Origin of the sequence: Chryseolinea soli (genome assembly GCF_003589925.1) — a bacterium.
GTDB lineage: Bacteria > Bacteroidota > Bacteroidia > Cytophagales > Cyclobacteriaceae > Chryseolinea > Chryseolinea soli.
Map to the genome: position 1 here is coordinate 5763246 of NZ_CP032382.1, position 57671 is coordinate 5820916.

The 57671-nt window shown below is 50.8% G+C and carries 44 protein-coding genes (2 of these 44 cut by a window edge); 21 read left to right on the forward strand and 23 right to left on the reverse strand.

Features of this window, described 5'->3' with window-relative positions; genetic code table 11:
- The 6 genes from D4L85_RS24225 to D4L85_RS24250 form a co-directional block, all read right to left on the reverse strand.
- Positions 1-642, reverse strand: the 5' portion of a protein-coding gene (locus D4L85_RS24225) for a sugar phosphate isomerase/epimerase family protein (protein ID WP_119756737.1). 300 nt of this gene lie to the left of the window's left edge; the window shows 642 of its 942 coding nt (coding positions 1-642); the start codon lies at positions 640-642; the stop codon falls past the left edge of the window.
- A 304-nt stretch (positions 643-946) separates the two neighbouring features.
- The gene (locus D4L85_RS24230; RefSeq protein WP_119756738.1) at positions 947-2728 is read right to left on the reverse strand and encodes a RagB/SusD family nutrient uptake outer membrane protein; all 1782 of its coding nucleotides are present in this window, start codon (positions 2726-2728) and stop codon (positions 947-949) included.
- A 4-nt stretch (positions 2729-2732) separates the two neighbouring features.
- On the reverse strand, positions 2733-5777 hold the full coding sequence (locus D4L85_RS24235) for a SusC/RagA family TonB-linked outer membrane protein (RefSeq protein ID WP_119756739.1): 3045 nt from the start codon (positions 5775-5777) through the stop codon (positions 2733-2735).
- Between the two features lie 987 nt (positions 5778-6764).
- The gene (locus tag D4L85_RS24240) at positions 6765-7301 is read right to left on the reverse strand and encodes a DUF4199 domain-containing protein (protein WP_119758921.1); all 537 of its coding nucleotides are present in this window, start codon (positions 7299-7301) and stop codon (positions 6765-6767) included.
- Positions 7302-7355: 54 nt separating this feature from the next.
- The gene (locus D4L85_RS24245) at positions 7356-7889 is read right to left on the reverse strand and encodes a response regulator transcription factor (protein WP_119756740.1); all 534 of its coding nucleotides are present in this window, start codon (positions 7887-7889) and stop codon (positions 7356-7358) included.
- Between the two features lie 105 nt (positions 7890-7994).
- Complete coding sequence (locus tag D4L85_RS24250) at positions 7995-8636, reverse strand: carbonic anhydrase (protein ID WP_119756741.1); 642 nt, start codon at positions 8634-8636, stop codon at positions 7995-7997.
- Positions 8637-8729: 93 nt separating this feature from the next.
- Between D4L85_RS24250 and D4L85_RS24255 the strand changes: the two genes are divergently transcribed.
- Positions 8730-9563, forward strand: coding sequence for a 5'-3' exonuclease (locus D4L85_RS24255; protein WP_119756742.1), 834 nt, complete (start codon positions 8730-8732; stop codon positions 9561-9563).
- A 47-nt stretch (positions 9564-9610) separates the two neighbouring features.
- Here the strand turns inward: D4L85_RS24255 and D4L85_RS24260 are convergent, their stop codons facing one another.
- On the reverse strand, positions 9611-11539 hold the full coding sequence (locus tag D4L85_RS24260; protein WP_119756743.1) for a tetratricopeptide repeat-containing sensor histidine kinase: 1929 nt from the start codon (positions 11537-11539) through the stop codon (positions 9611-9613).
- A gap of 384 nt (positions 11540-11923) precedes the next feature.
- On the opposite strand from D4L85_RS24260, the gene D4L85_RS24265 reads away from it, so the two are divergent.
- From D4L85_RS24265 to D4L85_RS24275, 3 genes are all read left to right on the forward strand, one after another.
- Positions 11924-14086: a xanthine dehydrogenase family protein molybdopterin-binding subunit gene (locus D4L85_RS24265; protein ID WP_119756744.1), complete on the forward strand. Its 2163-nt coding sequence runs from the start codon at positions 11924-11926 to the stop codon at positions 14084-14086.
- A 367-nt stretch (positions 14087-14453) separates the two neighbouring features.
- Positions 14454-20429, forward strand: coding sequence for a DUF4056 domain-containing protein (locus tag D4L85_RS24270; RefSeq protein ID WP_119756745.1), 5976 nt, complete (start codon positions 14454-14456; stop codon positions 20427-20429).
- Between the two features lie 193 nt (positions 20430-20622).
- Positions 20623-21603 carry a hypothetical protein gene (locus D4L85_RS24275; RefSeq protein ID WP_119756746.1) on the forward strand — a complete coding sequence of 327 codons (981 nt, stop codon included), beginning with the start codon at positions 20623-20625 and terminating at the stop codon, positions 21601-21603.
- Positions 21604-21792: 189 nt separating this feature from the next.
- On the opposite strand, the gene katG is transcribed toward D4L85_RS24275, so the two are convergent.
- The 3 genes from katG to D4L85_RS24290 form a co-directional block, all read right to left on the reverse strand.
- Positions 21793-24033, reverse strand: coding sequence for a catalase/peroxidase HPI (katG, locus tag D4L85_RS24280; RefSeq protein WP_228450609.1), 2241 nt, complete (start codon positions 24031-24033; stop codon positions 21793-21795).
- A 138-nt stretch (positions 24034-24171) separates the two neighbouring features.
- A complete protein-coding gene (locus D4L85_RS24285) occupies positions 24172-25509 on the reverse strand; it encodes an alpha/beta hydrolase family protein (protein ID WP_119756747.1) in 1338 nt (445 codons plus the stop codon).
- A 342-nt stretch (positions 25510-25851) separates the two neighbouring features.
- Positions 25852-26628, reverse strand: a complete 777-nt coding sequence (locus tag D4L85_RS24290; protein WP_119756748.1) for a DoxX family protein — start codon at positions 26626-26628, stop codon at positions 25852-25854.
- A gap of 267 nt (positions 26629-26895) precedes the next feature.
- On the opposite strand from D4L85_RS24290, the gene D4L85_RS24295 reads away from it, so the two are divergent.
- Positions 26896-28668 carry an SMP-30/gluconolactonase/LRE family protein gene (locus D4L85_RS24295; RefSeq protein WP_119756749.1) on the forward strand — a complete coding sequence of 591 codons (1773 nt, stop codon included), beginning with the start codon at positions 26896-26898 and terminating at the stop codon, positions 28666-28668.
- A gap of 164 nt (positions 28669-28832) precedes the next feature.
- Here D4L85_RS24295 and D4L85_RS24300 read toward each other — a convergent pair whose 3' ends face one another.
- The 3 genes from D4L85_RS24300 to D4L85_RS24310 form a co-directional block, all read right to left on the reverse strand.
- On the reverse strand, positions 28833-29582 hold the full coding sequence (locus D4L85_RS24300) for an NADPH-dependent F420 reductase (protein ID WP_119756750.1): 750 nt from the start codon (positions 29580-29582) through the stop codon (positions 28833-28835).
- A 123-nt stretch (positions 29583-29705) separates the two neighbouring features.
- Complete coding sequence (locus D4L85_RS24305) at positions 29706-30500, reverse strand: isocitrate lyase/PEP mutase family protein (protein WP_119756751.1); 795 nt, start codon at positions 30498-30500, stop codon at positions 29706-29708.
- 277 nt (positions 30501-30777) lie between these two features.
- On the reverse strand, positions 30778-31596 hold the full coding sequence (locus tag D4L85_RS24310; protein ID WP_119756752.1) for a hypothetical protein: 819 nt from the start codon (positions 31594-31596) through the stop codon (positions 30778-30780).
- A gap of 335 nt (positions 31597-31931) precedes the next feature.
- On the opposite strand from D4L85_RS24310, the gene D4L85_RS24315 reads away from it, so the two are divergent.
- Together D4L85_RS24315 and D4L85_RS24320 are read left to right on the forward strand one after the other, a co-directional pair.
- The gene (locus D4L85_RS24315; RefSeq protein ID WP_160143969.1) at positions 31932-33620 is read left to right on the forward strand and encodes an ATP-binding protein; all 1689 of its coding nucleotides are present in this window, start codon (positions 31932-31934) and stop codon (positions 33618-33620) included.
- Between the two features lie 39 nt (positions 33621-33659).
- Complete coding sequence (locus D4L85_RS24320; protein ID WP_119756754.1) at positions 33660-34112, forward strand: hypothetical protein; 453 nt, start codon at positions 33660-33662, stop codon at positions 34110-34112.
- Between the two features lie 234 nt (positions 34113-34346).
- Here D4L85_RS24320 and D4L85_RS24325 read toward each other — a convergent pair whose 3' ends face one another.
- Positions 34347-37061, reverse strand: a complete 2715-nt coding sequence (locus D4L85_RS24325; protein ID WP_119756755.1) for an ABC transporter permease — start codon at positions 37059-37061, stop codon at positions 34347-34349.
- A 12-nt stretch (positions 37062-37073) separates the two neighbouring features.
- Entirely contained in the window at positions 37074-37406 is a 333-nt protein-coding gene (locus tag D4L85_RS24330) for a PadR family transcriptional regulator (RefSeq protein WP_119756756.1), read from the reverse strand.
- 274 nt (positions 37407-37680) lie between these two features.
- Here D4L85_RS24330 and D4L85_RS24335 point away from each other — a divergent pair, with 274 nt between their 5' ends.
- The 11 genes from D4L85_RS24335 to D4L85_RS24385 all read left to right on the forward strand — a co-directional run bounded on the left by D4L85_RS24335 (position 37681) and on the right by D4L85_RS24385 (position 46962).
- Positions 37681-38004, forward strand: a complete 324-nt coding sequence (locus D4L85_RS24335; RefSeq protein WP_119756757.1) for an ArsR/SmtB family transcription factor — start codon at positions 37681-37683, stop codon at positions 38002-38004.
- Positions 38005-38010: 6 nt separating this feature from the next.
- Positions 38011-38487, forward strand: a complete 477-nt coding sequence (locus D4L85_RS24340; RefSeq protein ID WP_119756758.1) for an SRPBCC family protein — start codon at positions 38011-38013, stop codon at positions 38485-38487.
- A gap of 12 nt (positions 38488-38499) precedes the next feature.
- The gene (locus D4L85_RS24345) at positions 38500-38880 is read left to right on the forward strand and encodes a DoxX family protein (protein WP_119756759.1); all 381 of its coding nucleotides are present in this window, start codon (positions 38500-38502) and stop codon (positions 38878-38880) included.
- A gap of 28 nt (positions 38881-38908) precedes the next feature.
- A complete protein-coding gene (locus D4L85_RS24350; RefSeq protein ID WP_119756760.1) occupies positions 38909-39298 on the forward strand; it encodes a VOC family protein in 390 nt (129 codons plus the stop codon).
- Between the two features lie 192 nt (positions 39299-39490).
- A complete protein-coding gene (locus D4L85_RS24355; RefSeq protein WP_119758923.1) occupies positions 39491-40057 on the forward strand; it encodes a DUF4256 domain-containing protein in 567 nt (188 codons plus the stop codon).
- Positions 40058-40136: 79 nt separating this feature from the next.
- Positions 40137-40583: a hypothetical protein gene (locus D4L85_RS24360; protein WP_119756761.1), complete on the forward strand. Its 447-nt coding sequence runs from the start codon at positions 40137-40139 to the stop codon at positions 40581-40583.
- 87 nt (positions 40584-40670) lie between these two features.
- Positions 40671-41252, forward strand: a complete 582-nt coding sequence (locus D4L85_RS24365; protein WP_119758924.1) for a YdeI/OmpD-associated family protein — start codon at positions 40671-40673, stop codon at positions 41250-41252.
- A gap of 11 nt (positions 41253-41263) precedes the next feature.
- Positions 41264-41602, forward strand: coding sequence for a hypothetical protein (locus tag D4L85_RS24370; RefSeq protein WP_119756762.1), 339 nt, complete (start codon positions 41264-41266; stop codon positions 41600-41602).
- Between the two features lie 105 nt (positions 41603-41707).
- Entirely contained in the window at positions 41708-43138 is a 1431-nt protein-coding gene (locus D4L85_RS24375; protein ID WP_119756763.1) for an MATE family efflux transporter, read from the forward strand.
- Between the two features lie 116 nt (positions 43139-43254).
- Positions 43255-44673 (forward strand): DUF1593 domain-containing protein, encoded by a 1419-nt coding sequence (locus D4L85_RS24380; protein WP_119756764.1) that lies wholly within the window; start codon positions 43255-43257, stop codon positions 44671-44673.
- A 195-nt stretch (positions 44674-44868) separates the two neighbouring features.
- Positions 44869-46962: an outer membrane protein assembly factor BamB family protein gene (locus tag D4L85_RS24385; protein WP_160143970.1), complete on the forward strand. Its 2094-nt coding sequence runs from the start codon at positions 44869-44871 to the stop codon at positions 46960-46962.
- A gap of 85 nt (positions 46963-47047) precedes the next feature.
- On the opposite strand, the gene D4L85_RS24390 is transcribed toward D4L85_RS24385, so the two are convergent.
- Positions 47048-47410: a winged helix-turn-helix transcriptional regulator gene (locus D4L85_RS24390; protein ID WP_119756766.1), complete on the reverse strand. Its 363-nt coding sequence runs from the start codon at positions 47408-47410 to the stop codon at positions 47048-47050.
- 180 nt (positions 47411-47590) lie between these two features.
- Between D4L85_RS24390 and D4L85_RS24395 the strand changes: the two genes are divergently transcribed.
- Together D4L85_RS24395 and D4L85_RS24400 are read left to right on the forward strand one after the other, a co-directional pair.
- Positions 47591-47980, forward strand: a complete 390-nt coding sequence (locus D4L85_RS24395) for a DoxX family protein (RefSeq protein WP_228450610.1) — start codon at positions 47591-47593, stop codon at positions 47978-47980.
- A gap of 14 nt (positions 47981-47994) precedes the next feature.
- On the forward strand, positions 47995-48915 hold the full coding sequence (locus D4L85_RS24400; protein ID WP_119756767.1) for an SDR family oxidoreductase: 921 nt from the start codon (positions 47995-47997) through the stop codon (positions 48913-48915).
- 34 nt (positions 48916-48949) lie between these two features.
- Here D4L85_RS24400 and D4L85_RS24405 read toward each other — a convergent pair whose 3' ends face one another.
- The 3 genes from D4L85_RS24405 to D4L85_RS24415 form a co-directional block, all read right to left on the reverse strand.
- Positions 48950-49687 carry an SDR family NAD(P)-dependent oxidoreductase gene (locus tag D4L85_RS24405; protein WP_119756768.1) on the reverse strand — a complete coding sequence of 246 codons (738 nt, stop codon included), beginning with the start codon at positions 49685-49687 and terminating at the stop codon, positions 48950-48952.
- Positions 49688-49736: 49 nt separating this feature from the next.
- Positions 49737-50135: a (R)-mandelonitrile lyase gene (locus tag D4L85_RS24410; RefSeq protein ID WP_119756769.1), complete on the reverse strand. Its 399-nt coding sequence runs from the start codon at positions 50133-50135 to the stop codon at positions 49737-49739.
- A 171-nt stretch (positions 50136-50306) separates the two neighbouring features.
- On the reverse strand, positions 50307-52691 hold the full coding sequence (locus D4L85_RS24415) for an ABC transporter permease (RefSeq protein ID WP_119756770.1): 2385 nt from the start codon (positions 52689-52691) through the stop codon (positions 50307-50309).
- Between the two features lie 186 nt (positions 52692-52877).
- Between D4L85_RS24415 and D4L85_RS24420 the strand changes: the two genes are divergently transcribed.
- Positions 52878-53276 (forward strand): DUF1801 domain-containing protein, encoded by a 399-nt coding sequence (locus tag D4L85_RS24420; RefSeq protein ID WP_160143971.1) that lies wholly within the window; start codon positions 52878-52880, stop codon positions 53274-53276.
- A 101-nt stretch (positions 53277-53377) separates the two neighbouring features.
- On the opposite strand, the gene D4L85_RS24425 is transcribed toward D4L85_RS24420, so the two are convergent.
- The 4 genes from D4L85_RS24425 to D4L85_RS24440 all read right to left on the reverse strand — a co-directional run.
- On the reverse strand, positions 53378-54049 hold the full coding sequence (locus D4L85_RS24425) for a heavy metal transporter (RefSeq protein ID WP_119756772.1): 672 nt from the start codon (positions 54047-54049) through the stop codon (positions 53378-53380).
- 117 nt (positions 54050-54166) lie between these two features.
- Positions 54167-55030 (reverse strand): toxin-antitoxin system YwqK family antitoxin, encoded by an 864-nt coding sequence (locus D4L85_RS24430; RefSeq protein WP_119756773.1) that lies wholly within the window; start codon positions 55028-55030, stop codon positions 54167-54169.
- 54 nt (positions 55031-55084) lie between these two features.
- Positions 55085-55969 (reverse strand): PAS domain S-box protein, encoded by an 885-nt coding sequence (locus tag D4L85_RS24435; protein ID WP_160143972.1) that lies wholly within the window; start codon positions 55967-55969, stop codon positions 55085-55087.
- Between the two features lie 395 nt (positions 55970-56364).
- Positions 56365-57671, reverse strand: the 3' portion of a protein-coding gene (locus D4L85_RS24440) for a xanthine dehydrogenase family protein molybdopterin-binding subunit (protein WP_119756775.1). 958 nt of this gene lie beyond the right edge of the window; 1307 of the gene's 2265 nt are visible here — the last part of the coding sequence; the start codon falls outside the window, past its right edge; it ends in the stop codon at positions 56365-56367.

Sequence of the window (57671 nt, forward strand, 5' to 3'; positions counted from 1 at the left end):
GTTCACACCCTTCATGACATAAATGCATTGCTCCGCCGTTTGCAGCATGTCGCCGTGATTTTGGATCCCGATCTTAACACCATACTGTTCTCCATAGGCCGCACACTCTTTGAAGCAGACGATCATCCAGTCGGCTACTTCGGTCCATCGGTCTTCGTATCCGCTGGGAACTTCGCCGGCAAAGACGCGCACGATCGGGGCACCCATTTTCGAGGCCGCAACAATCCAGTTCTTTGCCAATTGCACACCCTCTGCGCGTACCTTGGGGTCGGGCGACGCAAAATTGTTTCGGATGCCTGTTCCACTGATAACAACACCCAGTTCGGCGGCGCGATCTTTGAACTTTTTCAGATAGTCATCGGAGGGCACTTCCGGATACGTCGGGAAGAAATAGGCGGTGGGGTCGAGTGCCTTTATGTTCTTTGAGGAACACCATTCCAACAAATTAAGCAAACTGTAGACTTGCTGCTGGTCTTGTGTGTTGCGGGCGGTTAGCAGGTCGCTGAAGGAATAGGCGTTGAGGGAAGCAGTAACGGTCGCTTTGTCTTTGGCGTTCTTTTTTTGTTGGCCGATAGCGGGTGTGAAAATGAGGTGGAGAAAGATGCCGGTGGTCAGTAGGAATATCTGGGAACGCGTGGCCATGGTGATTTTTTTTATGGATGTATGGCTAATTTAAAAATTCTATTGATCAAAAGTTGTTCTCTTATTTCTTTGGGGGATATGGAACGTGATCGGTTCGGGGGGCGAAGCGTTGCTTGATGGAAATTTGTTGGCGATGTATTGTTGGGGCTGTGTTAATGGGGCTGGCAGCTGATTTTGTTGGTGGGGCACCAACAAAAATGGGGAGGGGATGAAAAAAAGCCGTCTCAAAATTTTTGAGACGGCTTCTTCGATGGGTGCGGATTGATGATGTAGTGGGTCTACATCCTTCTAAAATCTCTTGTTTTTAGTAGCCGCTGTTTTGCTGGAACTGTTTGTTCACGTCGATGGTCGACTGTGGTATCGGGAAGGCACGGCGCGAAGGCCCTGTAGCCGGCTTGGCGGTGTTGGGCAGGTCAAGCTTGCCGAAACGAACCAATTGGGGGCGGCGTTTCATTTCCCAGTACAACTCGAAGCCGAGTTCACGCAGGAGGATGTCGGCGTCCAGGGAAGCAATGGCTTGGCCGGGAGCATTGGCATAGAGCGCTTCGCGTGTTCTGCTGGTCCGCAGGATGTTGATGTCGGCCAATGCTTCGGTAACCTGGCCCTTGCGGAAGTAGGCTTCGGCACGCATCGTATAGATACCACCCAGACGGTAAAGGGGAATGTCTACGCCACTCACGCCGTTATCGGGTCCGGATACACCGGCAGGATTGAATTCAAACTTGAAGAATCGCGCACCCTGGTTCAGCTGGTTGGAAGTTAATACCGATGCCATCGGGTTGTCGAACGCCAGGTCGGGCGTAAAGTTCATCGGCGTGTTGGTGTTTTTTTCCATCACCAGGGGCAACACGGAGATGCGTGCGCCGTCCATGATAAAACCACCTTTGTCGTTGAGCTTCGGTCCATATTGTTGTCCGTAGAGGATACCGCGGTTGAAATGGAACCAGGGCTGAGTGGTTCCGGCCACGACGTCGGTAGCAGGGACACTTGTGTCTGTGCCGTCGTTCATGAACCACGTGCCGTCAGGATATTGATACTTCCGGGAGAAACGCGGGTCGTCATGGTTGCCGTCCCAGCTGTGAAAGAATTCCGTGGTCATACACGCTGCGTTCGTGCCGCGGTTTGCGGGCGACGGGCGTTGGTTGCGTTCCTGGTTCACATAGCCCAGGTCGTTATCGCCGGCCCGGAAGGCATCGACTTTTTGAACCACTACGAAAACGTGCTCCGGTGCGCCGGAATTCGTGATGTCAAAATTCGAAAAGTAGTTGCTGGCCAATTGGAACTTGCCGCCGTTGATGAGCAGCGACGTGTAATAGATCACACGATCCATATCGGTCTCGCCACCGGTGAGGGAAGCTTCAGTGAATTTAAAGTCCGAGGTAGCATTGAAGCGGTCTTTGAATACGGCGCGGTTCAGATACATGTCGGCCAGCAGGGCATAGGCTGCTTCTTTTGTGAAGCGTCCCGTGTGGGTGGATTGATCGCCAAGCGTAGCCAGGTTGGGGATCAGGGATTCCACCAGGGTGATCAGTTCGTCGATGCCTTCGGGTGCTTGCTTTGCCGTTACCGGCGCATTGATATCCAGCGGATCGCGATAAGGTGCCTGGTTGTACAGGTCAAACGTGTGGAACATGTAGAAGGCGTACAAACCTTGCGCCTCGGCGAGATAGAGGGCTTTCTTGTCTCCGTCAGAATTTGTGATGGTCTGGATGGCCGTAAGCGAACGGGAAATGCCGTTGGTGAGGCGGTTCCATTGGTCGGTCAGGATAAGGCTGCTGGGTGTCCACGTGAACTCGTGCATTTCACGCCACTTGCCACCATCACCCCAGTCGCTGCCCCGTGTGGGCACGAGGGCCATGTCGGAAGCATATTCCTGCATGGAGATCATCCCCGTGTGGTCGGTAAATGTGGCATCGCCGATGCGGTCATAGGCTGCAACCAAGGTGCTTTCCATACTCGGGGCTTGACCACCCAACACTTCATCGCGCACCTCTTCGTTGAGGTCGGTGCAGGAGAATGAACTGAGCAGTAGCGTTGCCGAAATGATCTGTGCTGATTTGGATCTGAATATATTCTTAAAGTTCATGTCGTTAGATTTTTATGGATAAACCTACAGTGAATGTTTTGGCAGTGGGGTAGCGAGGATAGTCGATACCCAACGATTGGTTACCACTGAGTGCTTTCGGGCTGTTGATCAGCGGATCGAATCCGGTGTAGTTCGTGATGGTAAAGATGTTTTGGCCGGTCACATACAATGTGGCGTTGTCAAGCCAGTTGAGCTTTGCCGTTCTGAACGTGTAGCCCAGGCGCGCGCTGTTCAACCGGAAGAAGTTGGAGCTTTCCATGTACAGCGTAGAAAGGCGCGGAGGGTTGGTGATGTTAGCACCCGAGTTGGCGTAGTCGCGGCTTGTGTTCCGGTCGGAATTCAAGTTGTTCACGTTGATCGCGCCCACCGCGGTGTTGTTGATGAGCGAGCCACCCGACTGCCCGATGAAGGAAAGCGACAAATCGAAATTGAGATATTTCAATTGCGAGTTGAGGCCATAAGAGAAGGTGGGCAACGCACCGTGGAAGATCGTGCGGTCGTTGTTGGTGATCACGCCATCGCCGTCCTTGTCTTTGAACTTGTCTTTTCCGTTTTCATCAAAGCCATCGTGTTCCAACAGGTAGAACGAGCCGGCGGCATAACCGCTCTTGTAGATGTTGGCCCATACGTCGGTCAGACCGGTACCGGAAACAATACCGGAATAGATCTGCGATACGGGCAGGTCCTTGATCTCGTTGTGCAGGGTGGCGCCGTTTACATCGACCGACCAGGTGATCTTGTTGGTGTTCAGGATCCGGTAGCCGAGCATCATTTCAACGCCGGTGTTCACGATCTTGCCATCGATGTTCACCCACACGTTGGGTGTAGGGCTCAGCACGGGAGAGGGGATGTAGAGGATCGCATCCGTTGTGGTCTTATTGAAATAGTCGATCGTTCCATAGAGGCGGTTGTCGAGCAAACCGAAATCAAAACCGAAGTCATACTGGGTAGACACTTCCCACTTCAGGTTCGGGTTGGGCGTACGGGTGATCGACAAGCCGTTCACCAGCGCGAGGTCGTTGTTGAGGTAGTAACCGTCTGCGCCCGACAGCGAATAGCTGGCTTGGGTGATCTTGTTCTGTACGTCCTGGTTACCGGTCTGTCCCCAGCTGGCGCGAAGTTTACCACTCGAAAGCCACGTCACGTCCGACATGAAATTCTCGTGTTGGAAATTCCAGCCTGCCGCGAACGAGGGGAAGTATCCGTATTTATTGTTCGTTCCAAAACGTGTAGATCCGTCTGCACGCATCGACGCGGTGAAGAGATACTTATCGTCATAGGCATAGTTCACGCGACCGAAGTACGACTGAAGCTCGTTCTCCTGGCTATAACCGGTAGGCGGCAGAACGGTGCCCTTGTAGCCGGGGTTATACTCGGGAGGCACACCCTGACCTTGCGCGGCAATGCCCGATAAGCCCCAGGTGCCGCCGGACCGGTCGAATTTTTGATACGAAAAACCTCCCAGCACATCGAACTTGTGTTTGCCCAATTGCGTGCTATACGTCAGATAGTGCTCGAGCAGCGTGTTCGTTGACTCGGTATTGCTTTGCGAATACCGTCCGGTGGGGTTGATGTCGATGATGTTAGGATAAAGCGTTGCATTCCGCTCGCCTAATGAACGGTCGATACCCACGTTCAATTTGTACTCCAGCCCTTTCACAATGCGGAACGAAGTCTCGATGTTGCCGAGTACGCGCGTGGTCTTGGTCACGTCGTCGTACAGGCTCAGCAAGTAAGCGGGGTTGTAGTACGCATTGGCCTTGAAGTTGGTGTAGCTGCCATCGGCGGCATACACGGGGTAAGTAGGATTGGCCATCAGCATCTGTGTGATGAGCTGTCCGTTGGAACCGCCATCATCGCTGGTGGGGATCGCACGGTCTCTGGTCTGGCTGGCCGTGAGGTGTACGGCGATCTTCAAACGCTCGTCGTCGAGGAAGGACTCCGATGCGTTGATGCGCGCGGAGAGACGGGAGAAGTTGCTGTTGCCGACAATGCCCTGTTGTTCCATGCGTCCCAGCGACACGTAGTAGTTGCCGGAGTTGGTTTGCTTGGCGAACGACAATGCCTGGTTGTTGCTGGCGGCTTTTCTCATGATCACATCTTGCCAGTCGGTGTTGCCGCCGTGATCGAAGTTGGGATCTTTGATCACACCGCGGTATTCGTCGGCCGAAAGCAGATCGAGTTTTTTAGACACGGTCGAGAAACCAACATAGCTGTCGGCGGTCAGTGTGCCTTTGCCTTTCGAGCCTTTTTTGGTGGTGATGATCACCACACCGTTGGCACCCCGCGCACCGTAGATGGCGGCAGCCGAGGCGTCCTTCAACACGTTGATCGACTCGATGTCGGTCGTGTTCAGGAAGTTGAGCGGGTTTTTCGCGGCCGAGGCACCAAAGCCGATGTTGTCGCCGGTAGGGCTGGCGTTGTCGTTGGAGAGCGGTACGCCGTCCACCACAAAGAGCGGTGTGCTACCGCTGCGGATGGAGCCGACACCCCGGATCACAACGTCCATCCCAGCCCCGGGTTCACCGCTGCTGTTCACGACGCGCACGCCGGCGATCTTACCCTGGATCAGGTTGTCGGCCGAAGTGTTGATACCTTGCCGGAAGTTCTCGGAGGTGAGCTGAGCCACCGATCCGGTAACGTCCGATTTTTTCTGATCGCCATAACCAACGATCACCAGCTCTTCGAGTGTGGCGGCGTCGGGCGACATTTTGATTTCCAGCGTCGTGCTGTTGATGGCAATTTCCTGGCTGGCGTATCCCACGAACGACACCACCAGCGTGCTGCCCATGTCTGCTTCGATGGCGAATGCACCGTCGCTATTGGTAACGGTACCGTTGTTGCTGCCTTTTACTACTACGGTGGCGCCCGGCAGAGGCGCACCGGTCTCATCCAATACTTTACCGGTGATGTTCGCCACGGCGGTTACGGTGGCGACCGGTGCTGTTCTTGTCTCGAAGCCGTCGGCCCGGGTGGCCATACTGCACAACCCGGCAACAGCTAAAAGGACAAGACCCTTTAGCGAGGGAAATGTAAATGTATTCTGCATAGTTAAATTGTTGGTTGGTAAGTTTCTTAAGGATGCTTTGTGAGGATGTCCCGCTTGGCTCCACCCGAAAGTCTGATGAGATGCTATCGATGGTTTAGGCTCTTGGGACACGGGCTAAAATTTGGGCAAATGAAGGAAACGAATGTGTTACGAAATTTAAAGCAATGTTATGATTAGGTCAATTAAGTGTACGGATTGCCCTAACAAAAAACTGCAAAGCAACCCCAAGGCTACACCGATACCCTCGCGAGTGTTCAAGAAAAGTTAAAAAAATATGAAGGATGTTGTAGGGGTAAATCTTGCTGTTCAACGTCCCCGTCGTTTGGTCATCCAGATTATAAGATCAGCAATAAATATTCAGACTTGCCAATGAATTCTTTGACTCAGTGTTCTATTATCAAAGAAAAAATTGAAGCGTGTTTTGCAAAGCGGGTTCCTAACCTTGCCTGTGAACTAAGGTATGGGTAATAAGGTATGGTAATAAGGTATCGTAATCATGTATCGTATTCATGTATAACCCCGGGCTTTAGCCCGGGGTTAGGGCAATCAGTTATAACTGCGCCACGCTCACGTCTCATAAATAGCACGAACGTTCATGGCGTACCCTCACTGCCTCTGGCTCCGAAGTGCCTTCAGACCACTCCCCTCAAAGACATGTCACGCTCATAAAAGGTGGCTCGCCACGTCAGAGCCCGGGGCAGCGTGCACAGCCGGTGCCATGAAATGCGAAGATCGATCCGGGCTTTCCTATGGCACCTTTTTCATCGCATCGATAACCCCAGGCTAAAGCCTGGGTTAGTATGAATTGAATACCTTAGCTTGGAAGGTCCGCTATCGGCAGTCATTATTTTTGCTTTCCGCACAGTTTTGACAATGAGATTAAAGTAAAAAACAGATAAGTATACATAGGAAAAGGCATTAGCTCTGGCTACTGGCTACTGACTACTGACTACTGGCTACTGACTACTGGCTACTGACTACTGGCTACTATTCCACGACCGTCACCGTCACCGGTTTTCTCTTTAAAATGAGCGAACTAACAAAGGCGACCACAAGCCCAATAGGCAGCACTTCAGCATAAGAAATCAAAACCACAAAAACCGGGCTTTTATACATTTCCTTGAATTGCGCCATCTGCTGGGTCTTGGCGGCCAATTTGGAAGCCGTGGCACCGTTTCGGGTGGCTTGATGGATGACGTGCAGGCAATACTTGTCCAAAAAGTCGGGGACAAACAGATAGTAGTAAAAAAGCCAAACCCCTACATACATGGTCGATCCGATCAAAGCGATCAAAGCGCCGGTCTTAAACGCTGTGCCAAGCGAGATCACGCCGTTCAATTGTTTGTTCCGGTAATTCCGGATGCCGAAAAAGGTCAGGGAAAAAACAACGACCATGGCGGCGTAGCCGACGACATCGTTGCTTTCGAAATCGGGGTTGTGGTAAACCACGTCCACCATGTAGACCATGTGCCCGGTGAGGATTGTTCCGAGGATCAATCCGAAAATTAAGACGTTTCGTTTCATTGTATTTTTGGTTTTAAGCAAACCTACTCTCCGGGGCATCGGCCGGCTTCATACTTAAGTACCAAAGTTCCCCGATTTCGGAGACTTCATACCAAAGTATGAGTTCGCCTGGGGCGTGAGTTTCAACCGGTTAGCTTTTTCAAGCGCCTGCGTTCTGTTTTTTACGTCCATTTTCACAAACAGATTGGACACGTGGGTTTTGACCGTGCTCAGCGAGAGGTAAAGTTTATCTGCGATCTCGGCGTTCGTGTAGCCTTGTGTCAGCAGTTGCAGCACTTCGTATTCGCGGGTGGTCAGGTTGAGTTTCTTTAGTTCGGTTTCGTTCAGGGCAGAATCGCCGGGTTGATCCCGGTAGATTTCTTTCTCGACAACGACCGTCTGTATTTTGGGTTTGGCAAACTGTGTGGCTACCCACGTTCCCAGGAGTGTAAAAAAGACGGCGATCAGTCCGACGTAAACATCGGAAGCGTTATCGGTGATCAGGTATTTCCATTGAAGCCACTTCAGCGCAAATACCAGGACGGCCATGAGCACGCCATACAAAGCGACAGGGCGGAGTTTGTGCCATATGTCTTTTAAAAAAATCATGCTCTTTTTCCGATGCCGCCTTCTTCTTGTCCGTGACGGTTTGCTTTCTTATATAAACGCCTTCCTGTATTCGATGTTCTACGGATTGCCAATGGTAAAGGTGCGCTAAACCTCTTTGGTTAGATCATATATTTCCTGAATAGAGTGAAGTATCTTCGGGAAGTCAATTTTCAAATCGATCAATTTGCCGGTAGAAACATCAAAGACCCAGCCGTGGATCAGCGGCGATTTATTCTTGATATACGATTTTTGTATGACCGCCATTTTAATGACATTGATGCATTGTTCCTGCACATTCAATTCGACCAACCGGTTATAGCGCTCGTCAATATTGGTGATGTTGTCCAGTTCATGTTTATGCAAGCGATAGACGTCCCGGATATTTCTGAGCCAGGGGTTGAGCACTCCCAGGTCTTTACTTTGCATCGCCGCCTTCACACCACCACAAAAATAATGGCCGCAGACCACAATGTGCTTAACTTTCAGATGCACCACGGCATACTCGACAACAGCCTGCGAACTGTTGTCATTGTTCGGGACCAGGTTGGCGATGTTTCTGTGCACAAACATCTGACCGGGTTGCGTTCCCGTAAGTTCTTCGGCGCCGACCCGACTATCGCTGCAGCCGATGTATAAGATCTCAGGTGCCTGGCCCTCCGATAGATTTTTAAAAAAATCGGGTTGGGCGGCTTTTTTTGTTGCAATCCACTTCGAGTTATTTTTGAAGATCTGGTGATATAATGCCATAAATTAAAAAATGGGGCTTCAATAAATGATGAAATAATCCGTAATTATCGGGCGGGAAATGCTTTTTTCAAAATCGATATACCTGTTTACGCCATGATTGTTCACCTCATTGACGGTACCTACGAACTATTCCGCCATTTCTATGGCCTGCGTAGTTTCAACAAAGGCAAGGACAAGCCCTTCGGTGCCGCGGTGGGCGTGCTCCACGGCGTGTTGCAAATGATCGAAGAAGGAGCGACCCACGTCGGTGTCGCCACCGATCATGTGATCGAATCCTTTCGCAACGACCTGTGGCCCGAGTATAAAACCGGAGCGGGCATGGAGCGGGCGCTGGTTAGACAATTTCATCCATTAGAACAAGCCTTGGCGTCGATGGGCGTTGTAGTGTGGCCGATGATCGAATTGGAAGCGGATGATGCACTCGCCTCCGCAGCGCACCTGGCTGCCGCCGACCCCCGCGTGCTGAAAGTGTGCATCTGGACACCGGACAAAGATCTCGCCCAATGCGTGCGCGAAGATCGCGTGGTGCAGATCGATCGAAGAGCAAAGGCGATCAGAGACGCAAATGCCGTGCGCAAGAAGTTTGGCGTGAGCCCGGAACTCATTCCCGATTTTCTCGCACTCGTCGGCGATAGCGCCGATGGCTACCCCGGCATTGCCGGCATCGGGAAGACCGGCGCTGCTCAATTGTTGAACCAATACGGACCCATCGAGGCGTTTCCGGAGAAGCTGTTGGCAGAAAAACGCGAGCGAGCATTGTTGTTCAAACGCCTCGCGACGTTACGAACCGATGCGGCGCTATTTAACGATGTTGAGCAATTGCGCTGGCGTGGGCCTACACCGGCGTTCGCCGAGTGGGCTACAAAAATGGCGGAGCCGCGTCTACTGGATCGGGCAAACGCTGCCGCTGCGAAAGTTATTCAATGAGGTGTTTGTCAAATGGCTGAGCAGACATAAATCCCGGGCAAACCGGATTATGCATGCTTAAATACTGGAAACGAAACAAAGAACTCACTTCCCTCGCCCGGACTACTTTTTACCGCAATGTCGCCGTTGTTTTCTTTCATGAGTTCTTTACACAAAAGCAAACCAATGCCGGTGCCCTTTTCATTTTTTGTGCCGGCTTGTGTTTTTGAGCTGTTCATGGTGAACAATTTTTCCTGGATATCGGCGGGCATCCCGATGCCTTGATCCTGGACCGAAATCAATACCGTGTTTCCATCAACGGCCGTCTTCACCGTGACGTCGCTGTTCGGGTGGCTGAATTTAATGCTGTTGGAGATCAGGTTCCGGATCACGGTGTCGATCGCCTGAAAATCGGCGTAACCAAAAACATCATCGCCGGCGGAATGAACCAACCGGACACCTTTGCTTTCCGCAATCGACTGGTACAAGGATATGTTCTTTTGAATAAGCGTCGACGTGTTAAGCTTGTCGAAAGTCCACATGCGTTTTTTGGATGTAGTCATGGACCACTCCAGGATGTTGTTGATCAATTCCGTAAGATTATCCAGCGACGTGTCGACTTTCTTTTTGATGTCTTTCGTTTCATCGGCCGTCAGCATGTCGGCGTGATTAAACAATAAATAGGAAAGCCCCTTCAGCGAATTTAAAGGCGAGCGCAGGTCGTGCGACAGGATGGAGAAGAACCGGTCCTTGTCCTTGTTCAGTTTGTCGAGATCATCCTTTTGTTGTTCGATCTCTCTGTTTTTGTTGGCCAGACTGTCGCGCGCGGTTTTGGTGGTGCGATAGGCGTAGTAGATCAACCCGACGATCAACAACAGGAATACAATGCTTCCTGACAGGGCATAGGTGACCAGCGCGTTGTTTCTCGCCATGGCCTCGTGAAGTTCCTTGTCTTTTTTGAGGATGACAATTTCACGTTCCTTTTCCTCTACGTTGAATTTCCCCTTGAGCTCTTCCAGTGTAGCCTTGTGGTTTTTGTTGTTCAGGCTGTCGGCGAGTTGGTTGTATATTTTCTGGTAGGCAAGCGACGATTTGTAATTCTTTGCTTTTTCATCGAGTTCTGCAATGAACTTACTGCAGCGCGACATGATCGACAGTTCATTGATCTCTTTTGATACTTCAAAAGCCCGCAACGCCAGTTTCCGTGCCTCGGCCAAGTTACCCTTGTTCTGTTCTACCCGGGCCATGGCCAGGCAGTTCGGTCCTTGAACCTGCTTGTCGTTTGTGAGGAGATTGATGCTGTCCGCTTTTTTGTAGTAGCGCATGGCCTCATCCCACGCGTTATGATTTTCAGCAATCGAGCCCAGGTTGATATAGCCCCTGGAAATACCATAGAGATCTTTTCGCTTGATCTTTATGTTCAGGGATTGGATAAAATAATCTTTGGCCGACGCCTCATCTTTCATTTCCTGGTAGATGGCGCCAATGTTGTTGAGCGCATACGATTCTCCTTTTTCATCGCCGGTTTGCCGGAAGATCTCCAACGCTTGTTTGAAGTAATCGAGTGAGTTCTTATAGTCGCCCGAGTTGGCGTAAATAATGCTGATATCATTGAGCGAATTAGCGATCTGAACGTTGTCGCCAATTTCGCGATAGAGCTTCAGGGCCTCAAACATATGGTTTAGCGCTTCCACCTCTTTGTTCTGGTCCCGCTTGAGACGGCCCATGTGAAGCAGGGCGTCGGCGCGACCCTGTGTATAGTTGATCCGTTCGGATTTTTCGAGGGTCTCCTGCGCGTATGCCATGGCGGAATCCATCTGATACCCCTCATAGGTCATGGCAATGGAAAGTAGAATTCCAATTTCTGCCGTGTCGGAGGTGGCCTGGGTAAGTTCCGATTTTAACCGTTCAATTTTTTCAGCTTTTTGCGCCCGGACGGAATAGGGGAGAAGGGCACCCAAAAGGCAAACGGAAAAAATAACAGGATATCGCATCATGGTCTCTTAGCGGGTACGGCGAATGGAAATACGGCTGTAAATATAACCCTCAAAAATTCTGTTTTTGTCACTTTGGAATTGGAAGTTGCTGGAATGAAGGCACATTCTTTCCGTTATAAAAATGTGTCCAAAAACGCGTAATCGATACGTTGGCTGATCACGCAACGTCGGTCCATAAAAAAACAGTTGTCATCGTTGGGTGCCGCTAAACACCCTGAAAGCATTTTGGGTGTTTGCTGCTGCGACAAAGTTACGGAATGCGTTATTTTTTCGCGCAAATTTACTTGGGTTTTATTCGTATCATTATAGGAGGATTGAGCGTTAAAATGCGTCGGAGAGCCGGCTCGTTAAATTTTGCATCAGCGGTTCGTAAAATTTGTAGCGATGGAATCTACCAGAAATTTTTCCAGGAGAGCCTTTCTGCAGCAAGCAGGCTTGTCGGGCATCGCGTTAACCCTCGGTTGCCATTGGCCGGCGCTGGGGAAAAGCGTTGGCGAAATTATACATGGAGGCGCCCTCGAAGAGGCTGCCACAGAGCTGATGACCTGGATCTCGATAGATGGCGCGGGTAAGATAACGCTCTTCAATCACCGTTCAGAAATGGGACAAGGAACCTGGCAGGCCATTCCACAAATGATTGCCGAGGAATTGGAAGTCAACATGGACCAGGTGAGCATCCAGTCTGTTCCCGGTCATCCTCAGAAATACGGACCGCAGCCACAAGAGGGGAGTTTTTCGGTGCGGGGCTGGTATCAGCAATTGTTGCGCATGGGCGCCTCCGCACGGGAAATGCTGATTGAAGCGGCAGCCAAACAATGGCGCGTCGACGCAACGGAATGCTATGCGGAGAACGGGCAGGTAGTGCACCGGAGCACCGGAAAAAAGCTCAGCTACGGCGCGTTGGTAAAAGACGCGGCACAACTGCCGCCGCCAAAGCAGGTGAAACTAAAGGAACGCAAGGACTATAAGATCATTGGCAAATCCCTGCCCCGCAAAGATATCGCCGCCAAAACCAACGGCACTGCGGTATTCGGGCTGGATAAAAAACTGCCGGGTATGCTCTATGCGGTCGTAGAGCGCAACCCTCGGTTTAGAGGAAAAGTGAAAAGCTTTGACGACACCGCTACAAGATCCATCAACGGTGTCAAGCGTGTTTTTAAAGTGCAGCGGGCCGTCTTTGGTTTGTTGTATGAAGGCGTGGCCGTTGTGGCAGATTCGTTTTGGACAGCCCAGCAGGGACGTAAATTGCTAAAAGTTGAATGGGATGACGATGGCTTCGAACACCTGGATTCTGAACAGCTTTATGCCCGGATGCACGCGGACCTGAACAAGCCTTTGCCGTCCGATGTTTTTGAAACGGCTTTCAAGGATTCGGCAGCTACGATAACGTCCGAATATGAAATGCCCTACCAATCGCACAGCTGTATGGAGCCGCTTAATTGCACTGCCGATGTGCGGGAGGACAGGATTGAAATTTGGGGCCCCATCCAGGAAGCCGTCTGGATCCAGGCCGACCTAAGCGAAAGAATGCATGTCCCCATCGAAAAGGTAACGGTGAACATGACGTTTCTCGGTGGCGGCTTTGGAAGAAAAGCATTTACGGACTATCCCTATGAAGCGGCGCTTATTTCGAAAGAGATGAAAGCCCCGGTACAGGTGATATGGACCCGGGAAGATGACATGACCCTGGGACCCTTCCGCTCCGGGGAATCGTACCGCTGCAGGGGTGGGGTGGATGCTCAAAAGAAGATCTTCTCATTTCAAGTTATTTCGGCAGGACAACCCATGGGTACCGGGGCTGACGAGGACGGCACACCGGAACCCGTAACGGAAAATCGTGGCGGGCTCGCCGGTTTGGTCAGTGACTATTATAAAGCCATACCGCATTACAGCTTCGGGAGCATGTCCATCAAGTCGCCTATCCCCACCATGTGGTGGCGTGCTCCAGGCGCCAACACAAGTGCATTTGCCGGCGAAAGTTTTGTAGACGAACTGGCGCACCTGGCAAAGCAAGACCCGCTTGAATTCAGAAAGGCGCATCTCCCTTCCGATCGTTACCGGGCGCTGGTGAACAAGCTTGCCGAGATCAGCCACTGGACCTCGCGACGAAAGAACGACGGATGGGGAATGGCGATCACAGAATGTTTTGGCAGCCTCGTTGGACAGGTGGTGAAAGTATCCCGCCGGCAAGACAAGAAAGTAAAGATCGACAAGGTGTTTGCCGTGATGGATTGTGGCTGGTACGTAAACCCCGACACGATCCGTGCCCAGGTGGAAGGAAGCATTGTCATGGCCCTGGGAGCGGCGATAAATCACGCCACCCATTTTAAAGACGGCATGGCCGTGGAGAAAAATTTCAACACCTACCTCATGCCACGCCTGGTGGAAATCCCTGACATCGAAGTGCACATCATGGAGAATGACGAGAAGCCAGGCGGTGTTGGCGAGCCGGCGTTGCCTGCCTTTGCACCGGCACTCGGCAATGCTATTTTTGATCTCACCGGCACCCGCATACGCAAGTTGCCCTTTAAACTCGAGGACGTGTAGCGGGTTGTAGATAAATCCGGACTTTGTTTGCAGCAACGTTGGGAACATCCTTTGTCATGCTGCAGCATAAATGCATCCCACCTTCTATCGCAAAGCATCTTCAGCCCAACGCGAACTTTTGTGTACGTGTAGCTTTGTAGTTATATACTTCCCGATTATTTTTTTATTTCCCCACGTGAATTCAGCGATGTCCTCCATGAAAGCGAGGAGATGTCGCGCTTCATTTCACTATAAAATGGTATTGTAAGTCCTTTTCTGTCCTTCTATTTTCGGATACCTATAATCTCCCGTTGTCCGCGAAGCCGTTATCCCCAAATGTTGGGATGTTGCCAATGTTATTTTTTTTCTCACCCCTCAAAAAAAAACTATGGTCACACTTCAAAAGAAATTTTCGTTCAAGGGAAAGGACGATCCGTCCGTTAAGGCCATCGAGCTTTCCTTCCAGGCGCCGGTTTTCGACTACATTGCCACCGGCGAAAGCGGGCAACGCTTAACGCGAAAGCTCATCGAAAAGCACACGTTCACCACCACGGTCGATCCGGCCGCCGACACCTATAGCATCGAGCTTTCCGACGACGACATCGCGGGAAAAGATGCGCAGGCGATGCGCGCTTTCATGTTGTATTATGCACAGGTCATGCGAAGCGACAACGCCCGGCTCGATGACCTGGCCGTGAACATTGACGTGACAAGCGCCACACCGGAGAAGATCGTGCTGAGCACAACGGAACTCGAAGGGCTCTGCCTGGTGCTGCCTCATTTGGTGGACGTGAACAACAGGCTGTTCGACAAAGCCGCCGGCGCGTTAGAAACATCGGCCGACATTTACCTGATCAACAAAACCGCCTATGTCAGTTTGCTGAAGAAACTTCATGAAGTCACCGGATCAGAAAATGAGTTTTACCTGCTGGTGATTTTGCTGAACTACCTGGAATTTGTTGACAATGTGCCCTCGCTGCGCAAGAAACTGCCCGACACCACGATGGCGCAATTGCGGGAGTTTCTAAAGGCACGCGGCGTCGAAAACTTTGATAAGGTACTGCCCGCCCTGTCAAAGAGCCTGCTGACCTTGTTTGACTTTCCTCTTGCGGTGCCGGCTCTGCAATTTATCGACATTGGCGGGACGCTGCAGGTCATCAGCCCGGGCAATGTGGCGCTGACGCGAAACGACCTGGCGTTTCTCTACTTGTCGCTGGAGTACAATAAAAAAGCCATCGCGTCCAGCGACCTGGAAATACTTCACTACGATTGGAAGAAAGTGCCGGACCCGATCCAGAACAACCAGGTGGCGTTCTCGTTTTCCGACGATCACCCCATTGCTGCCAACCACATCGACGGCCTTGTCGATGTTACGTTGAAGGGGGTGGGTGGCGAGGTGCTGTGGTCAAACGACTTTGAACCTGCCGACCCTGCGTTGAATAAACTCAGCATCGTCGTCACCCTGCAGCAGCCGGGCACGCTGAATGGACCGGGCGGCGAAGGCATTACGGACAGCGCGAAAAAGCTTCGCGGCCAGGTGCTGCAGATGCCCAAGAAGTGCTCGCTAAAAGATTGTACGGTGATTGTGCAGGCAAAGCTCACAGAAGCCAGCGAAGTGTGGCAAATCGTGGGCGCCGCCACCACCGACAGCGGGGGCAATTTCAGCATGCCCTATCCGTATGGTCCATACGTTGCGGCCCAGGCCATCGTATCCTTAACACCCGATGCTCCAGCAACGATCGCTGTTGATCCGCAGAACGGTGCCAACAACGAGTCCATCGCCGATGACTTTTTATATTTATTGGTGACCGATCCGGAGTGTGAAGACGAAGACGACGCAGACTGCGACTGTCACATACCAAAAAAAGCAGGCCGCTTGCCAGGCCAGGAGGACCTCATCAACTCCGATCAGTATACGCAAGACATCGGCGGAAGCTGTGTGAACCTTTCCACGCCAAACCGGACCCTTCGCGAATATTCCTACCGCGCCATCGTGCGCACCAGTGACCCCGACGTGAGCAACTACACGTTGCGAAAGATCGCATTCAATCCATCGGACCCGCTGTCGGACTTCCGGTTTGAGTTAACGGGCGAGAACAAGAAGATCAAGCGCTCGCCGGTGGACCTGAACAATCCCATCCGCTGGCAGGATGCCCCCGACAACAAAGACAACCTGTCGTTCTATCAATCGGTGACCGTGGCAACGGGTCACGTGTTGCACTATAAATCCGAATTCAAAGCGGATGGCTATTCCCTGGGCGACCTGTTGTACTCGCTCGCGCTGGCCCCAGGTCAGAAGAAACAGATGGTCATTATGGACAGCTCACACACGCTGCTGGGCGCCGAGACACAAGCCATTGCGCAAGGCGAACAGCTCGCGGCCAACATTGTGAACGACCGCATCATTACCGACCAGATTGGAGGCGCCATTGGTGAGTCCCTTTCCGGCAGCAGTTCCGCATCCACGGCAGGGATAAGCGCAGGGTTGGGCGTAGGCGTGAGTTATGGCGGGATCGGTGCGTCGCTCGGGGTGGCCGGCGGCTACTCCAATTCCAATTCCAAGGCATCGCAAAACAGCTCACGCGATATTTCGCAGTCGTTTAGCGAACGGCTGCGGCAGTCGATCATGCAAAATGCCGAAAGCTACCGGCAACTCAACGCCTCGGTGGTGACGTCGGTGCAGGAAGGCCAGCACTACAGCGCCACCACCGATGTGGTCGCGAACCACAATCATTGCCATTCGCTCACCATGATGTACTTCGAAGTGCTTCGGCACTTTGCCATCTACCAGGAGTTGACCCATGTAGAGGAATGCATTTTCGTGCCGCTGCTGATGACAGAGTTCTCCACGGAGAACATCTATAAATGGTCGGACGTGCTGGCGCGGCACTTGCTGCCCATGCACTCCAACACCTACCTTCGACCGCACAGCTTCTTCGCCGGGCAACCCCAACACCCATTGCTGAAGGCGTTTGATGCCAACGCGAGGATCAAGACCAACTATGCGCACGTCGATTTTCCCACAGGGTCCTACGACCAGGACCAGATCAGCTTTGTGAAAGGAGAGATCTACTTGCGCACCAACCTGCAGCGCCCCAAGACAAAATACGATCGCATCAAATCGCTGCCGGTCATTTCCAAAACCGTTTCAAGAGAAGTGTCCGACGATCGCAGCAATGCCAAGAGCGCCATGCTGGCCTTGATGACGGGCGGCCTGTCTTTTCTGCTGGGCTCCGACGGAACGTACACCGAAACAGAAGAGGTATTGACTCGCGGAAAGATCTTCGACGCCTTTATGCAGTTGGATGCCAACTACGAGACCGTGCCGCCCGCGCAGTGCATCCGCGTAGTGAACTTTCAGACGTTTTCCATCAAGATCGGAAACACAACGTTCCCCATCTCGCCCGTTGATTTTTTCCAGAATGGCATTGTCGACAAAAAACTGTGGGACACGTATGCCACCATCCTGGGATACTTCAACACCATCGACATGTTGGATTATTATTTCAAGGGCAGGCTCATTGCCGAATGGGACGACATCTATTACAACGACCTGGCGCCGATGGTGTTCGACAAGATCGTCAATACCATCAAGATGGACTACATCAACACCGACATGACCAGCACGACGCGCTACAAAGGCGGCGAGCGCGTGATTCGCATCAACTTTAACGGCACCACCAGTAAACGCCGCATGGACTTTCCCATCACGATGCAGCTGTATTGCAACAGCCCGACCGTGAAGGCGCTGAAAGATATGGTGACCCTCACCATCGAGAACGTGCGCATCGCCTATTCCACGCCGCACTTCAACGGCCTGTTGTTCAGTGGCTATGCTGGCGACGACCTGCTGGACGGCACTACGCTATACATTCCCGAAAGTGCAGAAGAGAAAAAAGACCCGCATAAGGAAGACAAATATCTTGTGCAAAAGCTCATCGAACACCTGAACAGCAACCTCGAGCATTATAACAAGTCGCTTTGGCAAAACCTCGATCCCGACCGGCGCTACATGTTGCTCGACGGTTTCAATATTCAGATCTATAATGAATTCGGATTGCCCATCGGCTTTCGCAGCCTGGCATCCGTGGTGAAGAACCAGTTGCTGGCCATCGTAGGAAATTCACTGGTGTTGCCCGTGGCGCCGGGCTATAAGGTCGGCCAGGACTTTGTGGCCGTGCAAACACAGGAAGGCGTGCAACAGGAGATCTCCCTGCTGGATCACTACCGGCCGCTGACGCCCGTGCCGCCCTACCGTGTCAGCATCCCCACACGTGGCGTGTTTATGGAGGCCGTGCAAGGGGCATGCGATGCGTGTGAAAAAGTAAAAGAAAACTCCTCGCAAGATTGGACCAAGTTCACCACCGACGAGCCTTCGGCCATCGGCGCCATCACGCCGCCGGTACCGACCATCACCGACTGGAAGGCGGCGTTCAAAGAATTCGCATCGCCGATCGTCAACATTCAGAATGCACCTGCGGCACCCGAGCCCGGCGCAGGCCTGGCCGGTCTCGCCGAATTGATGGGCAAGGCAGGTATCTTCAAGGATGTTACCGGTCTGGATGCCAATCAGCAAAATGCTATCAAGACCTATTTGTCGAACCAGGAGAACGCGAAGGCCTTTGCCGAAATGGCGAAGAGCATGGCCATCCAGGGTCATAACACGGACAATTCGTCCAAGATCATGGACACGCTGAAGACGGCGAAAGACTCCGGCGCTTTGAACCAGGATGACTACAGCAAGCTGGTGAAAGATCACCTGCAACAACAGATCGACGGTGGCGCCACGAAGAAGGCCGAACTCGAAAAAGAGAAAGCGGTTCAGAAACCCACGCTCACCGACGCCGCCGTGAAGGCCGCCGACCAGGGCAAAGACGTGAAGGCGCAAAAGACGGACACCGATGGCAACACCGAGTCGGTCGAGATCACCAGCGGAAGCACATCGACCGTGCTCGCCGCCGTGCAAGGCATTGTCCCCAAGTTGAAGCAACCCTCGGACAACACGTGTTGGGCCGCGACCGCCACCATGATGATGAGTTGGAAACGGCAACAGTCGATGAGCATCACCTCGGTGATGACGGAAGCCGGGGCTGTGTATTTGCAGAAATTTAACGACAACCTGCCGCTGCTGTCGAATGAAAAAGAAGCTTTCATCACGGCCCTGGGCATGGTGGGAGAGGCGCCGGCAAGCTACCCGTTGCAACAATACATCGATTGGCTGAAGACCTATGGGCCGTTGTGGATCACCACGGACTCCAGCACGGCCACGGGCCAGTTCTCGCCGCACGCGCGCATTCTTACCCGCATCGAAGGCAGTGGCAATGCCAACGGCACAGGCACCACGTTTGTGTTTAACGACCCCGCTACCGGCACGGAACGTTCGGAACCCTTCTCGGATTTCCTGGCCGCATACGAGCAGATGGTGACCGACAACAGCGGCGACTTGTTTATCCAGATCGTGCACTTTGCCGACGCCACACCGCAGGCACCGGGCGAAGGCGCCCCGTCGAGTTCAGTCTCCGCGTCAGGGACGGACCCTGGCATTCGCGAATGCTGTGCCCTGGGGCAATGGAAAGTAAACGCACTTGCACCGGGAGCGCTTGACCCCACCCAATTGGGTAATCATATCAAAGGCGGCGGCTTTTTTTTAGGAGGCGAGATTGGATACATCTACACGAAAAAGGCCGGGCTCATGGACCTGGGTCACATCCGCGACATGGCTGACATGGTGAAGTTCATCTTTGACGCACTCGTGTCAGGCGTAACCAAATTGGATCTCTTTGAAGGAAAAGTGGAGGTGCTTACACCGCCTGCAGCCACGAAATCTGCCCGCCTCGACTTTGCGGCCGCGATCGCCTTCGTGGAGTCGTGGGCACACGAACTGAGAACCTGGAAGGACTATTCGTCATTCTCTGCCGAAGACGTTCCTTCGAACATGGTAGGCATCGAGGTAGGCAAGCGGGGCGTCACCGCTGGTGGCAACTTCAATACCTCCGTGGACTTCGCCCTCAATATGATCCTCAACACGGAATTGTCGGCCGCAACGAAGGCTCAAACCGAGCAGGTACTGACGAAGATAGAGAATGATTGGTTCAAGATGACAGGAGTAACTTTATCGCCGATCGAATTGCTTCGGCGGAATTTTGACGGGAAGCCCTGGATGGCCGGAATGCCGTTTGATAATCTGTCTTCGGTCACGTATATCAATACGGCCATCTTCGAACCCCTGTTCACTAAATTCAAGTATGAGATGAAGTTCCCGGTGAATGGTAGCCCCGGCGTGACACTGACCACGATGAAAGCCAAGACGGCAGCGCTTCGCACCGAATGGGTAACCGAAAATCCCGGCAAGGATCAGCCCTGAGCATGCGCATTCCCCTAAAAAGTGAAAGGGGCTGTCTCAAAAGGGTCAGCCTCTTTCATTTCACAGGCACAATTACTCATTCTTTTTTTGTCGTCGCTTGCTTTCGCGCATCGTGTTTTCCCGATGGTTAATCCAAAGGTATTGCCATTGTCATACACCATTCTTAGATTTAAGTATACTAACCAATAAAGTTATGCTTAAAAAACCGTTTTTAGTATTGATCATTGTTGTGGCTTTTTCTTGTCAGCAAGAGATCACAACAGATGTTGCACCCGTTCCAGCCGAAGTCAGCGTAGTTGACGGCCGCCTGGTTTTCGCATCAGAGGAAGTTTACCTGGCAAAGAAGAAAGAAGTTGAATATCTCAAGCCCAGCCAACGTGAAGTGTGGATCAGCCAATACAAATTCAAGACGCTTCATAGCCTGGGATATGAAGGCATTGCAAAGATCGGATACGATAATCTCTCACCTGGCCATCTCCTGTTGCTGAATGCTGATCGCCTTATGCAAATTGGCAGCGATGTTGTTTACTTTGGCGAAGCCACCAAGTACCTCATGAATGTAGAAGAGTACAACAAGCTGGTCAACAAGAGTGACATCATGAAATCTGACCGGACCTTGAAGTTTATTGGACAGGAACTTACTCGTGACACTAAACCCAATGGCCGTGTTCACTTTAATGCGTGGAGCAACGGCAGCACTGGCATCGGTGGATCTCAACTTTCATTCAGTTACGGATCGGGAAGAAAGTTTGTGGACGTATGGGTGTCTTACGTTGAACAAGTTAGTGGATCGGCAGCCTGCAGTCAGGATGTTAGAATGGTAGCGCACCTCTGGCTTCGACCCAGGCTCGAAATGATCAGCGGCGGCAGTTGGGTTCCTTGTTATGAGCGCAGAGATGTTGAGTGGGATTTTACATTTGATACTACCTACTACTACTATGGCAAGCATACCTGCAGCTACCTGGATACCCAGGCTGGTCCTTTCTCAGGACATCCTGCTGATTCAGATACCAATCTTAGCAGTTATTATAATTCAATTCCTGTACAGGATTTCGGACCATTTGACGGTGAATGGTATGCTACAGTGGCACTCAAAAACTGGGACGGTTATGCGCAGGGAAGCATGAAGCAATGTCACCAGTTGTCTGGTGTTTGTTACACGTATACTTTCTGAACTGTATAGATAAAAACATTCACTTTTTATTCAAAACTTCTTTTCCCTCATGCACTCGACGGAAATCGAAGTGTGTTGCAAACTGCAAGCATTCCCTTTCCCTGACCTGGAATGAAAATCCCTATATTGAAATAAAAAAAGTGGCCCGTTGCCGAGCCACTTTTTTTATTGCGAATACGATTTTTAAAATCACACCAGATCAAAACGATCCAGATTCATCACCTTAGTCCAGGCCGCCACAAAGTCCTGCACGAACTTCTCGCCGGAATCCTGACATCCATAAACTTCAGCGAGTGCACGTAACTCGGAGTTGGATCCAAAGATAAGATCGACCCGCGTGCCGGTCCATTGCACTTTGCCTGTCTTGCGATCGCGACCTTCGAACACGTTTTTCGATGCTGATGATTCGCTCCAGGTGATGCCAAAATCAAGCAGGCTCACAAAGAAGTCGTTGGTAAGGGCTTCGGGGCGCTTGGTGAACACACCGTGTTGCGAGTGATCGAAGTTCGTGTTCAGCACGCGCAAGCCGCCCACCAGAACGGTCAGCTCCGGCGCGGTCAGCGTGAGCAGTTGGGCTTTGTCGATCAACAGTTCCTCGGCAGAGGCAACGTGTTTTGCTTTCAGGTAATTGCGGAATCCATCGGCAGCGGGCTCGAGCACTTCAAACGACTCTACATCGGTTTGTTCCTGCGATGCGTCGGCGCGTCCCGGCGTGAACGGCACCGTCACGTTGTGACCACCATTTTTTGCAGCCTTCTCCACACCTGCGCATCCGGCAAGCACGATCAAGTCGGCAAGCGAAACCAGCTTGCCACCGGTCTGCGCACCGTTGAACTCTTTTTGAATGCCCTCCAGCGTTTTGAGCACGGTTGCCAATTGGGTGGGATTGTTGACTTCCCAATCCTTTTGGGGCGCCAAACGAACCCGTGCGCCATTGGCACCACCGCGTTTATCCGAGCCACGGAACGTCGATGCCGATGCCCAGGCCGTCGATACCAGTTGCGATACCGTTAGCCCGGAGGCGAGTATTTTATTTTTTAATGCAGCGATGTCGTTCGCATCAATCAGTTTATGCGTAACGGCCGGGATAGGGTCTTGCCAGATCAACACTTCTGCCGGCACCTCGGGTCCGAGGTAGCGGGCGCGGGGCCCCATGTCGCGGTGGGTCAGCTTATACCATGCACGGGCGAAGGCATCGGCGAATTCCGCGGGGTTTTCATAAAATCGTTTTGAGATCGGGCCGTAGATCGGGTCCACGCGCAAGGCGAGGTCGGTCGTGAGCATCGTTGGCGCATGTCGCTTTGACTTGTCATGCGCATCGGGTACGGTGTGTGCTCCGGCGCCGTTCTTTGGTTTCCACTGGTATGCACCGGCGGGGCTTTTTGCCAGTTCCCATTCGAATCCAAAAAGGTTTTCGAAGAAGTTGTTGCTCCACTTGGTGGGGGTGGTGGTCCATGCGCCCTCCAGACCGCTGGTGATCGTGTGGACACCGTTTCCGGTGCCGAAACTATTTTTCCAGCCCGTGCTCTGCTCTTCGATGGTTGCCCCTGCGGGCTCCGAAGCTACGTATTTGTCGGCGTCGGCCGCGCCGTGGGTTTTTCCAAAGGTGTGTCCCCCGGCAATGAGTGCGACCGTTTCTTCGTCGTTCATCGCCATGCGGCCAAACGTCTCGCGAATGTCGCGCGCGGCGGCAACAGGATCGGGGTTTCCGTTGGGGCCTTGTGGATTCACATAAATGAGTCCCATCTGCACAGCGCCGAGCGGACTTTCAAGCTCGCGCACGCCCGTGTAGCGCTTGTCTCCCAGCCACGTGGTCTCCGAACCCCAATACACTTCTTCTTGTGGTTCCCAGACATCTTCGCGTCCACCCGCAAAACCGAATGTCTTGAAGCCCATGGACTCGAGCGCGCAGTTGCCGGCGAGGACCATCAGGTCGGCCCACGAAAGTTTCTTGCCATATTTCTGTTTGATGGGCCAGAGCAGCAAACGCGCCTTGTCGAGGTTTGCATTGTCGGGCCAGCTGTTGAGGGGAGCGAAGCGTTGCTGTCCTGCTCCCGCGCCGCCACGACCATCGCCAACGCGGTACGTGCCCGCGCTGTGCCAGGCCATCCGGATGAAGAAAGGTCCATAGTGACCATAATCTGCTGGCCACCAGTCTTGCGATGTGGTCATCAGCGCAAAGATGTCTTTCTTCACGGCACCCAGGTCGAGCGATTTGAATTCTTTTGCGTAATTGAATGTCTTGTCCATCGGGTTGGACAAAGACGACTGCTGGCGGAGAATGTTCAACTTCAACTGGTTGGGCCACCAGTCGCGGTTCCGCGTTCCACCGCCGGCGGTTTGCTGGAGCGCGCCACCATGAAACGGGCACTTGGCTTCGCTGTCGTTCACATTCAATACTTTCGATGTTGTGGCTGTTCTGTTTTCCATTGCTTTATGATAGGGTTGTTTAGAATCTGAAGTCAATATTACCGCCATCCCTGGCATAAATCAAATCGATGGTTTTTATTGGCATATAGGTTCTATCTATGAAGCGGGTCGAAACATAACATAATGGTAACATCGTTATTACAACTCAAGACCCGCCAGTTCATTTGCATCCGGCTGCACGGTCTGTTTTTCTTTTTCGTCTTTCTCCGGCATTTTCTTGTCCCAGATGATGCTGGTAAGGATGGCTAAGGATGCTTCACACCGTTTCAGATTGCCGTCGTCCGACCAGTAGTGGGTATGTGAAAGGAAGGGGACAAACCTGAGCCATGGAGAACCTTTGATCTTTATTTTGTGCTCCCGTATTCCCTTGCCAAAATATTCGGAGAGGTTGCCTCCGACATAATCATTTTCATAATAGACATTGATCCACTGGGTGCATGCGAAAGGAGCGCTGTGGTGTAAAACTCTTCCGGGTTTTTTGAAGTCGGGCAGGTAAGTAAACCGGTTAATGTTCTTGATCACTTCAAAAACCGGGGGCGATTTGGGGAGCTCCCGTTCTTTCATTCGCTCTTTTAATTCGGAGATATTTTTGGCCAGCAGAAATGAGGCGTGGGTCAACGGACTTCCAAGGGTGATGAAATGTGTGATGCGCCAGGGATTGCCTCCGTCGTTTTGCTGGTAAAGCAGATCCTCCTGGGCACTTTGATATGGCTTGATATTCAATGCAACGTTCTCAGGCTGCGCGTAATCTTTTTCAAATTTCAATAATTGATCCTTGTATTTACCGTCGACATACTTTGTATTGTATTCACTCCAGAGATTGCGGATAATATCGTAGCCGATGATGGCGCCCAGACTGTGTCCGACGAGAATGATCTTTTCATATTTGTTCGATTCATGCAATGACTTGAGCAGCATAATCCCATCTTTCCGGATCTTTTGGCGCTCGGCAATATTTCCCGGCGAAGGGGAGGTGTAACGTGCCGCATCACCCACATAACCCGTGAACAAATAACTCAGCATGGCGGTGAGCAATGTTCCGATCGCGCCAATCCACATCGGTTGATCTTCGCCCATGAACGGTATGTCGTAGCCGGAAAGGATCAACGCGAGAGAAGCAAAGATGATGAACCAAATGGCGATATGAAACGGCCGGATGCGTTTCGGCAACGACCAGGGCCAGCGGAAAAGGATCTGCCAGATCCAGGTGAGCACCTGTTGCACTTTTGTGTCCCGTACATTGTAGGCCCAGTAGTATTCAAAGAAATCTGTTTTTACCCGGCCCTCGTCTTCCGCCGACGCCGTGGTCAGTCTCCGCAGTTCAAACAGGTTGGAAAGTTCATCCGGCTTGCTGTAAAACTCAATATTCTTTCCATCGGTCCCTTGGTTCCGCGTCACACTCGATACAAATCCTCTTAAGGTGTCCATTGGTTTTTGTTCACCAATGCCGTGGATAATAACGACGGCGTGTCTCATAGGTAAAAGGGTTAGGCTGATGCGATCAATAAAAACACAAGCCCATCAGCAATGTCGATCAGACATCATGATGGGCTCGTGAACTAAAGTAAGCATTAATCAGAGAACAACAACGGCGTGAACAAAAAAAACATGACGGTAGATGGCGTTCAAACACACATACTATCCGTGACAGATCCGGGATATGGGCGACGCAATGTGGTACCCTAGTCTGTACCCGTATAGTCTCCTGCTTCAGGGTCTATGCGGCTGAAGTGATAAGCTCCAAATTAATGTGATGGGTGTTTCAAAGTAGCGAAGTCCCCGAGGCGGGAGACTTCGCTACTTACGCGGGAGACTTCGCTACTTACCGGGAGACTTCCCTGCGACGACGAGGGCAATCCCGCTATAGGCAAGCGCTATGCCGGCGCTGGTAATTTCGCTTCCCAGGTAAGGCAAAGGAGACACGATCACCCGGGGGATATGGAGAATAATAAACCAGGTAAGGATCATGAAACCCAGTAGCGTGGCGGCTAGCTTGCGTTTTATGTTCAGAATGATCCCGACGCCAGAAGCCAGTAGTGCCATGCCGGTGAAGTAGATCCAGAACAAATGGCCGGGTACCCACGAGGGAACATAGTCGGCGGCCTCTTTGGCATACAGAAAATGATCCATGGCAAAACTGATGATCGTCAGCGAAAAGAGAATGGTGCCGAAAGGTGCGGGCTTGCCTAAAATCCTCAGGAGCGGATTTTCATCTTTTTCCGGATAGCAGCTGGCAATGACAAAGGCGCCACCGCACAATGCCAGTTCTTTTGCCGCATTCTCCCAGTCTCCAAAATGCATAGCGTTTGGACTAACCATAAGCTGATAGGGGATGAAGTAAAAGCAAAAGACCAACAGCAGCACGCTCCCTAATACCAGGGAAGCTGACCTGGTTTTCTTTTCAAAGACGATGCATGCGCCGGCCAAAATCAGCAAGACTCCCGCGATGTAAGCGAGGGCTACAAAGCCGGGAATTCCGGCATGCTTGGGGGGGATCAGCATATAGGGAAAATCACGATAATACAGCGTGTGAAAGCCCATCTCCGCGATCGCGATGCCATAGAAGATACGGCCTATTTTTGATAGATTTCCCATGCCCTTAAATGGTTTATTTGAAAGACGATGAAGATAAGCAATAGGAGTGATTCATGTCGTAACATCGTCTCCCGTTTCAGGGACCCTGTGGGCCTGACCGCGGCAAATTCCCATAACTTGGGGGGTACTGAAAGAGCCTCCCGGTCTGGCGAACGCCGTGGCACGGTGACGCACCATCAAATGCGCAACCATTCACCTTCGGCGGAGCCGGGTCTCCTTTTATGTAAATTGTAGCAGTGTATTCTTTAAAGTTTAAAAGCTTATAGCATGAAAGGAAAATTATTGATCCTGCTCTTCCTTTTTTGGGGACGGGCACTCGCACAGTCAACTCCGGAAACCTACCCCGTCGACCCCGCGTCGGAGGAACACGCCGGCGTGCCAAAAGGGGAGATCCTGAAGTTCACCTTTGAGGACTCCAAGCTATTTCCCGGCACGACGCGAGAGATCAGCCTGTATATTCCTGCCCAGTACAAAGGCGATAAGCCCGCTTGTGTTTATGTTAACCAGGACGGCATCCAGTGGAAAGCGCCGACCGTTTTTGACAACCTCATTGCCAAAAACGAAATGCCTGTCACCATCGGTGTTTTTGTTACGCCGGGAAAAGTATTGGCTCAGAACAAAGAGGCGCTTGATCGTTTCAATAGAAGCTTTGAATATGATGGGTTGGGAGACAAGTACGGGCGATTTTTGTTGGATGAGGTTTTTCCCTTTGTCGAGCGTCAGAAGGCAACCGATGGCAGGCCGATACGTCTTTCGCATAATGGCAACGACAGGGCTATTGGCGGGTCCAGCAGCGGGGCGGTTTGTGCCTTCACCGTGGCCTGGATGTTGCCCGATGAATTTTCAAGAGTATTCAGTGCCATCGGCACCTATGTTGGGCTGCGCGGGGCGGACCGTTATGATATTTTAGTCAGAAAACACGAGCCCAAGCCCCTACGCATCTTTATGCAGGATGGGTCCGGCGATCTCAATATCTATGCAGGCGATTGGTGGAAAGCCAATGAATCGATGGAGCGGGCGTTGACCTTTGCCGGCTACGATGTCAACCACGTCTGGGGCAGTGGGGGCCACAATGGCCTTCAGGGCACATCGGTTTTTCCGGAGGCGATGCGATGGCTGTGGAGAGATTATCCTAAACCGATCCGGGGGGGACAAAGCAAAAACCAATTTCTGGTGGATATTCTTCCAGTCGAAGACAAAGGCTGGGAATTGGTGGGCGAGAACTATGGATTCACAGAGGGCATCGCGGTGAATGCCAAGGGCGAAGTTTTTTTTCAAGACATCCCCAACGCAAAAACGTATAAGATAGGTCCGAACGGCAAACCGGAAGTGTATCTCGCCGATTCAAAAAAAGCAAGCGGCACAACGTTCTCCGCTGCCGGCGACATGCTCACGATCACCGGCGGATGGTCCGAGCCGCCCACAAAGGAAGTCCATCAATACAAGACACCGGGCGGCTATACGGTCGTGGCCGCGGAAACACCGGGCAATGATATCACCCTTTCGTTTAGCGGGAACATCTATGTCACGTCGCCCGACGGCAGGGAGCGGCCCAGTAAATTGTATCTCATCAAACCCCAGGGTGAAAAGAGCATCGTGGACGAAGGACTGAAATTTGCCAACGGCCTTTGTCTCTCGCCCGATCAAACGCAACTTTATGTAACCGAATCAGCCACGCACTGGGTATGGGTATACCAGATCCAGCCCGACGGCACGTTGTCGCACAAACAAAAATACGGATGGCTGCATGTGCGCGACGAAGACGAAAATGCCTGGAGCGACGGATTGAAGTGCGACCGCGACGGCAGGATCTACGTGACCAGCCTCAGCGGCATTCAGGTGATGGATCAACTGGGCCGTGTGAACGCCATCCTTCCCGTTCCCAAATCAAAAGGCCAGGTCTCCAATCTTTGTTTCGGTGGTCCCGATTTTGATACACTGTATATCACCTGTCATGACAAAGTGTTTCGGCGAAAGGTGAAAGTGAAGGGTGCCAATAATTTTGACAAACCTATCAAGCCAGGCAATCCCAAATTGTGAGGCTGGCGCAGTGTTCTGGTCAGACGTCATAACATAGCTCCGACTGGGTGTTGGCGTCCTGAAAAAACGCGAAGTCCCCGAGGCGGGAGACTTCGCTGCGACGCCTGGCGCAAAGTGTTCCCACTTGTGCCCATCATAAAAAGAGTCTTCAGACTGCGGCCGATTTAGGCGTCCAAATTACTTTCATAAATTTCCCTGTTATGCTTCACATTATCCGTCCAAAGCTCAGGATCATGCGTCATAATATATTTCAACCCCAGTTCGCGTCCCCCGGGCAATAATTCTTTTCTAGCGCTCTCAATAGACTTTTTCAATTGAGCCAACGTCAGGTCCGTGCAATACGCCGGGCTTCCGGGCTGTTGTCTCCAGGAGTCTTGAAGCGATCCATAATCCAAAGCATCAAACCCACTATCGCCAACCAGAACAGATACCACGTCTTTGGATAGCTTATCGTCTCCGGAAACGGGAAGCGCCAAACGCGAAGGCGTGCCCTTGGGAAGACCGGAATGGACCAAAGAACGATACAGAATGCTGTTATAAGCCTTCACCACCGGCCGCTGAAGCTGATTCGACACCCAAACGCTCTCCGGCATTCCATCCTCGATGTCTTTAAGGATCCCGTCGCGGATGGGGTAATAGTTGCAAGTATCAACAAGGACCGTTCTTGTGGGAGCGTTTTTAAATAGCTGTTTTGGTAACTTCAGGATACCGATCAAAGGAATCGTAATAACGATCACATCGACATCGGTGACAACATCGGTCAACGTAACCGCTGAAGCTCTCGTTTCCAAAGCCAAACTCTTGAGCTTTTCAATTCCGCTGGCATTGGCCATCTTCACGCGGTGACCGGCCTTTGTGTATTGCCGTATCAAAGTTCCTCCCATCTCGCCGGCTCCGATCATTCCTATTTTCATAATATTCGATTCGTTGTAAATCTACAAGCAAATGTATTGTCTAAATATAACCAAGCCTGGGGTAAAATGGGCTTTATGCAGTTAAAATCGGGCAACGGGTTAAATAGGATGAAGCGATAAAATCTAAAACAAAGGCGCCAGCGAATGGGTTGTTCCGATGTCCTTTGTAATGTTTTCTAATTGTCGATAAGTTGCCCGGTAAAGAAAAACAGCCATGCTGATTCTCCTGACCCCGCATTCCGTCAACGTCGCGATAGACGACAACTGCGGCACGCCCACGACATTGACGGGAAGCGACGTAGAGGAAGTGATTTCCTTAATAAGGCTCGTGTCCGAAACGGCGGTAACGAAAAGTCCATCGGCTCCTGCATCCTCGTATAGCTTTGCTCTTCTCAACGTCGTTTCGAGTGGCGAAGGAAGTTTTAATAAAAAAACATCGGTTCTTGCATTGATAAAAAGTTTTTGATGGGTTTTCTCGAGGTAGTTCTTAATGCCGTTTAATTTTCTCAGATAAATTTCCTCCCCCTGCGAATCTTCCAGGTTTATTCCGGCAACGCCGATGTCAATGAGTTTTTGAATATGCTCGTTCAGGTCGTCTAAATTATCGGTGTATCCTCTCTCCAGGTCAACGGACATGGGGATGCTGGTACGGGATTTTATGCGCTGCAGCATATACAGTAATTCAGTGAACGGGATCTTTTCACCATCCTCGTAACCCAAAGAATCGGCAATGGCACCGCTGGAGGTTGCCAGGGCGTCAAAGCCATTTTTTTCGATGAGTTGTGCGCTTTTTGCATTCCAGGCATTGGGAATAACCAATGGCTTTGTGCCGTGGTGCAAATCCAGAAATCTTTCGTAGTCGTTTATCTGAGCGGTGGCATTCCCAGTCACGCTTGTCGTATCGTCCTTGCCGTTCATTTTTCTTGTGGTTTAATTTTATCGTGAATAATAAATAACAAATGTATTCCTCGACGCTGCCGGGGCCCGGGTGTAAAGTGGACATTGTCGCGGGTAGATTTGGACAAAGTGACCGCGCGCTTTATTCAGCAGCTCACGCGAAGAAGGAAATGGTTATTGCCTATCGTTGAACGAAGTCCGGGTGATGGACAAAGGTCGGAAGTGACATCTGAAGATTGTTAGGATGGTGATGCTGGACAATTGCGTTACGGCGGCGGGCGCACGTTTTGTTCACGCGTCAACTGTGGGTTTCAGATCTCACTCTTTTTCCAAACTCCTCCCAATCAAAGCCTGTCTCAATCCGGTTATGCCTCAGGGCCGGGATTTGTGTGGTAATCAACATGGTAACACCCTCAAGATCCACCCGGTGATGCTGCGGGATTTGTTGTTTGATCGCTTTGACCATTTTGAATTTCGCATCGGGGAAGAAATCTTGTATGGTTTTTTTGAGTGTGTTGATGTTATTCATGCCATACATCAGGACCAGCTTGGGCTTGTAGGTGCTGATGTTGGAAAGGATGCTGTGCATGCGATGTTCATAAACATGTGCCTCATATAATTCACGGCTTTTTAAAAACCCAAGTTCCGGCATGTCGAGCCAGCTATAGTACCAGGCATGATTGTGCGGACTCGGCAGCGGATATAACTGGATCAACGCCTCGTTGTGCGACGATGGCGATAAAAAGTTATGTTGCTGGTAGGCGAGGAGGTCAGGTAATTTTTCCGCTTTGTAGCCGTGCACAAAGGCGATGAGATTTTTCCAAACGCCATGTTGCACGGCGTTGCTCTCGAAGCGGTATTGATGGCGGTTGGTGAACAGATTTTTTTTCGGACCATCCCACCGGATGGCGACATGCCGGTAGAGCTCGCGGACGTCGCAGAGTTCGCCACCCGTTTGTGCATGCACCCTGCCAAAATAGTTAACCTTGTCGGCTACTTCCTCGGGCACCTCGCCGCCACCTTCTTCATAGCCAATAAACCAGAACGGGGCCTGCCACGAGCCATAGCCGTAAAAATTGTCGATCCAATGTTTGAGTGCTTTTTCTTCGATGACCATACGATGTGAAAGATAGATTAAAATTATGGACAGCCATCCGGTGTCATGATCAGGGAGCAGATCGGTTTGGGATTGTTTCGTCAGGTGTATTTCAACGTCCATTTTTCAAACAACGCCCAAAAGCTTCGGTGCTAATTTACATCGTCAATCGGGCAAAATGCGAGGGTGATGTTAAATTGAATACATACTTACGGAATCCTTAATATTGTATTGATTGTCAATATATTATATTGATAACAGGAGAGGGCGGAATGGATGCATTAAAGTTTCCTGCAATTCCTCGGAAGGGCCGTTTGTATCGCTTATTTTACAAGATATTTCCACAATCTCGCTGTATGTCATTAACAGAGGCGTCAAATGGAACTTCTGATCGAAGACTGCCCTGGTGGACCTGGGTAGTACCGTTGCCGATTTTTTTCCTCGGCACGCTGATCTCGTTGGAAGCAAAAATCACTACCGGCACGGCACTGCTTTACCTCCCGTTGGCCTTTGGCTTAACGTTGGCGTATTGGTGGGGACCAAGAGTGTTGCCTGCATTCTATTTGAATGCAAGCGGTTGTGCAGGCCTGTGGGGTCTGAGCCGGGTAGAGCTATGGGCCGTATACGGTTTGCCGGAAACTGTATTTGTCGCCCTTTCCTGGTTGTTTTTTGTAAAGATCGCTTCGGGAAAAATCTGGTTGCCCGATACCAAGCAAATGATCTACTTCCTGATTACCGGGATCGTGTTCCCGCTGGTGATCTACAAGTTCATGCTGGAAAGCATTTTCATGTTGGCCGGCGACGCTCCGGAGGAGAACTATTGGAATCTGCTGATTACGACAGGTTTCGGAGACTTCATATCTACATTCTGCGTGTCGCTGCCCTTGCTTCACTTTCTTACGCCATGGATGGCAAAGCGCGAATTACTTCTTCATCGCGAAAAAATTGAGCACCTGTCGCAGTATTCACGGCTCCGGAAAATGCAATGGCTGGAACTTCTCACGGTTGCCGTCATGGCCTCGGTCATCAACCTGTTCCTGGATTTTATAGACTACTGGTTTCTGAATGGAATACTGTCGCTCTATGTCGCGATGCGTTTTGGTTTTGGCGCCACGGTGCTGATGAATTCCTATATGCTCATCATCACCTACATGGTCCCGGCGGTCATCCACCACGGTTTTCTTCCACACTTTGCCGAGAGCCAGATGCTGAGAACACAATTGGGTACGGCACTTTTGTATGTGTTCACGATCATCACCGGCCGGCTTGTTTCGGACATGAGGCTCAGCGAAGCGCGATTGAATGAGCGGAACGATGAGCTCAATCAGATGAACAGCGAATTGGACCGATTTGTCTATAGCGTGTCGCACGACCTGAGCGCTCCACTGAAATCGATCCTTGGGCTGGTATCCATCAGCCGGCTGACTACCGTGGAAAACGAGCATCGGCTCCATTTTGATCTGATTGAAAGAAGCGCCTACAAGCTGGAGGCATTTGTGGCGGAGGTATTGGATTACTCCCGGAACCGAAGAACGGAAGGGGCACACGAACCCGTGAACCTGAAAGACCTGTCGCAGGAAGTTTTTCAAAACCTGCAGTTCGCGGATGGCTTTAACGAGATTGCATTCGAGGATGCCGCGATAAAACACGAATGGGTGATCAGCGATCGCAGCCGGTTGAAAATGATCCTTCAAAACCTTTTGAGCAATGCCATCAAATTCAGAAATAAAACGGGCAAGCCATTCATCCGGTTATCTACACAGGTGAAGGACGAGAAATTGATGTTTTCCATTGAAGACAACGGTGAAGGAATCAGGCCTGAACTAAAGGCGAAGATCTTCGATATGTTTTTTCGGGGCAGTCATCGGTCCGAAGGTTCAGGCCTTGGTCTCTACATCGCCCGCGAGGCCGCAAAGAAAATTGACGCCGCGATCGAAGTGAGCTCGACGTATGGAGAGGGGTCTGTTTTCACGATTGCACTATCGGCTTCCATTTTGCCCGCGCCGGCAGGATCGCAGAAGTCCGTTCCCGTTACCCAGGATTGATTTGCAATTCGAATTATCAATATAAAAATTGCCGTTTGTATGGAGCACCTGGATGACGAAGGTCAATATTTAGCGGAAAGGGCTTCCCTGTTTTTCGAGTTCCTGGACACCAATGAACTCCTGACCATTTTCCCCTATCGCAAGGAAGCCTGGGCGGATCTTCAGAAAATGGTGGAGGCAGGAAGCAAACGAAGACTGAGGATATTAAATAATAGTATCGATGAGATGTTGATTGGCCCTCCCAACAGTCTGGGACTGGACTTCCGCTATGAAATACTGCGTTTGTTCGACGAAAAATTAGGAGAAGGCCACAACGCCCTGATCCATAAAATGATGGCGGTCTATGATAAGATCATCGAAAAAGGAACCATCGATTCACGCAACCTGATCAACACCGCCATCGCGATCCTAAACAGCGAAATGCTTGCGTTGAGCCCCGAACAAAAGGAAGGACTGAAAGAAATCATAAATCAATCGGTGATGAAACGGTAGTGGAAGGATCGGGCATGAGGGTGTGGAGTCAGTAGCCAGTAGTTAATACTCAGTAATCATTTGTTAGTAGTAGTTGCCAGTAGCGGGTTGCCTGAGGATCGCGGAGACGGAAAAATTTCTAGTACCGGCTGCCGGCTACTGAACACCAAGCACCAATATCATCCTGGCCCCTGGATTTTGGCTACTGACTACTGGCTACTGACTACTGGCTACTGAATACCGAATCCCCAAATTCTATTCGCTCCTCAACGACTGCGCCGGATTCATCATCGCCGCCCGTACACACTGATACCCGATCGTCAGCAACGCAATCACCAAAGCAATTCCTCCCGCCAGCACATAGACACTGAAACCAATCGTGGCCCGATAAGTATAGCTCTGTATCCACCATTGCACCCCATACCACGCTACGGGCGTACTGACGACAAAAGCAATGAGCACCAGCTTGCCATATTCCCTCGAGAGCAAGAATACTATGCTGTTGACGGAAGCTCCAAGCGTTTTCCGTATGCCGATCTCTTTGGTGCGCTGTTCGGCCGTGAAAGCGGCCAATGCAAACAAGCCCAGGCAGGCAATGATGATCGCCAGACCAGCAAAGACGCCGAATATGCTCGCCAGTCTTTTTTCGGCGTCGTACATTTTTCCATAGTCTTCGTCCAGGAAACTGTATTCAAAAGCATCTCCCGGCGCAAGTTTTTTCCAGTGGGCTTCAATATTGTCCAGTACGGCCTGTGTGCTTTTGCTCTTGAAGCGGAAGGCCACATAGCCGTTGGAACGTTGCAGGAACAAGGCCAGCGGCGCGATGTGTTCACGCATGTTGGCAAAGTGAAAATTTTCCACTACGCCGATAACGGTCCATGATTTAACGGAGTTGGGATCGGGCGAGCCATCGGGACGGTTTGCCGTAAAGGAGCTGATCTTTTTGCCCAACGGGTTCGGACCCATCTCAAATTTCTCTACGGCCGATTCATTCAACACCACGCTTTCGGTGGAATCGGATAAGAACTCGCGTGAAAAGTTCCGGCCCGTCTTGATGGTCATGCCCAAGGTATTCACATAGTCATAGTCTACGGTCCAGCCCTCCATCGACACCATATCTTCGACGTCATCGCCGGTAGGCACCTTGCCCTCGGGCCAATAGGTATTGTTGTTGCGCCACGTGCCGGATACAGGCAAGTAACCGGAGATCGTGGCGGCGGTGATAGACGTATTTTGAAGGAGTTCGTCTTTAAAAGCCTGAATGTGATTCTTGAGGTGGTCTGCCCCGTGGACGATGATGACCTGGTCTTTTCGAAATCCGATCTTTTTGTTCTGCGTGTAATACAGTTGCTTTTGGATGGCGATCGTTCCCACGATGAGGAAGATGGAGATCACAAATTGAAACACGACCAGGCTGCTTCGCACGATGCCGCTCTTGGTGCCCAGCGCAAGTTTCCCCTTCAACACGTTGACGGGTTTGAAGGAAGAGAGGAAGAACGAAGGATACAGCCCGGCCAGAAAGCCAACGATCACCAGCGCGGCAACCAACCCCACATAAAAAGCGGGCTGATCAAACGGCACGGAGAGCTTTTTCAGCGCGAGGTTGTTGAACACCGGCAGAAACAGCCAGACAAAGGCCAGGGCCAGCACAAACGAAATGAAGGTGAGGACAAACGATTCGGTCAGGAACTGGCGCACGAGGTGCGTGCGCAGCGATCCCATCACTTTGCGAATGCCCACTTCACGCGCGCGGTTGGCGGAACGCGCCGTGGAAAGGTTCATGAAATTGATGCAGGCCACAATGAGGATGAAGAGGGCAATGGCGGAAAACAGGTAAACATAGGTGATGTTTCCGTTGGCTTCGATGTCGCCTTCCAGGTCGGAATGAAGATGGATGTCGCGGACCGGTGTAAGCCAGTAGGACCACGAATTTCCCTGCGACTTGAATTTGTCCATGGTGAAATCGCCCTGCAGGGCGTCGGCCAACTGTGGCGCTACGTACTTTTCGATGAAGGCAGGGAACTTGGATTCGAGCTGATGCGGATCGGCCCCTTCGCGAAGCAAGAGATAGACGTTCATCCAGCCGCCCCCGATGAGACTCATGTTCTTGGCTTCGGGCAGCCCGGCGATGGACCGGAACATGTCATAGTGAAAGTGACTGTTCTCAGGAAGGTCTTTAAAGACCGCGGTGACGCGATGGCTCACATTGTCGTCGATGATCAGGAGCTTGCCGACAGCGTTTCCATCCGGGAAATATTTCGCCGCCATCGTGTGGCTGATGGCGACGGTGTTCGGTTCGGTGAGCGCGGTCCGGGCGTCACCTTCCAGGACGGGGATGGTGAAGACCGTGAACAGGGTGCTGTCGGCCCACACGATCTTTTCCTGGAAGCGTTCGTTGCGTTCCGGCAGGTGCACATAGCGCGGCCCCCAATCCCACAGCTTTGTTGTGGACTCTATTTCCGGGTAGTTCTGACGGAAAAGGTCGTCCAACTGGGCAGCGCCCAACGCAAGCCGCTTCTGCACGGCACCAAAACGCAGTGCGGTGTTGATGCGATAGATGCGGTCGGCCTTTTCGTTAAAGTTGTCATAACTCAGTTCGTGCTTCACAAAAAGCATGATGACGATACACGAGGCAATGCCGATGGCAAGCCCCACCACGTTGATGGCGGTGTAGAATTTGTTCCTGATGTGGTTGCGCAGGGCGAGGAGAAAGTAGCTCTTGAACATAGACGATGTTTTTGTTCGGATTTGAATGACTGTTTTTTGTGTTTCCAGCAGTCCATCGGTATTGCCGAAAGACCGCAGCGTAGCTTCATATGCGTCGATGAATTTTTTCCCGGAGCCCATCTGTTCTTCCACCCCCGCGCAGACGTGATCGATGATCTCGTCCTCAAAACCTTCCAGCACGATGCCCCGGTAGTGGAGATCCTTGATGATGTAGTCGATATGGTCTTTTGTCAGCTCAGCCATACGGTGAGGGTATCAGCTCATCTTTATCTGCAACACACTGCCCATCGTTTGAATAAAATCGACAAACTCGGCAACGCGTTCTTTCGCCTGGACTTTGCCGGGTGATGTGAGCGAATAATATTTCCGGATCCGCTTTCCAATGCTCACCACTTCAGTATTGAGCAAGCCATCGGCTTCCAGTTTATGTAGGGCAGGGTAGAGGGCGCCTTCGGTGAGGAGGATGTGGCCGTCGGAGAGCTCCTTCACGCGCTGGGTAATTTCGTAGCCGTACATCTTGCCGTGGTCTTTGAGGACTTTCAGCACGATGGTTTGAAGCGTTCCTTTTAACAGTTCAGGTGAATGCATAATAGATCAATACATAAGTGATTTATGTATAAGACGCCGGAGACGGCCGGCAGGTTGCACCTGGGTTTGGGTGACGCGTCGATATTTTATTTGATTCCTTATAAATAATTGATTATCAAATTGTTGAATAGATATTTTTTGCTGCGCAGGGCGTTGATACGTTCTCCTGGTCCTGCGAAAAAGTCCTCAGACCCTTTAGATTTCAAAAAAAAATTCAAGAAAAAATTGTGCAGTTAAGTAGCTGCGCATATATTTGCAGTCAAATAACTGCATAATGAAATCGAGAAGAGACGTATTCCAAGCCATTGCAGACCCTACCCGGAGGGCCATTCTCACACTGCTTGCGGTACAGGCACTAACGCCTGGAGCGATTGCCGACAATTTCAAATCGTCGCGGCAAACCATTTCCAAACACATTCAAATCCTGACCGAGTGCGACTTGCTTGAACAAGAGCAAAGCGGAAGGGAAATTTATTATCTCATCAACGCCAAAAAAATGAAAGAAGTAGCCGATTTCATCGAGCCATTCCGAAAGATGTGGGATGACCGGTTTAACAAGTTGGAGGCCATCATGAAGAAATACAAACCCAATAAATAAAACAGCATGGAGAAAAAAACAAAAGTCAATGCCGAAGAGGGCAAACAAGACCTGGTGATCACCCGGGAATTTGATCTGCCCCTGGAGTTGCTTTTCAGAGCCTATGTAGAACCCGAAATTGTTGAGCAATGGATGGGAACAAAGGTACTGAAACTCGAAAATAAACAGCACGGTGGTTATCAGTTTGAGACCACCGATCCAAAGGGCAACAAGCACCTGTTCAACGGGACCATTCATGCGTTCGTTCCGGATCAAAAGATCACGCGAACCTTTGAGATGGAGAACACGCCATTCGGTGTCCAACTGGAGTTCCTGGAATTTGAATCGCTCACGGAAGACACTTGCAAACTCACCATGCATGTTGTCTATGAGTCGGTTGCGCAAAGAGACCAGATGTTGAAGCTGCCCTTCACGCAAGGCATCAACATGGCGCACAACCGGATCCAAGACGTTCTCAGCAAATTAAAGTCACAAACCAATTAAAAACTAAACACTATGTTAAAGAGAAACAAAATCATCTATTGGGTTGCCACGCTCTGGCTGTCATTGGGAATGGTGGCCACGGGGATTGTGCAATTGATGAAAACGAAAGAAGAGGTAGATAAGATAACACAGGCCCTCGGGTACCCGGTCTATTTTCTAACCCTTCTGGGAACCTGGAAAATGTTGGGTGTTGTGGCCGTGCTCATTCCTAAATTTCCAGTCGTGAAGGAATGGGCCTACGCAGGATTCTTTTTTGCGATGTCGGGCGCTGTCTTTTCTCACATCGCCAGTGGCAGTGAGGGCAAAGAATTTTTCGGACCGATGTTGTTACTGGTCCTGACCGCGGTGTCGTGGTATTTCAGACCTGCGGATAGAAAAGTCGCGCTTAGTTAATTTAGAAACCACTTTAAAATATAATGTTATGAATGCATTTGATAAACTTGTGATGTTCAGCATGGCGGTAAAGGATATGGTCGCCGCCAAAGATTTCTATGCCGACAAACTTGGCTTTAAGATCACTTCGGACTACCGCCAAAGCGATAATCATTGGTGGGTATCGCTCGACTTTCCGGGTGGTGGAATGACGATCACCCTCACAACGGCCCACGAGAACATGAAGCCCGGGACGATGAAACTGTATCTCTCAACCCCGGATATTCAAGCGACCCACAGGCAACTTACGGAGAAAGGCGTTACGCTGGCGGGCGGCATAAAGGATGACCTATACGGTCCCGGATCAGGAGTCAAGTGGTTTAGTTTTAACGACCCGGACGGCAACCAATGGATTACGATGCAACCAAAATCCTGGTGATTCTAAAAACAAGGTGAGCCGCCCCGTTGTTACATCAATCCTGACGGTGATACCGTTGTACGGAAGCCCTTCGAATCATCATTTCAGTTATGATACACAAGAGTGATTTCCAGGATTGATGTATCTTTAAGTAAAGCCAAAACGACCGGAAGAATGCTTGTTCAACAGCCATAAAATAAAAGTATGAGCAAAATGAAGAACCCTAAAAAGAAATTGTCACCCGAGGAACGTGAAGAACTACTCTTGGCCTTACGAGCCCGTTTCGAAAAAAACATGAAACGCCATAAGGGTCTTGAATGGGCTAAGGTAGAAGCAAAGCTGGACGGAAATGCCGAAAAACTTTGGTCGCTCAACGAAATGGAAATAACCGGCGGCGAACCGGATGTTGTAGGCCAGGATAAAAAGACGGGCGAATATATTTTTTACGATTGCTCCGCGGAAAGTCCGAAAGGACGCAGAAGCATTTGTTATGATCATGAAGCCCTTGAATCCCGGAAGGAACATAAACCGGGGAACAGCGCGATTCAGATGGCGGCTGATTGGGGCATCGAGATCTTAACAGAAGAGCAGTATCGCGAACTGCAGAAACTTGGGGATTTCGATACGAAAACTTCGAGCTGGATAAAAACACCGGCTGAGATCAGAAAACTCGGCGGCGCTGTTTTCTGTGATCGCCGCTACGACACGGTATTCTTATATCACAATGGCGCGGAGTCTTATTACGCCGCCAGGGGGTTCCGTGGTGCGTTGAGGGTGTGAATTTTTTGCACAGCTAAGCTTGTGGAGTATCAATCCTTGATAAATTGTAACGATTTTTTTAGTTGACATAAAGCACAAAATGCATCTATCAAACACAAATGCAAAGATACTTCTGCTGGACACTCACCAAGACATTGAGGAGTATGCGGACGACTTGGTTACAAATATTCTCGATAAGAGGAATTTTGATTTTTTGACATACCCTCCAAACGCGGGATTGACAGCGCAAGAAATTGAAGAACTTAGAAAACTTGGCAACAACGAACATTTAAAAAGTGCGCTCAGAAAAATAATCGCAAACAACAGTGCTGGGGTTGTATTTAATATGCTGAACTTATTCGATGGAACGAGCTCTCCCAAAAATGACCATGGAGATTGGACAGGTTTACAGGTAGTGGATGAAGAACCCAATGATAGATCAGAGCCCGTTGGAGGTATGTTGCATGACAAGTTTTATGAAACGTATTGGGACTGGAGAAAGGTCAGGGGCGACAAAAATTGGAAATTGGACACTTATGAAGAATAAGTCTGGTACCGTTAGGTGAAGCGACAAACGATCACCAAACAAGCCAGATCTTTATAATTTAAAATGATATCTATGGCAAAAAGCAACATGAATCCTAAGGTCGACTGGTTTTTTAATAAAGCCAAAAAGTGGCAGGAAGAATATGACAAATTGAGAATGATCGTTCTTGACTGCGGGCTGACCGAAGAATTGAAGTGGGGTTGTCCTTGCTACACGTTCGAGGGTAATAATATCGTTCTCATCCATGGATTTAAGGAATACTGTGCGCTCCTGTTCATGAAAGGCGCCTTGCTAAAAGATGCGAAAGGTATTCTGATCCAACAAACGGAGAATGTGCAAGTGGCCCGCCAGATCCGGTTCACCGATGTTGAGGAAATAACGGGCCTGGAACCGGTCTTGAAAAGCTATATCAAGGAAGCCATCAAAGTGGAAAAAGCCGGTGTGAAAGCGCCCCTAAAGAAGACCTCAGAATTTAAGATGCCGGAAGAATTTAAAAATGTTTTGGATGGAACGCCTGCCTTGAAGAAAGCATTTTATGCACTGACACCCGGAAGGCAAAGAGGATACCTGCTTTATTTCTCCTCTGCTAAACAATCGAAGACCCGAGAGGCAAGGATTGAAAAAAATATGCCAAGGATTTTGAAGGGGAAGGGATTAGAGGACGAATAGCATACGCACCGATGAAGAAGGACGACCTGGAGTTTTTTATAACCGCCATGCCCCGTACGCGACCTGCTTATTACTATTTAGGTTGCTTAGACGGCTCGATTTTTATGGATTTTGATATTGGTGAGAACGAACGCATTTGTCTGAAGAGAATTTCCTTCGATGGATTTGGATGCTGCGACTTAAACGACCAGGCCATACCGATGGACGAAGTCGACTCCCAGACCTTCAAAGAAATAATCGACGCGCAATTATCCGACCAATCGCGGCTAACCTCCATTGTAAGGAAGACGATATTGAACAACCAGAAACTTATTTGGGAAGATGCTCTAAAGGAATATGGTCTCTCTTGAGACGAACAGACGCAATCGCCCCACATAATGTCGCATTTTTCCCATCTTCAACCCGGTTTTTGACGTTATGTTTGTATAAACACAAACACCTAATTTCGAGCGACCATGGAAATGCAAAAGAACCTCAGCGCTGAATTACCACACCAACCCGCGCAGTCTTTCTGGGCTGCACTCAAAGATGCCATCGCAGGATCGGAGGCGGACTACACGTCCATACCCCTTAAAAGAGCCATCTTGCTGCTGGCCGTTCCCATGATCCTGGAGCTCGTCATGGAGTCTACGTTCGCGGTGGTGGACATCTACTTCGTCGGCAAACTGGGCGCCTCGGCTGTAGCTACTGTAGGACTTACGGAGACTTATTTGTTTCTATTATATTCCATCGCCATGGGCTTGGCCATGGCGGTTACCGCCATCGTTGCGCGACGAATAGGGGAGAAGAATAGAGAGGAAGCGGGAAAGGCAGCTGTTCAATCCATCTTTCTGGCGGTGTTGTGTTCGGTACCCTTTTCTATCGCGGGCCTTTTCTTTGCCAAAGATCTGTTGAAACTCATGGGAGGAGATGCGTGGGCGATCGAAGAGGGATATCGCTATACACAATGGATGTTGGGGGGCAACGCCATCATCGTGCTGTTGTTTGTGATCAACGCGATCTTTCGCGGCGGCGGAGATGCGGCGATCGCCATGCGCGTGCTTTGGATCGCCAATGGTATTAACATTGTCCTGGTCCCCGTTCTGATCAATGGCCTGGGACCTTTCCCTGCGCTGGGCATACAAGGGGCAGCGATCGCTACCAGCATCGGCCGTGGCACCGGCGTGATCATCCAACTATGGGCGCTCTTCCGCAGTGGTAAACATATCCAGGTTAAACTTTCACAAGTCTACTGGGATGCAAAAGTGGCGCTGGGCATTATAAAAACTTCCCTGGGTGGAGTAGGACAGATGATCGTCAGCATGACCTCGTGGATCTTCCTGATGCGGATCCTTTCCGATGTGGGTAGCGAGGCCGTTGCAGGTTCCACGATCGCCCTGCGCATCATGATGTTTACCCTAATGCCCGCTTGGGGCTTATCCAATGCCGCAGCAACGCTCGTCGGCCAGAACTTGGGTGCAGGCCACGCCGAGCGGGCCGAGTCTTCTGTTTGGAAGATCGGTGTGTATAACATGGTGTTCCTGGTGGGCGTGTCGGCGATTTACTTTTTTTATAACGAATCATTAGTGAAGATCTTTAGCGATGACCCCCAGGTGATTCGTATCGGGGCGGAATGGCTGCGGATCCTTTCCTATTCTTATTTTGTCTACGGCTGGTGGATGGTTTCCGTACAGGCTTTCAACGGCGCTGGCGATACGAAAACACCAACCAAGATCAACGTCGTGTTTTTCTGGCTGATCCAGATCCCTTTGTGCTACCTGCTGGCCGTCAAACTAAATTGGGCACATTCCGGTGTGTTCTGGGGCGTATTCGTTTCAGAAACTTCCGTGGGACTCTTCACGCTGTGGCTTTTTTCCAAAGGAAAATGGAAGACGGTTAAGGTCTGAAATCACAGAAAGACTTTTTGGTCACGCAACACCATTGAAATAGCCGGCGAGGAACTGTGCTGTTGGTCAGGATAGTCTGTCCCAAATTGCTTATTTTGGGATCAAGTCCCCAGGTTATGAGAAAGCAAACGCTGCTGCTAAGTCTATTGTTGTTATTTGGAGTTGACACCGCCTGGTGCCAACAACCGGCAAAGAAACCCAACGTGATCGTGTTGACCGACATCGAAGCCGATCCCGACGACACGCAGTCGCTGATTCGGTTTCTGCTCTATTCGAATCAATGGAACGTTGAAGGATTGATCGCCACAACATCGATCCACCAGAAGTTGACCGTTGCTCCCGAATCGATCGCCAGGGTCCTGGAGGCCTACAAGCGGGTACTGCTCTATCTCACCATACACGACCCCGGTTTTCCCATGACCGATGTGTTGATGGCGAAGATAAAAAGCGGGCTGCCGGTTTACGGTATGGCGGGCGTTGGAAAAGGGAAGGATTCGCCCGGATCGGATTGGATCGTAAACATTTTGGAGCGGCCCGACAACGACCCGGTTTGGTTCTCGGTATGGGGCGGCCCCAACACGCTCGCGCAGGCGCTGTGGAAAATCAAGGAAGAGAAACAACCCGCGGAAGCCGCGCGGATCTTCAAAAAAGTCCGCGTCTACACCATTTCAGATCAGGATGACAGCGGACCGTGGATCCGGAAAAATTTTCCCGACATTTTTTATGTCGTCACACCCGGATACAACTACACCAACGCCACCTGGCTTGGGATGGCCTTTCCGTCGCCGGGAAGCAACACGGAGGTCACCTCCAACAAATGGCTGGCCGAAAATATCCAGCAAGGCCATGGCCCGCTGGGCGCCGCCTATCCCGACGTGGCCTATGGCATGGAAGGAGACACACCGGCTTTTCTGAACCTGATCGATAATGGCCTGAGCGATCCCGAGCACCCGAATTTCGGAGGCTGGGGTGGACGCTATGAATATTATCTTCCCGCGTTCACCGATTCGAACGTAGGCCCATTCAAGCGGGCGAACTGGCCGAAGGACGAACCCGAAACCCGGCCCATCTGGACGAACGCTTCCGACTCCGTGCTTTCGGCGCTCGATAAGAAGGTCCACTTCGGCAACCGGGAAACGATCTGGCGATGGCGGGAAGAATATCAAAACGATTTTGCCGCCAGGATCTGCTGGACCTCAAAAGATTTCACCGCCTGCAATCACCCGCCCATACCCAAGCTTGACCATGGCGACAAACTCACCGTGAAATCAGGAGAGCAATTTTATCTTTCTGCAAAAGGGTCGAAAGATCCCGACGGCGACTCGATGAGTTATTATTGGTTTTGTTACCCCGAAGCAGGAACGTACAGGGGTACCGTGAGCTTCAGGCCCTATGCCCCCAATTTGTATCGTCTCCCCGTTACCGCACCCGTTGTGAAGAAGGCCGAAACCCTTCACTTTATTCTCAAGGTTTCCGATAAAGGTTCGCCTGCGCTCACACGGTATAAACGGGTGATCGTTACGGTTGAACCTTGAGTTAGGATGGACGCCCAGCAGACAACCATGGGCACCTACACCGATGTTAGAAAAGTATCGGTTTTGAGAAGAATAGATGTAGCCATCCTGCCGCCATCTCTGTTACTTTGATCTTTGCGGATGGACAACAGCGCTCGTGCTGACGCCGGCCTTGAAGCTCCTTTTATCCGCCAATACAACCGCTATCGTAAATCCATGACGAATTCACGCATAAAACGGCTGCTCAGCGGCTGCCTCTCGTTGGCCTTCCTTTGGGCTTGTTCCCCCGACAAACAAAACACCGCTTCGACCTGGCCCACGTTCGGTCATGATGTTTCCAACAGCAAGTTCTCCGCGCTCACAGCCATCGACACGGCGAATGTCACGCAGTTGAAGGAGGCCTGGCGTTTTGAAGATAGTACAGATGGAGGTGGGGTCTACTTCAATCCCGTGATGATGGACAACCGTGTCATCGGCCTGATGCCTTCCAACAAACTGGTGGCCATGGATGCCGCTACCGGAAAGCGGTTGTGGGAATTTGCACCAGACTCATCCGACATCTCCAACTGGTCGAAGGGAATGACCTACCACGCGGGTAACCCTGACCGTATCTTTCTCATTTCCGGTGGCACGCTGTATTCCATCAACGCCGAGAATGGCACCGTCATGAAGGACTTTGGCCACAATGGACGCGTGGATTTCTACGAAGGCCTGGAGGTGACGGATGCGATGCGTGCGCAGGTGGCCGTCTCCAGCAATGCGCCCGGAGTAGTGTATAACGATCTCTTTATCGTGGGATGCAAAGTGCCGGATGAACTCCCCTCGACACCCGGCGATATCCGCGCGTTCAATATCAACACCGGCAAGTTGGAATGGGTCTTCCACGTGATCCCGAAACCCGGCGAGTTTGGCGCCGACACGTGGAGCCCCAACGCCCGCGAGCGCAACGGTGGCGCTAACTGCTGGGGCGGCATGGCGCTCGACGAAAAACGAGGCATCGTATTCGTACCGACGGCGTCGCCTTCTTTTGATTTCTATGGAGCGGACCGCCCCGGTCAAAATCTTTTTGCCAACTGCCTGCTGGCGCTTGAGGCAAAGACAGGCAAGCGCATCTGGCATTTCCAAACGACACACCACGATCTTTGGGACCGCGACAACGGCTCGCCCCCCAATCTGGTAACCGTCAAGCGCGATGGAAAAGCGATCGACGCCGTTGCGCTTGTCACGAAGATGGGATTTCTGTTTTTGTTCGATCGCGAAACGGGCGAATCTTTATTTGAGGTGAAGGAGGTACCGGTCGACACGGTCAGCCGCATGCCGGGAGAGAAACCCTGGCCCACACAACCCATCCCCGTGAATCCGCCTTTCGCGCGTCAGGGATACCAGGAAAAGTTCTTTGGGGGTTCGTCGGCGTGGATCAAAGAAGAGATCGCAAAAAACAAATACAAGACCGGCATATACGAGCCCCCGTCCATGGAGGGATCGATCATTCTCCCGACGGCCCACGGTGGATCCAACTGGGGTGGAGCGGCGGTCAACCCGCAAACGAACATACTCTTTGTCAACGCCATCGACATGCCCTGGATCCTGAAGCTTACTGATCTAAAAAAAATCCGAGAGGCCAACCAGCTCAATCCTGAAATATTATACAGGACCTACTGCAGCAGTTGTCACGGTGCCGATAAAAAGGGCGGCGCCGGTCCCGATCTGACGTCGCGCGCGAAAAACTACAAGAGCGCGCAGATCGCCAGCATCCTCCGGAAAGGAGCTCCACCTATGCCCTCGTTTAAATTTCTGTCCGAACAACAGATCGCTGCCATCGCCGCATATGTTAGGGACACGGTCGCGCAGCAGTCGTTCGAAACCGCCGGCATTCCGGAGAACAATGAACCGTATGGCTTCAATGGCTACAACTTTTACCTGGATCCCGAAAATCATCCCGCCATCGCTCCGCCGTTTGGCACCCTGACGGCCATCGATCTGAACACCGGCAACATCGTGTGGCAGGTCCCGCTCGGCGAGGACCTGCGATTCAAAAAGATGGGCATTCCAAATTCCGGCACCTTCAACCGCGGCGGCGGAATTGCCACCGCCGGAGGACTGATCTTCATTGGCGCGACAGACGACAACATGCTGCGCGCGTTTGATCAGAGGACAGGGAAAGTGCTATGGGAATATCAATTGCCGGGCATGGCCAGTTCGATACCTTCTACTTATGCCATTGGCAATAAGCAATACGTCGTGGTGTCGGTGAATGGTGAGCAGGCGAATAATTTCAAAGGGGGGTATATTGCTTTTGCGATTCCGTAGGACTTCAGGGTTCCCAATTTTAAGGCGGCTCGTAGTTCCCTGTTGAACAAGAGATCAACAGGGAAGAATATACGCAGAGGCTACTTCAAGCATGCCCGATGATCTTCTTCCGATGTTGCTCTCCCCATTTGTGCATAGCCACAATCACGTCGGTTAGTGTTTTGCTATAGGGGGTGAGCGCATACTCGACCGTAACGGGTCGGGTGTCACAAACCGTCCGGCTCACCAGCCCATTCATCTCGAGTTCTTGCAGCTCCTTTGACAAGATCCTCGGTGTAATTCCTGCTTCTCTCGACAATTCCCTGAACCTCTTTTTTCCATCCCGCAGTGTGGAGATGAGGATGAGCTTCCATTTTCCACCCACGACATCGAGCGTGTCCCGCAACGCGAGTCTTGCTTTTTTACAGGATTCTGCCGTGTGCTTTTTTGTTGAAGTCTTCTTGTCCATAGTATTCTTTTTGTAGGAAATATTCTTCTGTAATCAGTATCTTTTTTGTAACTACTATCCTTTTTGTAATCAGTATTCTTTTTGTAACCAGTATTTTTATTGTAACCGGTATCCTTTATGTAACAGATCACCAATGTACATCGTGCCGCTGTAGCTTTGTGTTACAAATCTAAAAAAAGAATGATATCACAAAAAGCGACTGCGATTACGGGCTGGATTCTTACCATCCTCTTGGCTTTTCTATTTTCGATGAGCGCCCTCATGAAATTAACCCTTAACGAAACGGGGCTCGTGCAGGCCTCCGCATTGGGTATAGAAGCCGGCACGTTTCGAATGATAGGGGTCATCGAAATTTTATCCGTGATCCTCTTTGTCGTGCCGCGCACCGGAGTGGCAGGTGCCCTTTTGCTTATTGCTTATATGGGCGGAGCCATTGCTACCCACGTGCAACACCAGCAATCCGTTGCAGGCGTTGTATTGATAGAAGTTTTGATCTGGCTTACGGCCAGCCTTCGATTCCCTGAATTGGGACGACGATTGATCCGCTATGGAGAAAAGAATTTAGGTTAATAAATAGTAAAACGATGAGCGCAAAGAAAGTAGTCGTAGCCGGTGCCACGGGTTCACTCGGCAGTAAAATCGTAAAAGCCTTGTTGGAACGAGGTGCTGAGGTAACGGCGATGGTAAGAGCCACGAGCAAGCGAAGTAAACTCGAGGAGATGGGGGTTAAGCATTTTGTCGTCGGGGACATGATGGACAACGCCTCGTTGCGGGAAGCGCTTTCACCAGGACGTAAATTTGACGCCATCGTAGCGAGCGCCGCTGGCTACACCCGGCATTCGAAGAGCGACAGTACAAAAACCGATACCATGGGATATCGAAATCTGGTGGATGCGGCAAAGGAAGCAGGCATCCCGAGGTTTGTGCTGATCTCCATTCTGGAGAGTGACAAGGCAGTGACCGTGCCACATTTTCACAATAAATACCTGACGGAAAAATACCTGGCCGAAAAGCAGCAACCCTTCGTCGCCTTGAGGCCCGGTGCTTTTTTCGACTGGGCCGATGATTTCATGCTTCGCAAAATAAAAAAGGGAATTGTTCCCATGTTCTTTGATAATGTGGATTATGGAACGATCTACACGCCCGACCTGGCCCGGTATGCTGCCATTGCAGCTACTTCGTTACCCGAGTCCGAAGTGAACACCGCCATTGATGTAGGTTGGGCTACACCGGTCAATGGAGACACGCTCGCAGCAGCCTTCGAAAAGGTGCTCAGAAAGCCGATGTTGGCAAAGGCCGTGGTGCCCGCTTTTGTAATTAAGGCGATCGCACCGATCTTCGCCATGTTCAGTCATAACATGAAGGATATGCTGGAAATGGTAAAATGGGTCAATACCGGCGTGTACGTGAGCCGAAACACGGAAAGACAGAAGAAACTCTTTGGCGATCTGCCGACGATTGAAGAAGCTATCACACGGTATTGCAGAGACCGGCATTTGATCTAAGCATCATCAGGCTCAAGATGGTGACCTACTCCAGTCACCGTCGGGGGAATGGAATGCCGGTCACCTCATGGCACACCTTTAGAAATCTTTCCCTCAGCATCACATCGTCTGCCTCGGGATTATGACGTTTTTCCTTTCGATGGTAAAGATAGCGACCGTTCACTTTAGCGTGATCATCATCGCTCACCGCAAGCCACGTCTGCGTCTCATAGCCTTTTTCAAGATCGTCAGGGGCACCCTGTCCACCCATCCTCGTTGGAACCCAGCCGGGATCTACGGCATTCGAATAAACACCGGTCCACTCATGGGCTACTGCCATGCATAGCATTAAAACATGCAGCTTCGAATCGGAATAGCTTATGCGATTGATGTTTGTTTTGAAGCTGTCGAGATTAGCCCGTCCCTGTAAATGCATTCCGGAGCTTAAGTAAACCAGGCGCTTCGGTTTTTGAATGAGACACGTAAGCAGATAGGGCGCTATGGTGTTGATAGCGAAGATCTCCTTCGCCGCGGTCTGATAAACTCCAGCGTTGTGAATCACGGCATCGAAGACGCCTAGGGCATTGACCTGGTCCGCAAGATTTTTTGTCTCTTCCATACTGGACAGATCTCCCGTCAAAACATGACTTGCCCCCTCAACTTTTTTCAAGGCTTCGCGACCGCGTGCTGCATTGCGCGCGTGCAGCACAACGTCGTGGCCCTGATTTACGAGTGCGTTTGCAGACAGCTGGCCGAGCCCGTCAGCTGATCCGGTGATAAATATTTTTGCCATCTGACTTCATGGGTTGGAGCAAGCATTTCTGAAGGCTCCGAAACCTGGTTCATTGTTTTTGATATTGTTCATCGGTGACTTTTTCCATCCAGTCAACCACTTTTCCGTTCAGTTGTTCCTGGACGGCGATGTGACTCATCGCGAGAGTAGGAGAGGCTCCATGCCAATGCTTTTCGCCGGGTAAAAACCACACCACATCGCCGGGACGGATTTCTTCAACAGGACCGCCTTCGCGTTGCACCCGCCCAAGTCCTGAAACTACGATCAACGTTTGTCCCAGGGGGTGTGTGTGCCACGCGGTTCTCGCGCCAGGCTCGAATGTCACCGTGGCCGCAGCGGCCCGCGCGTGCTCGTTGGGTTGGAACAAAGGGTCAATGCGCACAGTGCCGGTGAACCAGTCTGCCGGCCCTTTCCCGGAGGGTTGTGATCCTAATCTCTTGATCTCCATAATTAGTTTTTTTGAGTTAAGTGCTCTTGTTTTATAATGAAGCGGCGTGCCACTATTCGGGATTGAGTTTACACCCTAGCCAGCGCACATCATGTTCTAGCCTTGAATGCAGAGCAAAATTAAGATAAAAGCGTTTGTTGTCATTGCCGGTTAACGGTCTGCTTTCTTGTTCTACTCACTTTTTATGGAATCAATCGGATTTGCCAAGGCCGCTTTTATGGATCTAAAGCTCACGGCGAGCCCGGCCAGCACTGCCGATAACAACACGGAAAGCATGAGGATGTCGATCGGCATATTGATCCTGTAGGCGAAGTTGTTGAGCCATTGCTCCAAAAAGTAGTAGGAGGTGGGCAGGGCGATCAGAACCGCGATGAACACCAGGAGCATAAATTCTCCCGACAGCATGGCCGTGATCGCCGACACGGAAGCGCCTAACACTTTTCTGATGCCTATTTCTTTAGTCCGTGCTTCTGCCATCAATGAAATGACACCATACAGTCCAAGAAAAGCAAGGAAAACAGACAGCCCACAGAAGACCAATATAAGCTGGGAAAGTCTTTCATCCTGACGATACATCTGCCCAACGTGCTCATCTAACATGATAAATTCGAATGGAAGATGAGGCGCAACGGCCTTCCAGTCTGCTTCAAGGGAAGGGAGGGTTTTCGCTAAATCACCGGGCGCCACGCGGACGTATAGATATTCAATCTTCGATTTTGGAACGAGCATGATCAGCGGTGCAATCGTCGCGTGAAGGCTGGTGAAATGAAAATCTTTCACTACCCCAATCACTTCGCCGGTTTGGCTGTAGGACCGGATCTTTTTTCCGATCACCTCTTTTTTGTCCCAGCCCAGCATTTCTACAGCAGCCTCATTCAGGATAAATGAACTGCTATCGCGAAGCGGCTCGGTGAACGTCCTTCCCAGCGCCATTTCTATGCCCATGGTTTCCACAAAATTGGGGTACATCCGGAACATACTGATCATGCGGGGATCTTCCGAACGCCCTATTTCCTCAACCTCGGTAATGCCTTGTTGGCCATCAAATAGATCCCGGCTCGCGGAAACACCCAGCACATGGGCATTCGCGGAAAGTTTATTTCTCAACGACGCATAAAGCTTCCGCATCTGCTCGTCGGGAACGTGGAGGACAATGATTCCGTCTTTGTTGTAGCCCAGGTCTTTTGACCGGACAAAATCGATTTGCCTTTTAATGCTCAGGCTACCGGCAATTAACAGGGCGGTCACGAAGAATTGAAATACGATAATGACTTTTTTAAACGACAGCTTGCCGCTTCGTTGGTGAAAAGCGTTTGTTGCTTTCAGCGCCAGCTGCGGCTTTAACCGGGATAGAAAAAGGGCAGGATATAGGCCGCCAAGGCTGCCAATAAAGAAAATAAGAACAATATAAAGTGGAAGCCATTTGATATGCGTGGAGATCGTTAGCGACAGATCCGTGCCAAACAGATTTTCCAGCTGGGCAATTCCCACCTGCAGCATGATGATCCCGAGCAAAAGGCTGATCGCTGCGCCAACGATGGATTCAAAAATGAACTGAGAAAAAATTTCCGACCGACTTGACCCCAGGGAGCGCTTGACACCTGTTTCTTTGACCCGATAAATGGAGAGGGCAGTGGACAGGTTAGCAAAATTGAAGCATGCAATACCCATAATGAGAGCAGCAATGGCCGCCAGGCCGACCGTGTACGTGTAGTCCCCCTTGGTAGAAATGCCATCGCGCTCGAGGATGTTGCGTGAATGCAGGTAAACGTCCTTTACAGGTTGCAGTTGATAGTTGATTTTTCGGGCATCTTCAGGCGATCGGTACTTCCGGATGAATGCTGGAAATTTAGCTTCCACACTTGCTTTGTCAGTTCCTTCGCGCAAGCGGACATAGGTGGGAAAGGAGGTCCAGGCCCAACTGGTCAGGCTGATGGGTATACCTTTCGGCGGTGTAAACGTTTCAAAGGAGACGAGCACATCAAAATCGAGATGCGACTTGCCCGCCGGAAGTGTTACGCCGCTGACCTGCACAACGATGTCATTTACCTTAATGGTTTTATTTATCGGATCCTGATTTCCGAAATACTTCTTTGCAAAGGCTGTGGTGATCACCGCGGTATTTATTTCTTTCAAGGCGGTATGAGGGTTCCCCTGTGCAAGGGGAAAAGTCAATACGTTGAAAAAGTTTGAGTCGGCGTAGAATACTTTCGTTTCATAGAATTTCTTTTCACCGATCTCAATCAACACATCATCCGCGTGACGCAACCTGACGGCGGCTTCCACTTCCGGAATATCCGAGATGAGTGTTGGTGCCAGCAAAGGCGTGCCGGCGGCCTGCACTTGCGACCCCGTTGGGGTTTGCGTTACCGTGTTGAGGCGATAAACGTTGTCTGAAAGACGGTGAAACTTGTCGTAAGAAAATTCGCCGGACACAAAATGAAGGATGGCGATGGAAGAAGCAAATCCCAAGGCCAACCCTCCGATATTGATCAGTGAATAAATTTTGAATTTCCGCGCATGACGCCACGCGATTCGAAAGCCCGTTGTAATCATAGATAATATCAGAGCCTTCCTTTACTCCCGATACAACATACACTTTTTGTTGACAATCAGGCAGTTGAGCCCCTCGAGAAACAAGGTAACAACAGAATTCCAATGATCAAATCGAAAATATTCATGATGGCTCACTAGATTTGACCTACCATGCCGGGACCAACAAAAACCGTTGACATCGATCAAATGATCGCGACCCTTCCGCGCGATGAGCAAGTGCTGGTGAAGCGGCTCCGCGCACTGGTAACGGAATGCATTCCACAAGCCACGGAGAAGGCATACGACGGCCAGGTCATGCCGTTCTACACCCGGAACCGGCTGATCTGTTTTATCTGGCCACCTTCCATGGCTTGGGAGCCAAACGCAAATTTTGAAAAGCAAAAGGCGAAAGGAGTGGCACTCGGTTTCAACCAGGGAAGTCTGATGGCCAACGAGGATGGCGTGTTGCTGGCCGAGGGTCGTAAACAGGTTTATATGATGTATTTTAAAAAGCTGGACGATATTGACGAGCATCAGGTCCGTGCACTGTTGTTCGAGGCCGCTATGATCGATGGACAGTTTGCCAAAAAGAAGAAGCGTAAATGAACATGCCGAATGCGCTAACTCACATCCTGCAATATGATGCGGAAGCTCTTGCGATCCGGTAGCTGATTCGAGAATGAGCGCAGGGAGTCACTCAACCCAACCTAAGCCAGCAGACGTTTGTAGTGCGCTGTAATGAATTGATCAATGGAATCAAGGAATGCCTCCAATTCCATTTCGTCTAGGTCGATAATCAGGTTCTCCTGATGAGTGGATACCTGCACCTTGTGAAGGACATTTCTTTCATCGCGGATGAGCGTCAGGCGTTGGATTTCCTTCAGGTCGAATACACCCGATTTCTTGTTGTTCTTGTATTCAATGGCATGGTCGGTCAACTTCAGGAAGTCGTTGTAGTTATTGAGCCCGGAAACTAATTTGATCACGACCGGGATGACCGTGCAGAGGATTGCCCAGATGACAAATCGAACGATATGAACGTCGTAATTGAAATAGACAAACGCGAAGATCGCCGGTATGATACAGTAGATCAGCAGTTGTGTCTTTAGCTTGGTCCGGTGGTTCCTGAACACGACACCGTCTTTTCCTGGTTTTATCTTGATCGGGAACAAGAATTCCTCCCAAAGAACAAGCACCATAATGATGACCGCCATGCTGATGAGCAGCATGCCAAAGTAAGCGTCTGTTGTGCCATCCATCAGTTCGCGCCAGTGTGTTTCGAAGAGCTGCGACGACAAAAAGAACGATAAAACAAAGATCAATATTAAAAGTCCTACGCTGAATTCTACCGGATAGGTTGGCCGAATGATTTTTCCCATGATGTCTTAAATGATCAAAATAATTTGGGTGCGATTATAAGAAAAATATGATTTAGAATTTTTTTTATTTTGAAAGATTTGCCCGTCAAGCCGTTGAAGAATTTTCCGGCCAGATGTCTATTGCTCTACGCCATTCAAAAAAGTGGAGACCTTGCGTACGCTACCGTTTTCGTTGTAAAAAATGATGGTGCCATTGCCATTCCGGAGGGTGCCGGCGTCGCGGCGTTTGCCGTCCTCGGTGAAATTGGAGACCACCTCCCATTGAAGACCGTCCTTGTCGATCTGTTCAATCCAGAGTTGGCCATTAGGATAAAAATACTTTCTCGGGCCGTGGAAATTATCGTCTTTGAAGTTCACTTCTTCCATGACTTTTCCGTCCGGGTAATACTCGCGCCCCACGCCATTGCGCTGGCCATTTCGTATCGTCAGGATTTTCTCGAGCGTACCATCTGGGCGAAGGGTGTGTTCTATATAATGCTGCGAACTGCCAAGATATTCACGTTCGTCTTTTATCGTGCCGTCGATCCAGTACTCGCGGGCAATACCCTGTAAGCTATCGTTTTGAAAGGTGCGTAGAGACGCCAGGGTTCCGCGAAGGGTATACTCCCGCCACTCGCCATTCAGGTGATCATTCTGATATTGTTGTTCCCAGATCTTGTAACGGCGCTGACGATTGACGCTATCGATCACATACACATTAACCTGCCCTTCCTTTTTGCCGTTTTTCCACGTGCCTTCAAAACACAAGAGCGTTGGACCCGAAATTTTTATGACGGTCGTGTTGTCATCGTCAATATCCCACAGCACCGCGTTTGTTTCAAGATAGGAAACGACCTTTCCGTTTTTCTTGGCGGCATTAAAATCCTTGAAGGTCCCGTCGTTCGTGCTCAACAAATGTTTAGTGGCGTAACGAGGCGATTGTGCCATAACGGAAGCACTCGTCAATAGAAAAATTACAGTCAGTCTAAAGGGGGACATCATTCTGGTTAGGTTAAAAAAAGCAGTTTGTTAGGGCGAGGGTTTTAATTTGTCTAATCAGCTATTCTTATACTTCGTAATGTCCAAAGCAACCCCCACATAGTTCCCATTGGGCAACATCGAATTCACCCAACTGAACCATACCTTCTTTCCATCTTTTGTAGATAGACTGGTTTCCATCGACGCGATCTCCTTTGGAAGAATGTTCGGATAATTCAAAATGTAATCGCGGCTGATCCATCCGTCCCGCAAATTCTGTGAACTCCACCAACCGTCCTTCACCAACTCTTTCGGGTCGTAGCCCAGAAGATTTTGTACGGAAGGACTGACAAAAACAATTTCACCCGCCTTGTTCGCAACAATGGAAAGGACGTTGAGCTTTTCGAGATTGGAATGCGATTTTTTTACACTCGAAATAAGTTTCAGCCGGACGGTGATCACAATGCCGAAGACACCGAGGGCGATGATCAAATTTAAGAAAGCCATCAAATTCCCATTGCTCAAATCCGTACCCGGATACGCAAACATAGAGGCCAGCACGATGATAACACTCTGTACCCCGTAGTAGAACAGACTGTTGATAATGACCGAACTGGCGCCCACCACCAAGATCAAAATAATAACGGCATTGGGATCGAATCGATTGATCAGCACAAACGCGATGACATAAAAGAGCGTAGACAGATACAGGAAAAGGGAAAAGTAGGAAAGCACGATGCCTCGCTTAAACCTGAAATAGGTAGCAACAAAAGCTAGGGATCCCAGTCCGATGATCGTCCAGCGCACTTCATCCAAATCGGTGAGGCCCGGTAGAAAGCGATCATAAAGCAGTTTGGTCACGGCGGCGGTAACGGTAAACAACGCGATCACCAATCGCACAGAGCCGATCGATTGTCGCAACAAGACTTTGGTAACGAACGGACTGGTAGGTTCCTGGTTCATAGGGGTATGATAAAAGCCAACCATAAGGTTAGTGAGAGTTTTTTCAACTAAAAAATCAAAGTATTGACAATTATTACTCCGGTGTTGATTCTAGCCGGGTGGTTGGGCTTTATGTTGGCTATTGTTGTAATACTCTGTTTTTCAGTGATTTATGATAATTTCAAACGCCAGGCAGCGACGCTTTTGACGGAATATAGGGATAGCAGATTGAGATTTTAGGCCCGGCTTTTCGAAAGCAGGAGGCAACGAGCGAGTGCAGCGCAGAATGGAGCTTATTGTTTGGGCGTGATCTGTGCGAGATCTGTTTCGCAGGTCCTGTATAGAGCGACTTCCCGCACGGCCAGATCATCCGTTACCGAATGATCTGGCCGTATGGGGAATCCACGATTAATTTATTAGGCTAGCCTTACCGGTAACTGCCTGATCCGTTTTCCGGTTGCTGCAAAAATAGCATTGCAGAGTGCCGGTATGAGGGGAGGCACGGGCGGCTCGCCTACGCCGGTAGGCTTCTCGTTGCTTTCTATAAGATGAACGGCGGTCTCGAAGGGTGCATCCGTCATTCGGGCAACCTGGTAGTTATGGAAATTGGATTGCTGAACGGCTCCCCCGGTTACCGTAATTTCACTTTTCAAGGCAAGACTCGCGGCAAACGCTGCGCCTCCCTCAAACTGTGCTTTGATCCGCTCCGGGTTCACCGGAATGCCACAGTCCACCACATAGTCTACCTTGGGGATCCTGATCTTGTTATTGGCATCAACGGTGACCTCGACTACGCAAGCCACATAGGTGAGAAAACTTCTATGCGCAGCGAAGCCCTGGCCACTTCCTTTGGGAAGAGTTTTTCCCCAATTTGATTTTTCCTTTGCCGTTTCAATCACCTTTCGAAAGCGTGCCGTGCTCCAGGGGAAGTCTTCCAGTTTTTCGCCGTAATTCCAGAACTCTGACGTAAGCGCACTGAAGTCGATGGAGCGGTCGCTTCCGAGCAGGTCGAGGGTGTTTTGAATCGGATCAACACCCCGGGCATGCGCCACCTCGTCCAACGTACAGCCTACCGCGTAGGCATGATGGATGTTGGCGACAGACCTCAGCCACCCAATGCGTGTCTTGACGGTGGCTTGCTGGGTTTCGCAGCAGACGTTGTCGATGGCATAGGGCATGTCGATCATCCCCATGCTCAACTCCGCACCGCTGGCCTCTTTGGCCTTGCTGTCCGAGGTTCCGTCAATGGGAGGGAACACAGACCGGTGCAGCCAGGAGGTGACTTTGCTGTTTTCATCGATGCCCACTTTCAAATGCTGGGCCGCCGGGAAGTGATAGAAATCATGCTGAATGTCGTCTTCCCGTGTCCACAATATTTTTACGGGAGTGCCCATCGTTTTGGAGATCAGGGCGGCTTCCACCACGAAATCCGGTTTTGACTTGCGGCCAAAGGCGCCGCCTAGAAGCGTAACGTTAACCGTCACTGCTTTTGGATCCAGCTTCAAGGCTTCTGCCAACGCTTTCCTCGCCCCTTGTGGATCCTGCACGGGAGCCCAGACCTCGCATACGTTGTCGTGTACGTGGGCCAATGCACAAGGTGTTTCCATCGGAGCATGCGAAAGCAGCGGGACCATATAGTCGACTTCGATTACTTTTTTTGCGTTCTTCAGGGCACTCTCGACTTGTCCGTTTTCTCTTCTTACTTTCCCTTTTGTCTTGGCGC

Excerpts from the sequence above, each read along its gene's own strand:
- D4L85_RS24360 (WP_119756761.1), top strand. The coding sequence starts at position 40,137 with ATGCATCTATCAAACACAAATGCAAAGATACTTCTGCTGGACACTCAC.
- D4L85_RS24290 (WP_119756748.1), bottom strand. The coding sequence starts at position 26,628 with ATGGGAAATCTATCAAAAATAGGCCGTATCTTCTATGGCATCGCGATC.
- D4L85_RS24350 (WP_119756760.1), top strand. The coding sequence starts at position 38,909 with ATGAATGCATTTGATAAACTTGTGATGTTCAGCATGGCGGTAAAGGAT.
- D4L85_RS24275 (WP_119756746.1), top strand. The coding sequence starts at position 20,623 with ATGCTTAAAAAACCGTTTTTAGTATTGATCATTGTTGTGGCTTTTTCT.
- D4L85_RS24335 (WP_119756757.1), top strand. The coding sequence starts at position 37,681 with ATGAAATCGAGAAGAGACGTATTCCAAGCCATTGCAGACCCTACCCGG.
- D4L85_RS24320 (WP_119756754.1), top strand. The coding sequence starts at position 33,660 with ATGGAGCACCTGGATGACGAAGGTCAATATTTAGCGGAAAGGGCTTCC.
- D4L85_RS24375 (WP_119756763.1), top strand. The coding sequence starts at position 41,708 with ATGGAAATGCAAAAGAACCTCAGCGCTGAATTACCACACCAACCCGCG.
- D4L85_RS24295 (WP_119756749.1), top strand. The coding sequence starts at position 26,896 with ATGAAAGGAAAATTATTGATCCTGCTCTTCCTTTTTTGGGGACGGGCA.
- D4L85_RS24420 (WP_160143971.1), top strand. The coding sequence starts at position 52,878 with ATGATCGCGACCCTTCCGCGCGATGAGCAAGTGCTGGTGAAGCGGCTC.
- D4L85_RS24235 (WP_119756739.1), bottom strand. The coding sequence starts at position 5,777 with ATGCAGAATACATTTACATTTCCCTCGCTAAAGGGTCTTGTCCTTTTA.
- D4L85_RS24285 (WP_119756747.1), bottom strand. The coding sequence starts at position 25,509 with ATGAGACACGCCGTCGTTATTATCCACGGCATTGGTGAACAAAAACCA.
- D4L85_RS24270 (WP_119756745.1), top strand. The coding sequence starts at position 14,454 with ATGGTCACACTTCAAAAGAAATTTTCGTTCAAGGGAAAGGACGATCCG.
- D4L85_RS24425 (WP_119756772.1), bottom strand. The coding sequence starts at position 54,049 with ATGGGAAAAATCATTCGGCCAACCTATCCGGTAGAATTCAGCGTAGGA.
- D4L85_RS24345 (WP_119756759.1), top strand. The coding sequence starts at position 38,500 with ATGTTAAAGAGAAACAAAATCATCTATTGGGTTGCCACGCTCTGGCTG.
- D4L85_RS24390 (WP_119756766.1), bottom strand. The coding sequence starts at position 47,410 with ATGGACAAGAAGACTTCAACAAAAAAGCACACGGCAGAATCCTGTAAA.
- D4L85_RS24340 (WP_119756758.1), top strand. The coding sequence starts at position 38,011 with ATGGAGAAAAAAACAAAAGTCAATGCCGAAGAGGGCAAACAAGACCTG.
- D4L85_RS24355 (WP_119758923.1), top strand. The coding sequence starts at position 39,491 with ATGAAGAACCCTAAAAAGAAATTGTCACCCGAGGAACGTGAAGAACTA.
- D4L85_RS24310 (WP_119756752.1), bottom strand. The coding sequence starts at position 31,596 with ATGGTCATCGAAGAAAAAGCACTCAAACATTGGATCGACAATTTTTAC.
- D4L85_RS24245 (WP_119756740.1), bottom strand. The coding sequence starts at position 7,889 with ATGATTTTTTTAAAAGACATATGGCACAAACTCCGCCCTGTCGCTTTG.
- D4L85_RS24260 (WP_119756743.1), bottom strand. The coding sequence starts at position 11,539 with ATGATGCGATATCCTGTTATTTTTTCCGTTTGCCTTTTGGGTGCCCTT.
- D4L85_RS24430 (WP_119756773.1), bottom strand. The coding sequence starts at position 55,030 with ATGATGTCCCCCTTTAGACTGACTGTAATTTTTCTATTGACGAGTGCT.
- D4L85_RS24230 (WP_119756738.1), bottom strand. The coding sequence starts at position 2,728 with ATGAACTTTAAGAATATATTCAGATCCAAATCAGCACAGATCATTTCG.
- D4L85_RS24415 (WP_119756770.1), bottom strand. The coding sequence starts at position 52,691 with ATGATTACAACGGGCTTTCGAATCGCGTGGCGTCATGCGCGGAAATTC.
- D4L85_RS24330 (WP_119756756.1), bottom strand. The coding sequence starts at position 37,406 with ATGCATTCACCTGAACTGTTAAAAGGAACGCTTCAAACCATCGTGCTG.
- D4L85_RS24265 (WP_119756744.1), top strand. The coding sequence starts at position 11,924 with ATGGAATCTACCAGAAATTTTTCCAGGAGAGCCTTTCTGCAGCAAGCA.
- D4L85_RS24405 (WP_119756768.1), bottom strand. The coding sequence starts at position 49,687 with ATGGCAAAAATATTTATCACCGGATCAGCTGACGGGCTCGGCCAGCTG.
- D4L85_RS24255 (WP_119756742.1), top strand. The coding sequence starts at position 8,730 with ATGATTGTTCACCTCATTGACGGTACCTACGAACTATTCCGCCATTTC.
- D4L85_RS24325 (WP_119756755.1), bottom strand. The coding sequence starts at position 37,061 with ATGGCTGAGCTGACAAAAGACCATATCGACTACATCATCAAGGATCTC.
- D4L85_RS24305 (WP_119756751.1), bottom strand. The coding sequence starts at position 30,500 with ATGAACGGCAAGGACGATACGACAAGCGTGACTGGGAATGCCACCGCT.
- D4L85_RS24240 (WP_119758921.1), bottom strand. The coding sequence starts at position 7,301 with ATGAAACGAAACGTCTTAATTTTCGGATTGATCCTCGGAACAATCCTC.
- D4L85_RS24400 (WP_119756767.1), top strand. The coding sequence starts at position 47,995 with ATGAGCGCAAAGAAAGTAGTCGTAGCCGGTGCCACGGGTTCACTCGGC.
- D4L85_RS24365 (WP_119758924.1), top strand. The coding sequence starts at position 40,671 with ATGAATCCTAAGGTCGACTGGTTTTTTAATAAAGCCAAAAAGTGGCAG.
- D4L85_RS24385 (WP_160143970.1), top strand. The coding sequence starts at position 44,869 with ATGACGAATTCACGCATAAAACGGCTGCTCAGCGGCTGCCTCTCGTTG.
- D4L85_RS24395 (WP_228450610.1), top strand. The coding sequence starts at position 47,591 with ATGATATCACAAAAAGCGACTGCGATTACGGGCTGGATTCTTACCATC.
- D4L85_RS24435 (WP_160143972.1), bottom strand. The coding sequence starts at position 55,969 with ATGAACCAGGAACCTACCAGTCCGTTCGTTACCAAAGTCTTGTTGCGA.
- D4L85_RS24380 (WP_119756764.1), top strand. The coding sequence starts at position 43,255 with ATGAGAAAGCAAACGCTGCTGCTAAGTCTATTGTTGTTATTTGGAGTT.
- D4L85_RS24300 (WP_119756750.1), bottom strand. The coding sequence starts at position 29,582 with ATGAAAATAGGAATGATCGGAGCCGGCGAGATGGGAGGAACTTTGATA.
- D4L85_RS24410 (WP_119756769.1), bottom strand. The coding sequence starts at position 50,135 with ATGGAGATCAAGAGATTAGGATCACAACCCTCCGGGAAAGGGCCGGCA.
- katG (WP_228450609.1), bottom strand. The coding sequence starts at position 24,033 with ATGGAAAACAGAACAGCCACAACATCGAAAGTATTGAATGTGAACGAC.
- D4L85_RS24315 (WP_160143969.1), top strand. The coding sequence starts at position 31,932 with ATGTCATTAACAGAGGCGTCAAATGGAACTTCTGATCGAAGACTGCCC.
- D4L85_RS24370 (WP_119756762.1), top strand. The coding sequence starts at position 41,264 with ATGAAGAAGGACGACCTGGAGTTTTTTATAACCGCCATGCCCCGTACG.
- D4L85_RS24250 (WP_119756741.1), bottom strand. The coding sequence starts at position 8,636 with ATGGCATTATATCACCAGATCTTCAAAAATAACTCGAAGTGGATTGCA.